Raw genomic sequence first — 57,671 nt, forward strand, 5'->3', positions numbered from 1 at the left:
ACCTTTATTGGAGCTAGCTGGTTTGACTCCGGAAAGTCCGATTGGCAAGCAGATGTCATCTCCACAGGTCCACGAAGCATCCGAACGTCTAATTCATGCTTTGGCATGTGTGGAACGGTGGAAGCCATCCGTATCCCTGGAGTTGCACGGATTGGTATATGGATTGTTAGCCAGTCTTGTTCCAGACACCAACTGCGCACAGCCTCCAGAATTGGCGAGCTGGATTCATGAATGCATGGATTACATGGAATTGCATGCAACAGAGGGTATTTCGGTGCAGCAGGTTGCTAACTTCGCAGGGGTGCATCGTTCGTACTTCTCCAACATGTTCACCACTCAGGTTGGTCTGCCCCCGTTAAAATTCATGCAGAGAATACGAATGGATAAGGCCAAACAGCTGCTAAAGGATACGAATGCTACTGTTACGGAGATTGCTTTGTCGCTGGGTTATCCGAATCTATATTCATTTACCAGAGCATTCAAAATCTATTATAAAGTACCTCCAATCATGATGCGGAGAACCTCAAGCTGATCCTGAGCAAACGGATGTCCAGTATGGAGAACGCTTACTTTTTTATTGGATCTAGAAAAAGGAGAATCCCACAATATACATCATAGCCTCGATCATTATCATCGCTTTCCTGTACCCGTTCGTGGACGTAATGTAATCATGGTGTTTATTACGCTAACTCTGCGAAAAGGACTGTCAGACGAGCATTCCCTTGGAGCAGCGGTGGCGAATGCCGCCAATCTCAATGAAATGATTCGTTGCAGCGATAGTGTACACATCGGCAGTTTCTCTGATCTGGTCAATGGTTGGCTCGGGGGATGCAAGAGGGGACCTTATATGAGATTACCAGCGATTCACACAATAACATCAACTCCGTCTTTCAACCTGATCTTATCAAGTGCACGGAACGGAGTGTTTTGACCGAGAATGGGCAGCATGGTTACATATTACGTCCTTCACCATCTATGCACTGGAGGTTGGAAAGGCAGAGTACTTGAATTGATATCCTGGGGTGTAGACCGATAGGGTTTCAGAACGTATACCTAAGTTCTGAAACCCTATTATCTGTTCTATGTTGTCTCGACACCCATCAATCCAATACTTGCCTGATGAAAGCAGGTATTTTAAATAGTTACTTGCCCTCGCTTATACAAAACAGGTATTGCCGCTGCTATAAGGATCATACCCATAATGGCGGGTGCAGCATGACCAAGTAATACATAGATCTGACCTCCAATGATCGGACCAATCATTCTAGCTAAAGCCTGAATAGATTGGCTCCCCCCCTGAATCCTACCTTGTTCACTAGAATCCACAGACTTGGAGAGCATGCCATTAAAGGAAGGCCCGAAGATCGAATCACCAAAACCAAAGATAAACATGCCAGCGATAAACAGAGGATAGAATGAGAACAAAGTAGACAGTGCAATGAGACTGTAACCTATAATCTCTGAAATCATGCCAAGAATGGCTATCTGTTTGTCACTAAGTTTTTTCAAAAGCTTAGGCATGATCAAACCTTGTGAGATGATGTCCTGAACACCCATAATCGAGAACATAAGTCCAATTATTGCAGGCTTCCAATTGAAAGTATCCATTGAAAATTGGGAGAAAACGGCCTGTAAAGATCCGTTGGGTATCCAAAGTAAGAACGCTGAAATCAGTAACCTGTTTAAGTTTTTCATGGAAAGCAGATTTGCAAGCTGTATGAATGGATTAAGTCTCACCAAAGTAATTTCTTTCAGTCTATTTTTCTTGTCCAGACTCTCAGGCATAAAAAAGAATCCATATATCACATTCACTAAAGTTATGATTGCTCCAAAATACATGGGTGCAGCATAATCTATCTTGGCGAGTAATCCGCCTACAGTCGGGCCAATGACGGTGCCGACACCTACAACCGCACTCACCCATCCAAAGTATTTGGTTCTCTGTTCAGGTGGGATGATGTCCGCAAAATATGCAAAGATTGTGCCTATGCTTCCGCCTGTTATACCTTCGATTATACGCCCCGCAAAGAGTACCCATAGAGCTCCGCCTATGCCGAAAACCAAGTATCCGATTGCAGAACCCAAAAGGCATACCAAGAGCAATGGACGACGACCATATTTGTCACTCAGAGCTCCAAGTACGGGAGCCGCAAAAAATACGCAAAAGGCATAAACAGAGGTCAGCAGCGTAACGACGATAGCTTGTTGTCCTGGACTGCTTATATAAGGCTGTACTAAGAATGGGACGACTGGTGCAATGATACTGAATCCTATTCCACAAAGAAACACAGAGATCAGGCCGAACAATAAAGCGTGTTTGTCTATGGTTTGTTCTGTGTTCTGTGTATGTTGTGATCGTGATCGTAATTTAAACATTCAATTCTCTCCTAAAAAGTTGTGATTTTATTTCCTTGGAAACATTAATATCGTACAACCGCTTTGTTTCCTTGTCAACAAAAATAATGGCAATAAAAAAACAGCCTGTTCTCAAATAGAGTTCGGCTGCCTTGAGTTTAATTTTGATTATTCGGATTTATTCCGACTTCAGATCTGTACCCAGCTTCTTTATTTCTGCATCCAGATGCCGATTATACTTGTCCACGAATTTAAGCATACTGTCGAATTGAGCATCGGTTACCTGTTCAAATACGGCTTTATCTCGCTCGTGAAACTCGTTGTGAAGGTCCTCATGGATTTGATAAATGACTTTCCCTTGCTCCGTAAGTCTAAAATAGATTTCTTTCTTGTTATCCGATTTCTGGTAACTTTCGATCAGTCCTTTTTCTATAAGCTTCTTCGTTAATTTACTTATCGCACCGCGAGTCATATAAAAAGACTCCGCAAGCTTTGTTACATTGGAATCTGCATTCTTTTCAATATATTCGATGCAATGTACTTCAGAAGGCTTATAACCCTTAAGACTTTCTTCCATCTTATCTTTATTAAGCCAAACCAGCTTGTTATATAAGTCTCTGAAACCCAATAGGACCTGTTCTTCTTTGTTCATGGCCTATATCCTCCCACACGTTGGTGCATTACAATATTATATTCAATTTGGGTTTCCAGTTCAAAAATATCAAGATAATTTATTTCATAATGGATTAAATCCATCCAACATTAAGGTCAATAAAGGCGGGGGAAATCATGGTGACTTTCTGAATAAACTTTTTTCTTAACGACATACTATTTCAGAAGAGGTGGTAAAATTTGCAGCAAATCCATGAACAAGATCTTCACGATATAGAAAAGCAACTCTCTGAACATTTCAAAAAGAGCTCGGATTTCTTAACCAAGAACGTGGTTATCGCCAATCAGGAATGCAGAGCATATTACATGGAGACCCTTGTCGATTTTCCGACAACATTGTCTGCAATTAACCATGCGGCGAGTGGTAATGAAAACGAATCATTTCAAAACATGTTCAGTCCATTTGAAGAAGAGGCCTCCATGTCCGTGGATGAGATATCCGGCCATATTTTGCATGGAAAGCTTGTTCTGTTCAGCACAGAAGGAATGGCAGTTGTCATGGAACCGGAGCATACGGACATTTCGCGATCTGTTAGTGCACCGGAGAGTGAGAATCCCTTGCAATCTGCGTATGATGCTTTTACAGAAGATATTAATAAAAACATCGGTTTGCTGCGTAAAAAGATGATCTCCGATGATTTGGTTATTGAACGACGCGAAACAGGAACCCGGTCTACCAAGAAAATTGCCATGGTATACCTGGAGGGAGTTGCCCAAGCTAAGGTCATTGCGTCTATTCGGGATAAACTGGAACAAAATAAGGACAAGGAACTGACTACGGTAAGGGACCTGGTTAGTATATTGGGGCATCCGAAATTCTCATTAACACCGACGTATATCTCTTCGGAGTTGCCTGGAGAGATGGTACAGCATCTGATGAACGGAAAAGTGGTTATATTGCTTGACCAATTTTCGTTTGCCTTTGCTTTTCCAGCCATTATAACGGATCTATGGTCAACAACGCTGGACGTTAACTATCCGTATCTGTTTCAAGTGTTTTTACGAACCGTACGGGCGATTGGTGCACTTTTGGCGATCACGCTGCCGGGTATGTATGTCGTGCTGAATTCGGTGAACCCGGAACTGTTGCGAATACAACTCGCCATAACGGTAGCCAAGAGCAGAGAAGGGGTTCCGTATCCTTCATTAATTGAAATGCTTCTGGTAATGATGCTGCTGGAGATGATTATTGAAGCTGCGATTCGACTTCCCAAAAATATTGGACCTACGATAACCATGATTGGCGGTATTCTGTTGGGACAAGCGATCGTCCAGGCCAAACTCGTCAGCAATCTGTTAATTATTATATTGGTTGCCTCGGCGATTGCCAACTTTGTACTGGCGGGGTATATGAACACGACGGGTATCCGAATGTATAAATACGTTGTGATGCTCATCAGTGCCTTTTTCGGGATATGGGGCCTTGAGGCAGCCATGATTTGGATCATATTGTATTTTGCTTCACTGAATACGTGCACCGTTCCTTATTTGAGTTTAAGTGTGAAAGGGAAGGTTTCAGATGAATAGAACTCAGATTCTAACCCTGTTTATTCTGCTTCATCTTGCTTCAATCTTTGCCATCTTCCCCGAGCGTATCATCTCTGCGACTTCGAAAGGGCACTGGATGGCCATTTTGGTCCTCTTTTTGGTAGAGCTCATGGTTCTTTGGTTTTACTTAAAAGCCTTATCGCAGTTCCCGGGAAAAACAGTGGTGGACATCTGTAATGACTCACTGGGCAAGTGGGGAACGAGGCTCATCGTTCTGCCGTTGCTCGTTTTCCTATATATCGAGTTGTTTTTGCTTATGTATTTTCAGGCAGGTGAAATTAAAGCCGTACTACTTCAGAGAACACCGCCAGCAGCGACAGGGGCTCTCTTCATCGTTCTCTGTTTCTATGCTGTGTGGAAGGGCCTCGGTGTAATGATTCGGGCTAGCATCGGATTGTGTATCCTGTTGATGCCATTCATCTTTTTCTCCATGCTGATCAGTATCCAAAATTTCAGAGTAAGCTACATTTTTCCAATATGGGATAGCGAGATGTCGTTTTTCTCCCACAAGGATTTTTATGTATGTACGGTAATTTCAGCTGGATTTCTGTTCCTTGGCATGATTCCCTCCAAGCAACGCATTCGTTTTGGTAAAGCTGCTGCTGCGGTCGGTATCATTTTTGTATTCGCTTTGGGTTCTGTATATGTTCCGCTTCTTGTATTCGGACAGGAAACCGTAGTGCATTTGCAATATCCCATGTTGATGGCATCGGATACCATTGATCTGGAGTGGGTTGTTTTTGATTGGCTCCCCAGCTTTTACGTAGTAGCTTCCAGTGCACTGGGCATCCTGAAGGTTTCTGTTTTACTCTGGATTCTTGTTTCTCTTCTACAACAGCTATTTATGCCGAAAATCAACCGAATATGGATTCTTTCCTCGGCGTGCGTTTCTTTGTATCTGATTAGTCTGTGGATACCGGATATCAACGCTTTGAATTCATATCTGTATCTGAATTCTTACTTTTGCGTTTATAGCGTAATCGGTTTTCCGATCGTTGTATTCCTCGCGGCGCAATTACGGCGAAAGAAGGTGAACACATGAGCATGCGAATCATTAAGACCCTGATGATAACGCTATCCATGATCATGCTGCTTGCGGGATGTTGGGATACAAAGGATATTAACAAAGAATATCTGCCTGTCGTCATGGGCATAGGAAAAGGCAACAGGGAAAAGTACAGGATCATTCTCCAAATACCTGATGCATCAGGAAAAACCCAAATTCTGGACAAAGAGTCCAAATCCATCAGTAAAGCCATCGATTTGATACGTACCGATTCCGAAAAAAGCATTGAATTGGTGCATCTGAGGTTGTTTCTAATCGACAAACAGGTCGCCCAGAACGGGATTGACAATATTATCAACTTTGCCGTGAGAGCGAACGACATTTCGATCAAAGGACTGGTAGGGGTCATTGACGGAGATTTCGAAAAGACGATGTACCATCAGATCTCGCCAACACCTGAAATTTCTTCATATGACTTTTTTAACCCGGAAGCCGGATGGACTCCCAATCAATCCATCGTTAGAATATGGGAAGCCTTCCAAAGTCAAAATTCATATTCGGAGGATATGGCGATCCCGATGCTCAAAAACGGAGTTCGAACCTTGTTTACCTTTAAAGGCACGGCTGTCATGCGGGACGATCGCATGGTGGGAACGCTGAATCAGGAAGAGACTCTTTTGTTTAATTTATTCAAAGGAAAATATACTGGGGGAACCATTGAAGTGTCAAAGAACACAAGTGTTCTGATTGAAGACGCCAAAATCAAACATCGGACCCAGTGGTCGGAGAAAGGCCCATCACTCCAAACGGATGTTGTTCTCAATGTGGTGATTACGGAAAGCCCTGAAGGAAAAGGCAATGCGTTAATTGAGAAAGAAATGCAGGAAGATTTGAGCCGACAATTTAATAAGACCGTAAGAAAGATTCAATCCCTGAAATCGGATGTACTGGGTGTTGGGATGATATTCCGTCCCCAATTGTCGAAGGAAAAGCTAATCGATTGGAAGACCAAGTGGTTTCCGAAATTGGAGCAAAAAGTTAACGTTCGCGTCAACGTTCTGAACGAAATTTATTTTAAAGAGGATACACTCGATAATGAGAATCAGGGAAATTTGATAAAGCAATAACTTGTGTTATGAAGTCGCCATGTTGGCGACTTTTTGTGCCATTTTGAAAGCTTTTGAAACTCATAGCTTCTGAGACCTGCTGTTTATTAATAAAGATGAAGTGTGGCTGTAAAAATTAACTCTGCGTTAAAGGAGCTGGATCATGTCTTTCTTTAGAATACTATCCGCAAGGGCAAGGGAAGATGAATTGATGGATGATTTCTCGATGGGTGGAGAAGAATTGAGCGAAGCGCTCAAACATTTGAGGCGGCTGAACAAAATATTCGCTGCTCCCGGTCCAACACGGGCAGGAGTTGAGAAGTTATGGAGAGCAATTGGGAGTCCGGATAAATTGACTATTCTTGATGTGGGTGCAGGTTCAGGTGACGTAAACCAGAAGCTGCTGCAATGGGCGGAGCAGAAAGGAATTCTACTTAAGATCACCCTTGTTGATCTGACGGAAGAGGCATGTGAGGAAGCCAGACGACTTTTTCGAAACGAACCCAGGATTAAAGTACGGCGTGTGGATGTCATGGAATTGCCGGAAGGCTCAGCAGATATCGTGACTGGTTCCCAGTTTATCCATCATTTTGAGGGGAAGCAACTGGTTGATATGGTCTCACATATGTTGCGTGCCTCCAGGTATGGCGTCGTAATTAACGATATTCATCGCCATCCCGTATCCTATGCAGCCGTTTGGATTACCACGCGGATAATCTCAAGGAATCGGTATATTCGTCATGATGGACCGCTGTCTGTTGCGAAAGGATTCACAGGAAGGGATTGGCGGGACTTGAAACAACAGCTGAACCACGACACGATGACCTATGAATGGAAGCCTCTATTCCGATATTCGGTTGTCATTCCGAGTATTAGGACACTATCGCAGTCTAATGGGCTGTAACCATAATGCATAATGAAGGGCGGGTATTATTAAGTGTCTAAGCCAATCGATGTCATTGTCATCGGAGCAGGAATTGCTGGCAGTACCTGTGCGTTGCAGCTTGCCAAACAAGGGCATCGAACACTTCTGCTGGATCGGCAGGCGTTTCCGCGTCACAAAACATGCGGTGAATTTATGTCCCCTGAGACAAAAGAGATGCTGGAATATTTGGGGATCTATCTGCTTGATCAAGAGATCACGCCCAGCAACATAGATCTTGCCAAAATCATTATGCCTCTGGGCGGGGAGATAGAAGCCCCGCTGCCAGGATCGGCTTATGGGATTAGCCGTTATGAGCTGGATCGGATTCTACACGAAGAAGCTGTAGCTTCAGGAGTTGAGATGATTACAAGAGCAACCATAACGGGTATTCAGCAACTGGACGATCACAGCTATGAAGTAGAGGTGAAACGTGGTAACGATCGGATAAGTTATAGAGCAAGAACCGTCGTTGGCGCCCATGGTACGAAGAAGCCGCGTGGAATGAAATCAAAGGAAGAGCTGTACGAAAAAACGGCATATGTCGGTATCAAATCGCACTACAGGGGAATCGCTCTCCCTTCGCAGGTAGAGCTGTATTTTTGCAAGGGAGGATACGTCGGTATTTCACCGATTGAGGGTGGTATCGTCAATGTAGCAGCGTTGTTGACATTGGATGCGGTACAGGGCAGTGGAAAGTCTGTTCCGGATATATTGCAGGCCGCGTCTTTAACCAACGAGAGATTGGCAGCAAGGCTCGCCGAGGGCAGTTCTGTCCAGGGAACACAGGTATCTGTTGCACCACTCCATCTATCCAAAGTTCCTGAACCATGGTCCCAATATCCGCATATTGGTGATGCCATGCTGATGATCCCCCCCTTATGCGGGGATGGGATGTCCATTGCGCTTCGTTCCTCGCTATTGTGTGCTGAATGGACTGATAAATATCTTCGAGGCAGTATCAGCTACACCCAGTGGCAGTCCGAGTATTCGAAGGAAGCGAATCAGGAATTCACCCAGCTGCTCCGACGAGCAAGGAGAATCCAGAAGCTCGCTTTTGCCAAAACCAATAAATTCTATCCGGGTCTGGTACGGGTCATTCCTGGTCTGGCGACTTATTTGGTTAAAGCAACACGATTATCGGAAATTAATCTCGTCCATCGATGACGATGGATAAGTAAATCCATATGGAAAGGGGCGGCTTAAGTCAGCCTCTTTTTTGCTTGTCCTGTGAATTTTGACAAGACCGTTTAGAAATCCGGCGAATGCTCGTATAATAGAATTTAATGTAGAGTTAGAAACAAGAGTCCAATTTGAAATCAGGAGGCATTATTTTAGATGAACTATACATTTTCCAACCGCATTGCTGCACTGCAGCCATCGATTATTCGTGAGATTCTGAAGGCCACTTCGGGTCAAAATGTAATTCCATTCTCAGCGGGAAATCCCGCTCCGGAAACCTTTCCTATAGAGGCCATACGAACATTTACCCAGTCCATTTTGGAACAGGACCCGGTAACAGCACTGCAATATGGAATTACCGAAGGCTATGCACCGCTGCGGGATACATTAACCCGGCATTTGCAGACCGGCTTTGATACGGGTGAAGCGTCGGATGAACTGTTCATCGTATCCGGAGCCCAACAGGGAATTGAACTCACTTGTAAAGTTTTCTGTAATGAAGGAGATACAATTATCTGTGAGAGTCCCAGCTTCATCGGCTCCCTGAACTCTTTCCGTGCTTCGGGCGCCAAGCTTGTCGGTGTTCCCATGGAAACGGACGGCATGGATATCGAGAAGCTGGAACATGCCCTGCAAACGGAAAAGAATGTAAAACTGATCTACGTGATTCCGAGTTTCCAAAACCCGACGGGCATTACCACAAGTCTGGAGAAGCGCAAGGCCATTTATGATCTGGCCAAAAAGTACGGTGTCATGATTCTGGAAGATAACCCATACGGAGAGCTTCGATTCAGCGGAGAAGATGTAGCGACGATTAAATCGATGGATGACGAGGGTCTGGTCATTTATGTAGGGTCATTCTCCAAAATCCTGTCTGCCGGACTTCGCGTCGGATATGTTCTGGCACCTCATGAAGTTGTGCAGAAGATGGTTGTCGCCAAGCAGGGAGAGGATGTACATACAGCCATGCTGCCACAGATTTTGGCATACAAGTTCATGACGGAGTATAACTACGCTGAGCATATTAGCAGCATCCGAGACATTTACCGCAGGAAATCTGCCTTAATGATTAGTAAGTTGCAGGAACATATGGGCGAGTCCATTACCTTTACCCATCCAGATGGTGGCCTGTTCCTCTGGTGTGAACTGCCTGCCCACATCCCAATGTTGGATTATGCCAAAACAGCTGCCGCTGAAGGTGTAGCCGTAGTTCCGGGCACTGCTTTTCTCGTTGATGAGAGTGAGCCCTGCAATGCCATCAGACTTAATTTCTCAACACCATCCGATGAGCAGATCGTGAAGGGAATTGAAAAACTGGGACAGGTTCTGAACAAATTTGGATTGAATTGAACCAGTGATATTTCATATAAATTTATACATTTTGGAGGCACATCTATGAATCAACGTTTTCGGATCACTCGTTCCATGCAAGAAAATAATGGAGAGCAGTCCATCTCTTTGGAGGAGTGTAAGCAGTACTTTGCATCCAAACCGGACTTTACGTATTCGCCCGTCCTGACCATCCAAGGACCTGAGAGCCTCATGTCCATCGATGGGGATTTCTTCATGTGGAAATATGAGGACTTGCAGATTCCATTCCGTCTTTATATGGGGGATCTGTATGTTGCGATTGTGAATGAAGCTGTCGTTCCGCAAATGATTGAGGTTGCAACGGATCTGCGAGCCGATGTGGTCGAAGGATAAGTCGAGATTCAGGATGAAGATTCTGATTCTCTGATCAAGACCTGGAACAGGATCAACAGCTAGATTCCCTGAAAGTCGCCAATGGCGGCTTTTTTTGGTAGGAACCTATTCGCGATACCCAACATGCGGATTAGTATTGAAAATCCTGATGATGGTGCAACCTATCAGAGATGTGCTTATTGAAATATTCAATCGATGGGGGAATTGACGGTCAGGATCGTTCATGATAATTTTATATCAATCACCAATGCCAATAAATCCAATGAGAAAAAGGGGTTATGTGCAATGTCGTCGATCGTGCTTGCTGCCGCGGAAGATATACGAAGCAAGGATTCGGAACTGTTAATCAAGGAGCTGAGCGAAGAACTGGGATTGTTATATGGCGGTGATGGGACTGCAGGATTTCAGCCATCAGACGTGGAGGCACCGCGATCAGCGTTTATTGTTGCCCGTTTGCACGGGTACCCTGTAGGTTGCGGAGCGATCAGACCTCTTGATGACACATCTGTGGAGGTCAAGCGCATGTATACACGTTCGGATTTTCGTCGCAAGGGTGTAGCTCAGGCCATCCTGACCGAAGCGGAGCGTCTTGCACTTGTGTTTGGCTACACCAATCTGAAACTTCAGACTGGCCCCAAACAGCCTGAAGCAGCGGCTCTTTATGAAAGAGTAGGATACTATCGAATACCGATTTTTCACGGCGATTGGGATCAGGTGCTCGCTTATCAAAAAGATCTGGTGCTTAGTGCAACACAACGAAGCGGTGGATCATGATTGACAGAGTACGCATAGTTGATATTCGACTGGTCCTTTTATAGCGTCTATAGATCACCAAATAAGAAACGAACCGAAATCTCCCACATGAAATTCAGAGATTTTGGTTCGTTTTTTGAATTCTACACAGAATCAGGAATGTCGAAATTCATTTATTCTTTTATGACGGAAGCATGTACTGCATCTTGCATCTGGTTGTTATGGGCGCGGAATAATCCAAGTCGCCAGAAGGCAGCACCTTTGAGATCGTATCTCTTGGCAAGACCCAACTTATCATCTATGGAAGTCGAGGTTTCACTATTTAAGCTGATACCGAGCAAGAGCTTTTGTTTGGATACGCCAGCATCTAGTGCAAGCTGGATCGCCTGATCGACAAGACTGTTCGGTTCGGGTACCTGCGATTTGGTGCCTACGGGATTATACTGATAAGCCATCATGATTATATCATCCGCTATGGAAGCGAGCGTTTTATAATCATAGCCTTTATATGCACTATTTAATGGAGGGACGGCCACAGATAAAGCGGTGTCTTTTGGCAGTGCAGCCTTCAATTGCTTGATGTAATTGTTAAGCAGCTTCTGCTGATCCACAGCATCCAGTTTATAACCCAATCCTTCAAAATCAAGAACTACGCCTCCAAAACCATTCTCTGCAATGGCAGCGGTAATGCCGTCAATGGACTTCTGTCGCATGCTGTTATCACTCAGAACCTTGGTCAACTCTCCGTTTCCATCCAAAGCATAAACCATCAGATATGGTTTAATGTTCTGATCCGCCGTTTCCGCAACAATGGATTGAGGTGTAACTTCACCAGCAGCAGCAGGGAGGCGGTACTCATCACCCTGAAGTGTAAACTGACCCTCGCGATCAATACGGCTCCAGCCAAAAGCGACGGAGTTCATGGATGCAACCAAATCCCTTTCCTGGAAGGATTGCAGCGCATAGAAGGCTCTCAAGTGCATTTCGCGCTGAGGTGATACAAGCGAAACAGTACGGGTTGACTGGTTCCAGCTCACACCAACACCGAACTGACTACTGAATGAACTAAGTGGTATGAGCACTCGACCTTCCCGCTGGACAGGCGGGGCAGCCAGTTTCACTTTTTCCCCATTGACGGTGGCTGTCGTACTTCCTACTTGAAGCAGAACTTCTGTTGTTTGTCCCTTCAGTGTACCTGTCGCTTTCACCGTTTGCGTCTTGCTGTTCCATGTGATGTTGATGCCTAGAGCTTCTCCTACCGTGCGGAAAGGAACGTAGGTGACTCCTTTGTCAATCCGCGGGTCTGCATCGAATTTCAAGGGTACGTCATCCAGCAAGACTGAAATGGCAGGCGCAGCATAGACATCACCGATGTTTGGTGTGGCCCCGAGCACGGATAAAGCAAGTAGGGTAGCAGCAGCAATTTTTCCAACTCGTTTAGTTAACATGCTTTGTTTTCCTCCAACTTATGAAATAGTAGTAGAATGACATCATCATGGATAGGGTTAATCTAGCATACATCAGTATAGCAAAATTTTCATAGAGTACCAATATTTTAAGAGTATACTTGGAACCAAATCGCAGAGAATAACCAAAAAAGCCTCTCGGCTTTTCATCGAGAGACTTCGATTTCATAAGATACAAAACAGAAAGATAGGGTCTGAACATCATCTGGACTAATGACTTTTTTACGTCTGATTGCGATTCTGAGATTATTTTCGGTTGCTCGTTACGTACGGATAAATCGGATCTTTTAACTCAAAATCATATGTTGCTCCATTTACAATGCCTACCACTTTCTCACTGTCATATAAATCGAGCAAGAATCCAGCCATTTGTGCAGCGGTGTGGAATTTCGGAACAGTGCCGTCATATTCAAAATGGTCCACATCAAATGAACGTTTTGCAAACTCGGTCTCTGTTGCAGCAGGTGCTAATACTTTGGCCTGCAAAGGCGCTCCTTTTCCTTTCAGCTCTTGAGCTAGCCCTTCGGTAAAGGCACTCACATAGAACTTGGTTGCACAGTAGGTGACTGCATCTGCAACAATGTTGTATCCGCCGCCAGAGGAAATATTGATGATTTGTGTGCCATCCACCTCTGCATAGTCCCGTACATAAAGAGAGGAGAGAATCGTCAGCGCTTCGATGTTTAGATGAAGCATATTTTCGATTTTATTTAAGTTTTGTTCTCCGACAGAAGCAAAATTGCCAAATCCAGCATTGTTAATCCAGGTCTCGATGGAGTACTCCTGAAGACCTCGGTAGAACGCATGGACTTGTTCGTTTACAGCTAAGTCAACGGATCGAATGACAACATCCAGTTCCGGGTTCATCTCAGCTACCTTGGATTTCAACTTTTCCAGTTCTTCCATTCGGCGTGCGGCCAGGATCAAGTTTTTTCCACGAGCTGCAAAAGCCAGGGCTGCTTCATATCCAATGCCAGAGCTGGCGCCAGTAATAACGGTATATTTCATATAAGTTTCCTCCTCAGTATCCATGCATTTTATTTATTGTGGATGTACGCTGAATTGATTATACTGATTAGAGTTAACTCTAAGTCAAGAAGAACGCTTCGGAGGTTTAATATGCATACCATTGGTGAAACGGCAGAAATGTTGGGGATAAGTGCACATACACTGCGGTATTACGAAAAAGAACAGATTATTACTCCCGCTCGTGATGCGAGTGGAGACAGACGATACAATGACTCTCATATTCAATGGCTACAATTCGTGATCAAATTAAAAGAAACTCAAATGCCCATCGTAACCATTAAGAAATATGCCGCATTATTTTTGGAAGGAGATCATACCACACTGGATCGGTTGTCTCTTTTGGAGGAGCACAGACTCTCGATTCAAAATCAGATTGAAACATTAAAGACTGTAGATGAGATACTTGAACATAAAATTGAGTTTTATAAAGAATTCATCGTTAAACAAAAATAAACGGGAACACGAGTCGTAAAAGTGTTCATCATAAAAGCCGGATTACCCCATAAAGTAGGGGAATCCGGCTTTTGAGTTATAGAGTAAGCCTCATAAACGTATCGCTTAAACGGTTGTTGCAACGTGCTTTTCACGGGCAATTTTGGTTGCATCAACCATGTTGCGCAAGGAAGCGACCGTTTCTTCGAGTCCACGGGTTTTGAGACCGCAATCCGGATTAATCCAGAACAGTTTGGGGTCCAATACACGCAAGGCACGTTCGATCATGCTGGTCATTTCGTCCACACTTGGAACACGCGGGCTATGAATATCATATACCCCGAGTCCAATTCCCAGTTTGTAAGTGTTCAATTCAAAGCTATGAATCAGTTCACCGTGACTGCGGGAGGTCTCGATGGAGATGACATCGGCATCCATGGCTTCGATGGAGTCAATCATGTCATGGAATTCGCAATAGCACATATGTGTATGAATTTGCGTCGTATCTTGAACCGTGCAAGTGGAAATGCGGAATGCTTTGACCGCCCAGGCCAGATAATCGGCTTGCTCCGATTCCTTCAGTGGCAATCCTTCGCGAACCGCAGGCTCGTCGACCTGAATCATACCGATACCTGCTTGCTCAAGTGCTTCGACTTCCTGTCTCAGCGCATACGCCAACTGATATGCGATGTGCTCGCGTGGGATGTCCTCACGTACAAACGACCAGTTCATGATCGTGATCGGGCCGGTGAGCATACCTTTAACAGGGCGCTGTGTCTGGGACTGTGCATATTTAGTTTCTTCAACGGTCATTTCCCCAATAAATGCGACGTCTCCAAATATAATCGGTGGTTTTACGCAACGGGAACCGTATGATTGTACCCAGCCAAATTGTGTGAAGGCAAACCCTGCGAGTTTTTCGCCAAAGAACTCCACCATGTCGGTACGCTCAAACTCACCATGCACGAGAACATCCAACTCGATCTCTTCCTGAAGTTTGATCCAGATATCAATTTGATCCCGGATAAAGGCAGCATATTGTTCATTGTTCAACTCACCCTTACGCCACAGTTGACGTGCTTTGCGTACTTCTGCTGATTGTGGGAAGCTGCCAATGGTCGTTGTAGGGAAGAGTGGTAATTTCCATTTCGCTTGTTGAGCAATATGACGTTCGGCAAAAGGACGGGAACGTTCCGGCTGTTGAACACGAAGTGAAGCTACGGCCTCTTGTACAGCAACACGGTTGCGGTCTTCAGATTGCTGGAGAGCCTGAATGGTACGATCGGACTTGTCAATTTCTGCGATGATTCCAGCATCTCTTGAAGATAATGCTTTGGTCAACAGAACAATTTCGTCCAACTTTTCATCTGCAAATGCCAGAGCATTTTTCAGTTCGGGTGTGAGTTTAGTTTCACGCTCTGTCGTTACTGGAACATGAAGCAAGCTGCATGAGGATTGAACGATCAAACGTTCAGGTGTCACCAGTTCAGCCAGCTCATCCAACAGCTTCAGTTTTCCCGGTAAAGAGGCTTTCCAGATCCCACGACCATCAATAACTCCAGCACCCAGAATTTTATCTGCCGGGAAACCGGAATTTTGAATGGACTGAATATTACCCGTAGCCCCGTGTACAAAATCGAGCCCGATGCCCTGAACCGGCAGTGCAACAATGCTGCTGTAGTTCTCGACGGATTCAAAGTAGGTTTGCAGCATAATGTTCAGACTGGGTACAGCTGTTGCAAACGTCTCATATATTTTGTTCAGCAACTGTAGGTCAGCTTCGCTTGTTTTGGTCACCAGGATCGGCTCATCAATCTGTACCCACTGAACACCTTCATTTGCAAGCTCCTGCAACACTTGAACATAAAGGGGAAGCAGGCGGTCCAGCCAAGCGTCAGTTTCGGATTTATCATATCCTTTGGACAGCTTCAGGAAGGTCAATGGTCCGACAAGAACCGGTTTTCCTTCAATACCCAGCTTTTCTTTGGCTTCACGATAAGCTATAAGGGGTTTATTCTCTGTAAGAGCAGGGGATGCACCGTCCAGTTCAGGCACGATATAGTGATAGTTGGTGTTGAACCATTTTGTCATTTCACTTGCTGCTGCATCTTTTGTTCCCCGGGCAATTCCGTAATAGACGGACAAAGGAACAGCGCCGCCGTCATATGTAAACCGTTTCGGGACAATTCCGAACATAACGGCTGTATCCAGGATATGATCGTAGTAACTGAAATCATTGACTGGAATGAGATCGATACCTTTTTCTTGCTGCTTGCGCAAATGATCTAAACGGATTTCCTGCAATCGTGCTTGAAACTCTGTTTCTTCGAGCTTGCCAGACCAAAATGCCTCCAACGCTTTCTTCCATTCCCGATCGGCACCAATTCTTGGATATCCCAATACACTGCTCTTCACCATTCGTAAAACTCCTCTACAATATGTTAAAGAAAATTTATCACAGATTCAGAGCTATAATGTAATTCCATTAAATTATATCCAGCTATAGCCATAGGCTATAGCTGACATTGGTAAAATGTTGGGACTGATTAATTCGGGCTCTCGTTACTCATCCAGCTATCTACATAGAAATCGCCGGTATAGGACTCTCGTTCTGAAATTTCTTTGAGCTTGAGCTGGGCCTCTTCGGCGGTATCATATGCACCAATCACAGCAATAAATTCACCGTTGGCCGTTTTTAGATAGGAGATATCCTCTTCAGGATATGCCTCTTCCAAGTGTCCCATCTGTTCTCCTAGTGGCATGGCGTCCGTACGCAGAGAGAAAACCTTTTGTGGTTCCACAGACTCACCATTGGAAGTGAGCGTCACTTCAAGGTATCCAGGGTTCTCAAACTCGGTTACGGAGTACTCCACACCATCTTTCAGCTCAACGACGAAGCGTATGGCCGAGTCATCCAGAATGATATTGCGATAAACATCCTTGACCAGGGTTTGAGCAAGAAAATCTTTCTCGATCTTGTCAAAATCAACTAAACGCACACCGTTTAATGTAAAAATGAGACGATTAGGGGCATCTTTCTGTTCTACCTTATAAGACGGTACACTGGTGACGGACGCACCTTCATCACGACTAAAATCAATTTTAAGCGTATTTTCTGTCGCCTCCGTATTAACGCTAACTCCATCTGTAATCTTGCCTCCGATACCAAATTGCAGAACCTGTACAATAGTTCCGACCACGGGTATTTTAGCCATTGCGTTTGTTACGGAAGGGATGTTAACGACAAACAGAAAAACAATACATGCTGCAATTACTGAAGTGTAGCGAATGATTCGAAATGAACTCTTGCGAGCAGTCGCTTTTTTCTGGGCATGCTGAATAACGTCAGTAAGCTGTGCAGGAATTTCAATGTTTTTGTAACGATCTTTTCCCGTCATATGTTTTCTATCTCTCCTTCGATCAGATAAAATTTTAATTTATTGATGATTCGATAGAACTTGGACTTCACTGTATTTTCCGGTAGGGCAAGTACTTCTGCCATTTCTCTAAAAGGAAGATTCACAAAATACTTTAAAATGATGTATGTTTTCTCTTCGGGCAAAAGCCGGTCCAATGCATCATATAAATCCATTTTCTCTTCCAGTGTTACACCTCGTTCAGTAGCCACAAACTCCTGCATGTGATCCTCCATATAGGTCACTCGCTTGTTGCGTCGAATATGATCGATAGCTGTATTGATCACAATCCGTGACATCCAGGAATCAAAATAGGTCATGGAATTCATCTTTCCATAAGCAAGGAAACCTTTATAGGTTGCCTCGGATACGATATCCAGCGCTTCATGTTCATTTTTCACATAGCTGTAAGCCAGCCGATATAATTTTTCCTGAATTCCAGCTATATTTTCACTGAACTGTTGTTCCTTCATCTTTTTATGGTTCAGTCTGATCACTCCTAATTAACACCCCTTATAAACCCGATTATTCAAGTCACTAGTGTTTCCAGGCCTGGATTTTATTTAAGTGCTTGCGTTGGCTTGACACTCGTTAGACTGATGAGAGGACCAAATAGTTCTATTGTAAATTTTTTTCTTGAAGACATCCCATTTTTTATCCAGATTTATAGAGGAGAGAAGCATTTAATGCATAATAGTAATACAAGGTAAATGTTGTTGAACTGGAAAATAAGGAAAGGGTGATTGGATGGGTGTACCTACTTTTCTTGAAACAGGTCATATGACAGAAGGACTTCCGATCCGGGTGATTCATACCGGTAATCCGTTTAATTTTGCCGCCCACTGGCATGAAGAGGTGGAGATGGTAGTCGTGAATGGGAATAATGCAAGAATAGGTGTGAATAACCATGTACATGAGCTGAACCAAGGAGATGTGCTGCTTATCAAACCAGGGGATGTTCATTGTTTCTTGCCGGGCACCAATCATTTAACTATTATTCAGTTTCGACTGGAGTTGCTGACGGGAAGTTTCACAACGGATAAGGAAACACAGCATCTGCGGGAGCTTTTCAATAAAACGGTGGTCATCCCCTCAAATATCAGTTCCGAGAGAAATATGGGGAAATATATAGATGCCCTATTGAATGAAGAGAAGGATCAACAGGCGGGATACCGCTGGCTAATGGTAGCCAGACTGTACGATCTTATTGTTCACATGCTGCGTACAAAGGCTCCGATTACAGCTGAAATGAATTCAGGATTACTCTGTACCGCTTCCAAAAAGTTCGAATTTCTGGAATCTGTCTGTACGTATCTGGAGGAGCACTATGCTGAACCCATCAAGCTGGATCAAGTGGCGGAGCATATCAAATTCAGCAAGTTTCATGTATGCAAGCTGTTTAAAGAGATCAAGGGAATCACACTCATGGAGTATCTGAATCATTTTCGGATTATCAAATCGGAGTGGGCGTTATTGTTCCGTGAGGATTCCATATTGGATATCGCAATGGGGCATGGGTTTAACAATGTGAACTCGTACAATCGTCTTTTCAAAAAATATAATCACTGTACACCCTCCGAATTTCGCAAAAAGCATCGCAAAAATATCACAACCTATGAAGGATGATTCGCAATATTTGGTGAGAAAGCCCTCTCTAAAATCCATATACTCTAATAAATTGTAAGCGTTTCCTTTTTGAAGGAGGGGGCCTATGAAGAACTTGAAGCTGAAGTATATCTCCATCATTGCACTTGTAAGCGCAATAATCATGGTAACCGGTTGCCAATCAGGTGCAGCGAATCCAAACAAGCAGAAGGAGATTACGGTATGGAGTTTTACGGACGAGGCACATTACGCTATTGAGAAATTCGAAGAGAAGTATCCGGACATCAAGGTGAACTTTGTCAATATCCCTGGTAATTTCTATATCACCAAGTTGAAATCCGCACTTCAGACAGCGTCGAAGGCTCCAGATGTGTTCATGATCGAGAATGGAAATATAAGAGAACTGATTGATGTACCTTATCTGGAGAATTTGTCAGCGGCACCGTATAACGCCAATGAACTGATCCCGGAGCAGTATGCTTTTGTGCAAGCGAATGAGAAGGACAGCCAAGGAAATGTCAAGGCAATTGGCTACCAGGGAACGCCCGGGGGCATTTATTACCGAAGAGATCTGGCCAAAAAATATCTGGGCACGGATGATCCGGAGAAAGTGGCGGCGCAGATCGATACATGGGAGAAGATATTCGAGATTGGAGAGAGGGTAGAGCAGGAAAGCGGCAATAAAGTACATGCCCTTGCCAACTGGAATGCGATATCCAATTCATATGATGGTATTCCATGGGTCAAAGACGGAAAGCTTGTCATTGATCCAACCTATATGCAGATCCTGGATCTGGTTCGGGAAGCCCGCGAGCGGCATGTACTTGCCGAATATGAAGATGGAAGTGCGGGATATGCTGCTTCCATGCAGAAAGGTGAGGTGATGTTCTATCCTGGTGCAACCTGGGCGTTGCAATTTACCTTCAAGGCCAATGCTCCAGATACGGAAGGGTTATGGGGCCTTGCACCAGGTCCTTCAGCGTTCAGTGCAGGTGGAACCTATATCGGGATGTACAGCAAAAGCGACAAAAAGGACCTGGCCTGGAAGTTTATCGAGTTTTATAACTTTGATCATGATTTCCTGACCAAGCTTGCGCAGGAGCAAGACTATTTTACAAGTAATATGGTGGTGAATGATGAGCTGGCAAAATCCGTAACCTCAGCCTATTTGGGCGGGCAGAAGCACTTTGAGTTTTTCTCGGAAGCCGCCAAGCAGATTCCTGTGTATGAACGAACCAAGTATGACACGGTCATTAACAATGATATTTTCAAAATAGTACTTCAGTTGTATCTCAATAAAGACATCCAGACCAAGGAAGAAGCGGTCAAGCGAATCAAAAGGGATGTCAAATTGAGATTTCCGGAGCTGGAAGTGAATTAGCTTGAAAGTAAGCGAATGCCTTTTCCTTTTTATCATCCGATGACTGGGGGTACAGAACATGTTTGCCAAATCGATCCGCAAAGACCACTATGGCTACTATTTCATAGCTCCGTTTTTTATTCTTTTCGCCATTTTTGGACTATATCCAATCCTGTATTCGCTGTATATCAGCTTTACCAACTTTGACGGGATCACCACGCCGGACTTTGTTGGAATCGGCAATTATGTTGCCGTTCTGCAAGATCCTCTGTTCTACAAAACACTGTTTAACACTCTGTTTATCTGGGGAGTTTCTGTGGTTCCACAACTTACGGTTTCACTCGTGCTCGCCTTTATTCTCAACGATAAGCTGCTTAAGGGAAGAGATATTTTCAGAGCGGTTTATTTCTTTCCCAACATCGTTACCGCTGCTTCGCTGGGTCTGCTTGTGAGTCTGATCTTCGATTGGCAATCCGGCGGATTGAATCATTTTCTGGTTCAGGTAGGACTCATTGACAACCCGATTAACTGGAAAAATGATCCCTGGTTCATGCGGCTGATTGTCTCTTCCATTTTATTTTTCCAATACTTTGGCTACTCCATGGTTATCTATCTTGCAGGTCTTCAGGGCATCGATCCGGCTCTACAGGAAGCAGCCCAAATGGATGGCGCCAAGAAAAAGCATATTTTCATTCACATTATCGTTCCCATGTTACGGCCAATCATTTTGTTTCAGATGATCACATCTATCATTGGAGGCATTCAGATTTTTGATCAGCCGTTTACATTGACGAATGGAACAGGTGGTCCGGACCGTGCCGCCATGACCAGTATTATGTACTTGTATAATGTAGCCTTCCAGAGCACGCGCTTTGGTTACGGGGCGGCCATTGCATTCTGTCTGTTCATCATCATTATTCTGCTCTCGGTTGTATCCTTTATGATGACGAAGCGCAAAAGCCGTGCATAGGGAGGGGAAAAAGAAATGCAGACCGTAAAACCAATCGAACAACGAAACGCTGCTATACAGCAATATGCTAGTGTGAAACGTCTGACAATGGGAAAGGTCATTATTTATCTGTTTCTGATTAGCCTCGCCGTGATTTGTATCATTCCATTTTATCTCATGCTGATCTATTCCACGCACAACAATGCTACGATTGCATCGACATTCACGTTTCTGCCCGGGCCCTTTTTAGTAGATAATTATATGAACATGGCTTCCAAAATCAATATCTGGCGCGGGTTTGCAAACAGCTTTTTCATTGCAGGAACATCGACAGTGTTATCTTTATACATCGGTTCCCTCACGGCATACGGCTTCGCCAAGTTTAAATTCAAGGGTCGCACAGGATTATTCCTGTTTTTGCTAGCAACAATGATGGTACCCGGACAGCTTGCTTTGATCGGAATGTATCGTCTGTTCAGTACATTAGGGCTGCTGGACAGCTATGCAGCGATTATTTTGCCCGCAGCGGCGAATGCATTTAATGTATTCTTTATCAAACAATTTATGGAGAGCAGCATTCCTGATGAGATCATTGAATCTGCCCGTGTGGATAGTGCGGGGGAGTTTCGCACGTTCAATCAGATTGTACTGCCTATTCTGGGACCGGCCATTTCGGCTCTTGGCATATTCACCTTTATCGGCTCATGGAACAATTTTCTCACACCGCTCGTCCTGTTTTTCTCTCTGGATAAATATCCGCTTCCGGTACTCGTGGCTCTGGTTCAGGGATACTACGGCATGGATTACGGACTATTGTATCTGGGCGTTGCGATCTCGATCTTGCCTATTATCATTGTTTTCGCGATATTCTCCAGGCAAATTATAGGCAGTGTCGCCCTGGGAGCAGTTAAAGGATAAGCTTATACGGAAAAAGTCGCCACATGGCGGCTCTTTTTGTTTTGACGGGGAAAATCGGTGAAAATCCATTTTGAAAGCCCTTTCTAAATCTGTGATATACTACGAAATAACTGCCATACGATGGATAAAAAGATATTTCTCCTCATGGTATGGCCCGTGCGTTCACTCACTTTTTCTTGTAAAGGAGATGTCATGATGTTTAATGTTCTTGTTGTTGACGATGAGTGCGTTCAAAGAGAAGGCATTAAGGATTTGATCTCTCACTATGGCTTTCCCTTTCAAGTATGGGAAGCTGAGAACGGGAAGAGCGCTGAACGAATTCTGGTTCAGAACGCGATTGATATTCTCATCACTGATGTCAAAATGCCTCTTATGGATGGACTGGAGCTAAGTAAACAAGCCCGGAAAACGCAGCAGGATGTCAAGATTGTCATTTGCAGCGGTTATGATGAATTTGAATATGCCCGCAGTGCGATTCGGCTGGGTGTGGTGAATTATTTGCTTAAGCCACTGGTCAGTGAAGAATTTCTGCAGGTGATGGAGGATATCACGCAGATTCGTCCATATGGCGGGGGGCCTGCACCGGAATCCATGGAATCGAAGGTTATTCGACAAGTGAAGGATTATGTGAAGGATAACCATCAGAGAGATATATCATTGTCTGAGGCAGCTCACGATGTGTATCTATCCCCTGGGTATTTGAGCATTTTGTTTAAAAAAGAAACTGGGGAAAACTTCTCGAAATATTTGACCGATTACCGTTTGCGGCGCGCAAGTCATCTGTTAGCTCACTCAAATATGAAAATCAATGATATTGCAGGGGCCGTTGGCATCGACAATCATTCTTATTTTGCCAAGCTGTTCCGAAACAGGTTCGGCGTCAGTCCGTTACAGTTCAGAGAGTGTGGGGTGCTTCATGATCGGATGGATCAAGAGCAAATTCAATGATATCAGGTTTCGAAACAAGCTGCTGCTGTCCCATCTTGTGATTGCGCTTATTCCGATTCTTCTGCTTGGACTGCTCTCCTTCATTCAATCCTACCGAATTCAAATGAAAGAGTTGAGGAGCGAAGCTGAAGCAAGTCTGGAACAGGTGGCCAACATTATGGATTATAAGATTAATCGGTACAATACGCTAAGTGAGTTCATGGTGCTTAATCGGGATTTATCGCAAATATTTACGAAAGACTACGGAGAAAATTATTATGATATGTACCTGGATTTCCGGGACATTTTGGAGCCATTAATCTCGAACATCCGGCTGATGGACGATGATATTGAGGGCATTACGTTTTATACATCGGGGGAGCTATTGGGGATTCGCAATAATATTTTGCCCATCGGTGATCTTAAGAGCAAGCCCTGGTATGACGGATTTCGGGGCAGGCGCTGGATTGTGGATGGGGAAAAGCTTTATCTCGTTCAGGAACTGATCAGCAATCCGAAAGACAGCAATTTTATGGTGATCTCCATTCAGCATGATCGTATCTTTGCAGACCTCGACAATCTGTCGGAACATGTGGCCGTTCATATAGAGGACGTGAAGCAGCGGGTGATTTTCCAGAAAAACCATGAGCGAGCTGCTATGACCAGAGGAACTGAAGATGGGGAGTCCAGTGATCTGAGTTTAAGCCGGTCGCTCGCCAATAACGGCTGGACGATTCACTATAATCTGTTGAATACCAATGCGTATGCAAATGCACTGGGCATTTTTCAAATTACGCTGTTTGTCATCATCCTCAGTCTAATTATTACCTTCCTGCTCATTTATGTCATCTCCAATAACTTTACGCAAAGAATTATCCATATCAAGAACAAAGTTGACAAAGTGGAGCGGAACAATCTGGATGTGATTATCCGAAGTTCATCGAGGGATGAATTTGGTGAGCTGACGAATGGCATTGGCAAGATGCTAAAAAGGATTAACAGCCTGATCTCCCAGGTTTATCACGCCGAAATTGCCAAGAAGGAAAGTGAATATAACAAGTTGATCAGTCAGATTAATCCACATTTTCTGTACAATACACTTTCATTTATACGGTGGAGGGCCGAAAAGAAGGCGGATATTGAAACGAGTTATATGGTATCTGCGTTAGCCCGTTTCTATAGAACAACACTAAACCAGGGGAGGCATATAGCCACCATTGAAGCTGAGGTGCAGCATATTAAGGCCTATCTGGATTTGCAGCTCATCATGAACGATGGCCGATTTGATGTGGATTACCATATCCATGACGAGGTTTTACATACCGAAATTATTCATTTTATTTTGCAGCCGATTGTGGAGAATGCCATCAAGCATGGCTTTGTGGAGGCAAAAGGGACCCATTATCACATTCACATTGCCGTTTGGCGGGCGGGTGAGGAGATTAAATTAACCGTTCGTGATAATGGTGTTGGCATGACGCCTGTGCAGACGACACGGTTGCTGACCGGGGAGAACGGCGGATGTGGTGTGCGAAACGTGAATGACCGAATCAAGCTGTATTATGGTCCGGATTACGGACTTGTTATTCATAGTGAACCAGGCACCGGAACGGAAGTGTCGATCGTCCTTCCCGCCTCATAGGTGATTCAGCTATATTTATAACGTAGATTTAGTACTAAAGCGGTTGCTGCGGCAACCGCTTGTTTTGTTCCTGTTAGAGTCTCTTAATACAGAGAAATAAAGAGAATTGGAGGTCATAAAAAAAGTGGTACATATCCGAAAAATGTGGCATATACGCCATTTTTGAAAACGCATACAATTTGGTTATTAAAAGCAAATCAGATAAAGGGGATGACAGGATGAACAAGCGCCGAATGATGACTACACTGTTGATCGGCAGCATGATGATGGCTGTATTCAGTGGATGTACCGGGGGGAATAACGAGAGCGCACAGCCGCAAATTTCACAGCAGGACTATGAACCTTACGGCAAATACGAGACCCCCGTGGAATTTACGATTGGCCGGAATACCAATCATGTGAACAACCTGCCGGCCGGCGACACCATTGAAAACAATCTGGCTACGCGCTATGTAGAGGATCGGGTGAACGTCAAGGCCAAGGTGGCTTGGGAAACCGACGATATGGATCAGAAGCTGTCACTCTCAATGACTACAGGCGACCTGCCGGATGTTATGCTTGTCAGCCGCGAAATATTTAATCAACTGGTGGATAATGATCTGATCGCTGACATGACGGAGGTTTACGAGAAAACAGCATCTGAGGGCGTTAAAAATATTTATGGTTCCTACGGAGATTTGCTGCTGAATCAGGTAAAGGTGGACGGCAAAATCATGGGCCTTCCCATGACAAATATCGGGAACCAGCACCAATTGCTGTGGATCCGGAAAGATTGGGTGGATAAAGTCGGCGCGAAGCTGCCGGAATCCGTCGAGGATGTATGGAACCTCGCCAGAACATTCGTGGAGAAGGACGTTTCGGGAACAGGCAAGACGGTAGGCATGGTCATGGATTCCAATGCGATGAACTTTACGCCGATCTTCGCTGCGCACGGTGCCTTTCCAATGAACTGGATACAGAAGGACGGTCAGGTTGAATATGGATCTGTTCAGCCTGAAGTGAAGCAAGCGCTGACAGAGCTGAGCGCCATGTACAAAGAAGGCTTGATTGATAAACAGTTTGCGGTCCGGTCGAATGAAGAGAAGGAAGCCCTTGTTATCAACGGGCAGGCCGGCATGGTGTTTAACCCATGGTGGATCGGCTATACCAACTACAAGGATTCCATCAAGCAAGATCCGGAAGCAGTCTGGGTGGCCGTATCTGCACCAGTGGATGAGAATGGCAAGTTCAAGACAATCCGGCAGGACCCCGTGGGCGGTGGTATCGTCGTTGTGAAGAAGGATTTTGCGCATCCTGAAGCGATTATGAAATCAGTCAATTTAACAACGGATTTCCTGTACTCCTTAACAGAGGACGCAATCAATTACAAGAAAGAGCATCCCGACGAGCTGCTGACCGATGCAAGTCGCTGGAACAATGACCCTACCCAGATTCCGATGCAAGTGGATTATGATGATGTGCTGAAGCGTTATTACGATGATCTAATGAAGGCGGATGAAGCAGGAGATGCATCCGCAGTTCAGGAAGATCGAGTAGTTTCTTTCAAGGCCTATCAGGAATTCAAAGAGAAAGGCAATGCAATCGAAGCAAATACCTACGGTGAATACCTCTCCCGGATCGAGGGACAGCGAGAGGCGAACAACCCGAATCTGGAAGTGATCCCGGCAGGCTTTTATGGAACAACCGAGACGATGAAGCTGAAGTGGGCGAATCTGCAGAAGCTCGAAGAGGAAACCATGCTCAAGATCATTATGGGGGAAGCCCCCGTAGATGAATTCGATACGTTTGTCGACACTTGGAAGCGTACGGGTGGCGATGAGATTACAGAAGAAGTCAACGAGATGAGTAACAGATGACGATTTCGTGAGCTGAGGTGCGGAAGCCAAGCCAATGGGCGGACTTCCGCACGGGCTTTCGCCGATAAAGCCTGTCCAATTAGGCATAAGATGGAGGTGGAAAGGACAATGGCTCAAATGGAAACAACCGTTAATCAAGAGCGGGAAGTGCGTTACGGAAGGAAAAAGAAACGTAAAACTTTTGATGAAATGACCTATCATTTTATGCTGCTGCCTGGCATGATCATGCTGTTCATTTTCTCAATTGTACCGATGTTCGGGGTTGTGATGGCATTCCAAAAGTTCATTCCTGCCAAAGGAATATTCGGGTCCAAATGGGCAGGGCTATCCAATTTCACATATATGTTTCAACTGCCGGACGCGAAGCAGATTTTCATTAATACATTGGTCATCGCAATTGGAAAGATTGCTCTAGGGTTGATTGTACCCATCGTATTCGCTCTGCTGTTAAATGAGGTGCGTCTGAAAGTATTCAAGAGCACAATTCAAACCATCGTCTATTTGCCGCATTTTATGTCCTGGGTGGTTCTGGGCACAATGCTGACCATGATCTTTTCCTTCGATGGTATGGTGAACAACTTCCTTGAGTTTCTCGGCCTGGAGCGGATTATGTTTCTGGCGAGCAATGACTGGTTCAGACCGCTGCTCATTGTGACGGATACGTGGAAGGAATTTGGCTACGGAACTATTGTCTATTTGGCTGCATTAACGGCCATCAACCCCGCATTGTACGAATCCGCCGCAATGGACGGCGCAAGTCGCTGGAAGCAGACACTAAACATCACGCTTCCGGGCATGTTCCCAACCATTATCCTGTTAGGAACGCTAAGTCTCGGCAATGTGCTGAATGCAGGCTTTGACCAGGTGTTTAACCTGTATAATCCGCTGGTATACGAAACGGGCGATATTATTGATACTTTTGTGTACCGCATGGGTCTGATCAACATGCAATATTCATTTGCAACCGCGATTGGACTGATGAAATCGATCATCAGCTTTGTGCTGATCGTAATTTCCTACAGGCTGGCTGCGAGGTATGCGGGGTACAGAATTTTCTAGGAGGGTTAGCATGATTCAATCCAAATCGCTCGGCTCCAGGCTATCCCGCCTGTTGATTATGTTTGCGTTGATCCTGATTACGTTCATGTCCCTGGCCCCGATTGTCAATACCATTATGGTATCCGTCAGCAGCAGTACGGCTGTGAATGCAGGCCGGGTCTACTTTTTTCCAGTGGAGCTGAATTTCTCATCGTATGGACAGATACTGAATGATACGAAGTTCTGGAGGGCTTTTCTGATCTCCGTCGAGCGGGTGGTGCTTGGGGGAACAATCAATATGTTATTGACCATTCTGATGGCCTATCCGTTGTCACGAAGCGTCTCACAATTCAGATCGAGAAACACATATATGTGGATCATCGTGTTTACAATGCTGTTCAGCGGCGGAATTGTTCCCTGGTATATGGTCATCAGCAAGCTTGGGCTGATCAACAGCATATGGGCCTTGGTTCTGCCGGGGGCAGTTCCTGTCTTTAATGTGATTCTTCTGATGAACTTCTTTAAGGGAATTCCGAAGGAACTGGAGGAGGCTGCATTCATTGACGGTGCCAGTCCGCTTAAAATCCTGCTCAAGATCTTCATCCCCGTTTCCATGCCGAGTCTGGCAACCATTATGCTGTTTGTCATTGTCGGGCACTGGAACAATTTCTTTGACGGCATCATTCTGATTAACGACAGCTCCAAAATACCGCTCCAGACCTATTTGCAGCAGCTCAGTCTCACACGGGACCAAATGCAGAATCTTTCGGTCGAACAACTTCAGCAGTTTAATAAAATCTCCAACACAACACTGAATTCTGCCAAAATTCTGGTATCCATGATTCCCATTCTGCTGATTTATCCTTTTCTGCAGCGTTATCTTCTCCACGGAATCGTCCTCGGGGCCGTAAAAGAATAGTTCTGATGATCAGCATCATGAGCCGCCCTGCTTGAGAAATGTGAAAGGGGGTGTAGGAATACCACTCAGGAACAGGCGCGAACTGGGCTTGACCGAGTGATTGATTCTGCTTTACGAGTGAACGGTTAGTTTTACATCGATTGGAGAAGGGAAGGGATCTGATGAGCAAAAGGAAAATGATGAGCCTCACGCTGGTACTCAGTATTATTCTGGTCACTACCATGGGGGCAACAAGCGGCAGCAAGAATCGTTATGCGGATCAGGCGCAGTGGGCACAAGGGAAGCTGACTGAATACTACTGGAACGATGCAGCTAAAATGATGAATAATGCCTATCCATCCACACCAGAAGGTGAACATGCCCTGAATTACTGGTGGAAGGCCCATGCGGTCGATGCATTGGTGGACGGATACGAACGAACAGGAGACAAGGCGTACACCGAGCGTGCCGAAGAACTCGTTCGCAGTATCATTGCACGCAATGGCTCACTTCACAATGAATTCTACGATGATATGGAATGGCTTGCACTTGCCGGGCTTCGTCTGTATGATGCAACCGGCAGTGAAGAGATGAAGGGATACGTACTGGAGCTGTGGGATGATATTAAGACGGGCTGGTGGGAAGATGAGCTTGGCGGTATGGCTTGGAAAAAGAATCAGCGTGATAACCGAAATGCGTGCTCCAATGGGCCTGCCGCCATCCTGGCTGCAAGGCTGTATGAGCGTTTTGGCGATGCTCGGGATCTGGAATGGGCCCAAAAAATATATGATTGGGAGAAACAATATCTGGTTCATCCAAAAACCGGTCTGGTAGCGGATGGGCTGGTGCTGCGGGAGGATGGCACACTTGATGTGAATGAAGCATGGATCTTCACGTATAATCAAGGCACGTTTATCGGAGCGGGTGTCGAACTCTACCGGATCACAGGGGATAAGACATATTTGAGAGATGCCGAGAAAACAGCAGCCGGTTCGTTGAAGACCTTAACAGATGAGAAGACGGGCATATTCAAAGAAGACGGCGACGGGGATGGTGCTTTATTTAAAGGCATACTGATCCGCTATTTGGTTGAGTTATATGAAGTCGGGCATAACAAGAGCCTGAAAAAGGCGGTTTATCGCAACGCCAAGGCCTTGCTGAAGGGCAGCCGGGACAATGGATTATTCGGTCAGGCTTGGGGCAAAACAGCCCAGAATCCGCTCGATCTTAGCGCTCAGCTCAGCGGCGTGTTCCTGCTGGAGGGAGCTGCAAAACTGGAGGCAGGCAATTAATATGTATCCAATTAGAGAACTCCCGCTACCTGGGGTATTTCATATCGGGTGATTGGTTTATGTGAATACACGGAAATATATCCTGAGTGAGCGTGATGAGGTTTCATCCGAAAAAGCATCGTACCCGATATCACTGGGTTACGATGCTTTTTGTCTGCACTGAACTAACATACAAGTGATGTCCAAGCAACAATCAGCTATAATGTACAAGTTATAATCAAATTGACGATGGGATTTTTGAAGGAGGCACAGATATGAATACTATCATAGAATACTGTTTGAAAAAGAAGGGCGCGACTAAAGATTATCCATTTGGAACGAATCCTGTGGTGTTCAAGATTGCAGGTAAAATGTTCGCCCTTCTTTTTGAAGATAAAGAGAACTATCCCTACCTTAACCTGAAATGTGACCCGGTGATTGCAGAAAACTTGAGAGAGCAACATGAAGCCATTCGACCAGGCTACCACATGAATAAAGAACATTGGAATACGATTGTCATCGATGGTTCGCTGCCGGAGGCAGACGTCTTGGACATGATTGATCACTCGTACGAGAGGGTCATCCTTAAACTGCCCAAAACGGTTCAAAAGTCCATATTAGAGTGAGGCTAACAAAGAAACACTTGATTCCTTTTGAAACGCATCTCGATGACGATTCTTCGGTGGCGATCAACTCGTTGAGCAGCTAATTCAACACACCATTGGCGATTACTTTCACTGTAACTTCCGGGTGAAAACGTACTTGAGCATATTCTTTGTTCCAATTCAAACGTTTCCAAAAGTCTGGATAATGAGCAATTAACTGCCTGCCAATGCCAAATGAGTCACAACCACTTTGTTGAAGGGTCTGGACAATAATCTCCGCATCCCGGGTCATGGCCTCGGATAGCTCACGGTTCAAATGTTCAATAGTACCCTTCTGCTGAAGGTGATTCTTGGGATACTCCACGATCGTTACGGGAAGTTGAATTCGAAGATTTACATCGATCTGACTGTCTTTATTCACATGCACAGCCAGCTTTCGTTTGATTTTTTCCGTTTTTGCCTCGTAAGTGACATAATTTCTCGGATCGTTAGCTGATCCTGAATGGATCTTTTTGACAAAGCGAGCCGTCTTATTCCATTTTCCGCTCATAATAACATACAGCGGCCCTTGTTCAACATCCAGACTCCCAGTAAACCTTTGCCCATGAAACAGAGCAATCCCCCTGGCAGCAATCTCTTCTCCATCTTTATACAGATAGGGCAGCGCAAAATCCTGTCCCGGATCAAGCATCGGGGTAAGTAAGGTTTCGAGCGTCATCGCAGGGAATATGCAAATTTCCTCCAGACTCTTCATTTTTTTTGTCATAAACTCACCAATCAATATTTTTCCGACTCTTTTTTGATGTAACAGATCGCCTGCTGCACCATCAACAATGGCAACTTTTACGTGTGAGGTCGGATAATCCGGTTCCCGATACAAAACATCCAAATATGGATAAATATCGTTTTGTGCAAGTTTGTTACCGTATAGAATCATTCCATATTTGAAGAAGCGAATGTCACCGGTTACTTTGGCTCGGATTGTATCTGTGCTTTGGCGAACGGACCTCCCGGTACCTGAATGTATTTCATTATCACTGGTTCCTTGTTGACTTTCAGAATCATCGACGATTTCCAGGGTTTGTTTGATTTTGCCTTCAGAGGTTATATCATACGCTGAAGCATTAGCCAGTCTCGCATCCTTTAAACTGTCCTGGTCCCAACATCCTGTGGTAAGGATGAGCAGTGCCATCAAACCAGAGGCGATGCCTCGTTTCCTCATATCAACTTCTCCTTCCGTTTCATGATATAAGACAGGGCTAGCAGCAGAAGAGGCAGGATCACAAGAAAAAAATAAGCTGATCTGTTGGCAATCGTACTGATTAGCTCAAGCTGTTCCTGTTGTTGTGGCAGGTAGGCAATGAGGCAGGAAGCAATGACTATATAAGGCACAGCTTTTTTATGGTCCTTTTGTTTGAACAGGTAACTTAAGCCATAAGATGCTGCATAATAGTATCCACAAATGGCACCAAAAATTGAAATTAGCCATATAGGAAGAAACAGGAAATCAGCTCGATCCATTGTGCCAAGCGGGATGGATCTGAGCAAATATATGACAGGTTCAGGCATTAAGTCCAGTTGCTGAGGGCTGAATGCTGTTGAGCATATGAAAACCGTAAATGCATAGAGCAAAGCGACGACCGCACTTGCTGCAGCAGTGGACTTGAGTTTCCCCGCGCTTTTACCTTCCACCATAGGGAACACAATGAGAACAAACTCAAATCCAAACATGGCCATTAATGTTTCGCTTGAGCCGCTGATAATACGGGACCAGCCAGCTTCAGTTAATGGCAGTATATACAGCAAATTAACTTCCTTGAGTCCATAACTGATCAATACCATCATTGGAATGAGCAAAAACGAAATCAGTACAAGCACACGCGCAATAATTCTTAATTTCTGGCGAACCAGATATATACTGCTGAACAAAAAGAGGGCCAGTATGGCCCATCGGGGAGTGTTCTGCAACATCCAGCGATTAATGACACCATAGGCATTCACCAGAACAGAGGTACCCATTAACAGGAAGTATCCGATGTACGCAACAATCAGTATTTTTCCAATCAGATTGCCTGTAATCAGGGTTGTAATTTGATATATTGAAGAACTTGGGAAACGGCGCATTAGAAGCCAGCACAAGAGGACGATCAATTGAATCAGGATACCTCCAAGAAAGACAGAAATCCATCCCCCGCCGTGGGAGATAAGATGGATTCGATAAGGGAGGGATAATATATCCACGCCAATTTCAAATTTCAGGATAAGGAAGAACAATTGTCCTCTTGTGATCGTACTCTCATTATTCACGTTTTTTCCAACTCCTAGATAACTTCTGCTGTGTCAACTGTTGCGGCCGGGCATCATGAGGACGCTGACGAAGCGCCCAGATGGGAAAACGAATCCATACATCCTTCATATCGGATAACCGAAAAGGCGCCACGGGAGCAAAGTAGGGAGAACCGAACGTTTCCAGCTTGCACAGGTGAATCGTAAGAATAACCAGACCAAAAGCAATGCCGATGTATCCAAAAATGGCTGCCCCAACCATCATCGGAAAGCGTAGGATACGCACTGCTGAACTCATCTCATGAGAAGGTACCAGAAACGAAGAGATCGCTGTTAGCGAGACAACAATAGTCATCGTATAGGACACAAGGCCTGCACGCACAATGGCATCTCCAATAACCAGACCGCCAACGATACCGATGGTTTGACCCACGCGGCTGGGCAGTCGAACCCCGGCTTCTCTCAATACTTCAAAGATCAGTTCAAGCAGCATCGCTTCTACAAGGGCAGGGAACGGGATGTTTTGCAATGATTTTTTGATCGTGTGCGCCAGCTCCAGAGGTAAGATAGCAGAGTGAAAGGAGATGGTTGCGATATAAACAGCAGGCAAAGTGAAAGCAATGATAAAGCTCATCATGCGAATTAATCTTAAAAAGGAACTGACCATCCACCGACCGTGATAATCGTCCGGGCTCTGATAAAAAGCAAAAAACGTCACTGGAGCGATAAGAGCTGTAGGACTGCCTTCGGCAAGAATGGCCACTCGTCCTTCCATCAAGTTGGCAATAACCCGATCGGGGCGTTCTGTACTAAGCTGCTGTGGGAACAGGGAGAATGGATTGTCCTCCACAAACTCTTCAATAAATCCAGGAGCCAGAACCATATCTGACGAGATAGCCAAAATGCGACCTTTTACTTTCTCCACCAGCTCGGGATTGGTTACATCCTGAAGATAAACAATAGCAACTTTGGTGCGTGTTTTCTCTCCAACATTAAAATATCGAACGATGAGTGAGGGGCTAATAATTTGTCTGCGGATTAGATTCAAATTAACAGAAAGGTGCTCGATGAAACCATTGTGTGCCCCTCGAATAACCCCTTCGTTTACGGGCTCGTCTGTAGTACGGGCATAAATTTTCTCGGTAGAAAGAATATAAAACTCAGCAGTTCCTTCCAGCATCAAGAGGCATTTCCCTTGAATGAGTGCATCTGTGGTCATTTGCAGATCGGTTTCTTTTTGACTACCCAATGTAGTAAACAATGGATCACTGCCTGAATTGGTGTGGTCCAATAATGATGTCAATACATGGGTCTGGATGATCTCCTGATCTATAAGAGAATCTATATACAGCAGTACGCCCTCTACTCCATTCAACGAAATGGATTGTTTCTTTAGGTCATCGGTCTGAAAAAGGGATTGCTCCACGTATGCGATGTTCTTGCTTAATTCTGAGAAAGCTGCAGGCTGAATGGTCATGATCCACCTCTTGTCAATAGAAGATGCACATAATATGTACTATCTCAGGATGATTTATCCAAGGTGAAATGGACAATCGCCCAAACGAACGGATTTCGGTTGCGGAAATGCAAAAGCTCAATCAATTAAAATACGTTCATATTCTACAAATCGGTCAGAAGTTAAACACTGGGTAAAACCGGTAAGTTAGACCTCATACGTTATGAAAGCGATTTAAATTTGTGTTGACGAAAACTATTTTCATAATTATTATGTAAATGAAAATAGTTTTAGAGAGGTGGATATCTGTGAAGCAATATTTTGAGAAGGCTCAGAAGTTTGGTAAATCGTTTATGCTTCCTATTGCTGTTTTACCTGCGGCGGGTCTATTACTGGGGATTGGAGGAGCTTTATCCAACGCCAATACGGTTAATTCGTATCCATTTTTGCAGATCACGTGGCTGCAGCAAGTGTTTACCGTGATGAGCAGTGCAGGAAGTATTGTATTTGATAATCTGGCATTGATCTTTGCCATTGGTGTGGCTGTCGGACTCGCTAGGTCGGACAAAGGAACAGCCGGCTTGGCAGCGGGTCTTGCTTACCTGGTCATGAATGCATCCATTAATGCGATGCTGGTCAATTCGGGGAAACTTGCCGTGGAGAATTTGGCTGGTGCCGGTCAAGGTATGGTACTCGGAATCCAAACACTGCAAACCGGCGTACTCGGCGGGATTGTTGTCGGACTGGTTACCGCATGGCTTCATAATCGGTACAATAAAATAGAGCTTCCTCAATTCCTTGGCTTCTTTGGAGGTTCACGTTTCATTCCTATCGTTTCATCTTTTGCAGCCATTTTTGTCGGGATTGCTTTGTTCCTGATCTGGCCATCTATCCAGCTCGGCATAGCACAGCTTGGCAGTTTGGTTGATAGAACAGGGTATATAGGAACACTGTTTTACGGATTTGTTTTACGAATGCTGGGTCCACTTGGGTTGCACCACATCTTTTATCTGCCTTTCTGGCAGACGGGCCTTGGAGGAACAATGGAGGTTGCGGGTAAAGTTTACGAAGGAACACAGAATATTTTCTTTGCTCAATTGGGAGACCCTGCAACGGAGAAGTTCTTCTCGGGTACATCCCGATTCATGTCAGGGCGTTTTATTACCATGATGTTTGGCCTGCTCGGTGCGGCGCTCGCTATTTATCATACGGCCAAGCCTGAACGTAAAAAAATAGTTGGCGGACTGATGTTGTCTGCGGCGCTGACCTCGTTCCTGACAGGCATTACGGAGCCACTTGAATTCTCATTCCTGTTTGTTGCTCCAATCCTGTATGTCATTCACGCTGTATTTGATGGTTTGGCATTTATGCTTTCGCACATTTTTGAGATAACAATCGGTCAGACTTTCTCCGGTGGATTAATCGACTTTATCTTATTCGGGATACTTCAGGGTAATGCCAAAACCAACTGGATTATCGTTCCCATTATCGGTGTGGTCTGGTTCTTCCTTTATTACTTCACCTTCCGGATCTTGATTGTTAAGCTTCATTTAAAAACATCGGGACGTGAGGAAGAGGTAACATCGGAGCCAGACGCCAAAACGCAAAGTCAGCACAACGATACACCCGCATCAACGAAAGGTGAAGAACGTTCCATCGCCATCCTGAATGGACTTGGCGGTGCAGACAATATTAACGAATTGGATTGCTGTGCTACTCGGCTTCGGGTATCCGTGAAGGATATAGAGAAGGTTCAAAAGGATGTACTTACAGCTACTGGAGCCAAGGGGGTCGTTCTGGTCGGTAACGGAGTACAGGTTATTTATGGACCTCAGGTTACTGTGATCAAAAATGAAATCGAAGAAATTATGGAAACGGAGTAATTGCAATGAATTTAGATACATTAGGTTTACAAGGTGGTCTCGTTGTATCATGTCAAGCTTTGGAGCACGAGCCACTTCATAGTTCGCTGATCATGGGACGCATGGCAGTCGCAGCAAAAGAGGGGGGCGCCATAGGTATTCGTGCGAATACTGCGGCAGATGTGAAAGAGATCAAGGAACAGGTTGATCTTCCGGTCATAGGTATTGTGAAAAGAAACTACGGAACGAACCCTGTGTTTATTACACCTACGATTCGGGAAGTGGATGAGCTCGCTGGGGTCCATGCCGAGATTGTTGCGGTTGATGCCACTTTGCGTGCACGGCCGGACGGTAAATCACTGGATGAATTCGTACATGAAATTCGCACCAAATATCCTCAACTTCTATTAATGGGGGATATTTCAACCAAAGAGGAAGCCATCCATGCAGAACGACTTGGTTTTGATCTGATCTCCTCTACATTGGTCGGATACACAGAGGAGACCGCAGGGCTCAAGCTTTACGATAATCAATTTGCAGCCTTGAAAGAAATTCTCGCTAGTGTACAAACACCTGTCGTTGCGGAAGGGAATATCATGACCCCTGAGATGGCAGTAACGTGTCTGGAAGCTGGAGTCTATTGTGTTGTTGTCGGTGGAGCCATTACCCGCCCGCAACAAATAACGGAACGTTTTGTCTCTGAAATTGCAAAATTGAAGCCGTCTTCTCCTGCTGTCCAATAAAAAGGAGAAAGCAAAAAAACAGCCAACGAATCAGGTTGGCTGTTTTCTTATTCAGCAGAATATAGCGCTTGTAGCGTTTGCTGCCGCGCTCTTAGTAGATGTTCATCCTCAAGTAATAGAAGAGAAATCACATCCAGGATGTAAATGATGGCCAGTTGGCTGTTGATGAAGTTCACATCACCGGTTCGCCCGATATCCGGGGTGAAAATGCACAAATCCGAGATTTCAGACAGGGGTGTATGATCAAAATTAGTAATTCCAACGACTTTGCTTCCTCTTTTTTTGGCCGCGTTTAATGCATCACTGACCTCTAATGTTCGCCCTGAATTGGATAAACCAATGACCAGATCATCTTCGCCCAGAAGAGAAGCACTCATGATCATCATATGTGAATCGGTCACCGCATCAATGACGATATCCATTCGCATGAGCCTGTACTTAAACTCCAGAGCAGATAAACCTGAACTTCCCAAACCATAGACATAGATTTTGCGTGCTTTTTTTATGTACTGGACAACCTGTTCGATTTTGGCGGTATCCAGCATTTCAGCGGTCGCGTTTATGATATCATTATGGATCTGCTGGGTTCTTATGAAGAAATCCGTTTCATTGCGGGGTTGATGAACTTCACGGTTAAGCCTGATTTTAAAATCAACAAAGGTAGAACAACCTACTTTTTTACAAAATCTAGTGATGGTTGACATGGACGCGTTGGTGTAAGCAGCCAAATCCCTAATATTGATGTTATTGATGGATGATTTATTGCGCATCACATAGTCGGCTATTTCCTTTTCTTTTGTTGAAAAACGCTGGTATTCAAGCTGCAGCATGTCAATAACACTGGATGACATTATGAGTCCCCTTTCCCTGAACGTGTTACTTTTATAGTCTATCCTCATTAGTCTACTTCCTAAAAGCCAAATCATCAAACCTTTAAAAATGGCCATGAAATATTGAAGACATTGCAAAAGAGAGAGAGTGCCTGTACAGTGGATGGATCTTGGAAGAAAGAAAGGAAGCTGGAAGCTGAACAACAAGCATGAATTGACGTAAAATGGAGTGTTTTTCATTTCTCAAATATAGATTTATAAAAAGGAAGGTCATAGGTATGAAATCTCAGTTCACCGACCGTATTAAAATTCCGGCAGGATTCTGGGCAGGTATAGAGCAATTGGGAATTGCTGCTCACGTTGTAGCACGCAAAGCACAACTGCCGCTCACCGTTATTACGGATTCAATCGTTAACACGGCTGAGTACTTCGCGATCTGGCGGGCTTATGCTGATCTCATTGGTGACGCTGCCGAGGGGATTATCAAGCTGGCGACCGTCTTTGAAACATCGAAGTATCCACCAACCGTGTTGGCAACTTATCATGCCCGTGATTACCGTGATGCCTTAAACCGTATGGCTCGTTATAAACAACAGTGCCCTCCCGAAAGCTTGCGTATGACCGAGCAGGACGACCACTGTATCATTGAGCTGGAATGGTTAAATAGCGAGCAACCTGGTCCGCCATTGCTGGTGGGGATTACGCTGGCTTGTCTTATGGAGATTGGGCGCCGGGGTACAGGTCAACCTTTGACAGCGCGATTGGTTGAATTTTCGCATGACATGGGTGATGTACAAGCCTTGGAGGCATACTTTGGCTGTCCTGTCCGGGTGGGTGCTCAAACGAATCGGTTATCGTTATACCGAAGAGATCTGGACCGTCCATTTCTCTCTTATAATCAAGAGTTGTTGGAGATCCTGACCCCTGCTCTGGATCGTTCGTTGGATGATCAGCAGGGTGCTAAATCGATAGGAGAAAGGGTCAAATGGATCATGAAACGCAGTCTCACCGGAGGACGCCCGGATGTGCAGACTGTTGCAAAAGAACTCAATATGAGCGATCGTACCTTACAGCGTCGACTTAGTGACGAGAACACAAGCTTTAAACATCTGCTGACACAAGCGAGACATGAGCAGGCACTGGCGTACCTGGCTGATCCCAAGCTCGAAATTAAAGAAGTGGCTCTCCTGATTGGGTATGAAGACCAGAACTCATTCTACCGGGCTTTCCGGATTTGGGAAGATGACACTCCTTCGAATTGGCGTGTTCGGCATGAACGATGGCGCGGCACGCTAGTTACTGAACATTCCTGACAAGTTAATATAGTCATTATCCGAAGTACAACATGAGATTGTGCAACAGGGTATTTGATTGTGACTTAGAAGGAGAAATGAATGATGGATATGGGATTAAAAAATAAAACAGCGTTGGTTACCGGATCAACGAAAGGCATAGGCAAAGCCATTGCCATTGAACTCGCCAAAGAAGGGGTCCATGTGCTGATTAATGGGCGTAATTATGAAGAGGTCGAACGAACTGTACAGGAGATCAAGTCAGAATTCCCGGACACGTCTCCTCAGAATGCTACGGCGGATATTGTAGACGTTGGGCAAAGAGAAGCTTTATTTGAGCAATTTCCCCATATAGATATTCTGGTTAACAATATGGGGATATATGAAATTATGCAATATGAGGACGTCAACGATGTAATTTGGGAAAAATACTTCCGTACAAACGTTCTTGCTGCAAACGGATTATGCAAATTTTATATGCCCAAAATGTTAAAAAATAATTATGGACGCATTATCTTTATTGCGAGTGAAGAAGCCATCATGCCTTCAGGACAGATGCCTCAGTATTGCATGACCAAATCCATGCTCCTGTCATTATCCAAGAGCTTATCGATATTGACAAAAGGAACAGAAGTGACAGTCAATACGATTTTGCCTGGCCCTACACTCTCTGAAAATGTACAGCAAATCATTGAAGGGATATATACGGACCCAGCCATGTCCTTTCTCGAAAAGGAAAAAGATTTTATGTCCTCCAACCTGCCTCAATCGCAGATACAGCGTTTTATCAGGCCTGCTGAAATAGGCAGACTGACTACATTTGTATGCAGTCCATACGCATCCGCATTTAAAGGTTCTCCAATTCGTATGGATGGGGGGATGATACCGACCATTTTCTAACTTACTCTATATCACTTCACATTAACCGCGATTAACGCGGTTTTTTTTCTATTAAAATGAGACTAAAGCTCTATTTAAATACCATAATTTTACTTATATGATGGTTATAAACATTAAATCCTCACAGGGAGAGTGAACAAAGTGAAAAAAAGCAAATCTATTTTGATGCTGGTCATGAGCATGATTCTGGTCTTTTCCATTTCAGGCGTGGGTACAAGTTCCAAAGCATCTGCTGCCACGGCACGTACACCTGTAGTATTCGTCCATGGATTGACGGGCTCGGATAGCAATTTTGCAGCTATTAAGAGTTACTTACGCAGTCAGGGCTGGTCGAATGATGAGTTGTTTGCCATTGATCTGCCTAGTAAACAAGGAAACCAGACGCTGAATTCAGCAGCAATCGCTCGGTTCGTAGATAATGTGCTTCTTGAAACGGGCCACTCCAAAGTGCATATTGTTGCTCATAGTATGGGAGGGGCGAATAGCCTGTATTACATACTGAACCGTGGTGGAGCTTCCAAAGTGGACAAGCTTGTCACCCTCGGAGGAGCCAATCGGTTAACGACAACCACAGCACCCAAAGGTATAGCCGTTACTTCTATCTATTCCACAAGTGATACCATTGTATCGCCTTTACTTTCCCGTCTCGATGGGGCAAACAATATTCAGGTTTCCCTGGTATCTCATATCGGCTTGCTGTTCAATTCCCGGGTAAACGCCCTGATCAAAACTGCTTTAAACGAATAGGGATAGAGATTAAATAATTTTCAAACCCAAGTAAGACGGTAACCATTTGATTGGTTGCCGTCTTTTGGTTACTGAACTACTTAACAAAACAGTAACAAATGATGGTCACCTTGATCTTGCGATCTCATCATCTTCTTCCAAATGGATTTCTATGCAGAAGCCTTCCTTGTAAAATCATCACTGCTCCCTGTTTTGTAACCATTTAACCGTCCCAATGAGACCTATGAGTCCTATTAAGAAAACCAGTAAATAACTAGTACCCAACAAGGGAAATAAAGCGACTCCGCTTTCCTGTAAATGCAAAGCAGGTACAGACCAAGGCAGATAAGCTCCAATGGCGGTAGGCCCGAACACCAATGCCAACATTAAAGTTGTAAATGCAAAGCCGATCGGCACCAGATAACCACGCGATATACAGGCCAATAGGGCAAGAGGTGCACTTAATAATAGGTGGAGAGCACCAATTATAAGTATTAGGAACAAATAATGTTGTACAATCGCAAACGAAAAGCCAGGAAGTCCAATAGCAAAACCGAGTATTAAGGTATAAGCAAAGCTGATCAACATCATTACAAAACACCAGAATATAATTGCGACATATTTGGCAATCGCAATTTTACCACGTGATACAGGCAAAACGAGCAAATCCTTGAGCGTCCGATCGGAATACTCACGGCCAAATGTCCAGCTTGTTACCAATCCAAACCCCAGCAGCCCAAACACGGATGCATACAAAAACGCAGTCCGTTCAAAAAAAGAAGACCAATTGGGCTGTCCTAAGAACAACGTGATGACAAACAATATAAACAGAAGCGTGCCCCATAAAACAAAGGATCGACGCAATTTGTAAACTTCAACGCTGCAGGCTGTCAACAATGGTCTCATTCCGTTTTCCCTCCTGGGCTCCGATTACTTTGAGAAAGTAATGTTCCAAATTCTCTTCTTCAATTTTAAGCATGGTGAGCGGTACTTCATGATGAGCAAGCAATCTCGCAATATGTTCGGGATGCTTAACGGCATGATCATCCGGTAGCGCAAAGCAGTTATTCGAAGTCGAATGTACCGCATACCCGGAGTCTGAAAGAATAGCTTGTGCCTTCCGATCATCCTTCGTTCCGATCATCAACTGCTTTCGGCGGATGGTTTCAAAGTCTTTTGTTGTCAGTTCTTCAAGCAACATGCCTTTGTGAATAATGCCGATTCGAGAAGCCAATTTGGACATTTCCTCAAGGATATGGCTCGATATAAACACGGTAACCCCATGTTGGGAAGCCAGAGCTTTCAGCATTTCCCTTACCTCGACAATTCCGGCTGGATCAAGCGCATTGGTTGGTTCATCGAGAATCAGAACGTCCGGCTTATGAATTAACGCTTTAGCCAATCCAAGTTTCTGCGCGTTACCAAGTGACAAATCTCTTGCCTTACTATCCGCATATTGGGTCAGATTCAATTGCTCCATAATCTCGTTAACTGCTCTCGGAACAGATAATCCTCGCAACCTGGCCATTAAATTCAAGTTTTCCCTAACCGTAAAGTTAGGGTAGGCATAAGGAACTTCCACCATATAACCTAGTCTTCTCGACAAATCGGGATTCCCGTTCGCCCAGCGCTGACCAAATAAATACACTTCTCCAGAAGAAGGCTTGCTCATACCGAGAAGAGATCGGATGGTTGTCGTTTTCCCTGCACCGTTCAACCCCAAGAATCCATAGATTTCTCCTTTTTTTACGGAAATCGAAACGCGATCTACAGTGACTTTATTCCCGTATTGCTTTGTCAAGTTAACGGTTTGAATAATATCTTCCATAATAACAGTCCTTCCCATAACCTAAATTAAACAAATATAAGAGCCGGCAGCCATATGAGATGTTGAAAAGAATCCCGCCGGCCTTGTCCAAATCAGTTTGCGCGATAAATGGAATTCAAGTAATTCGAAATCGATGCGGTATCATCCATGGAGGTCCGCAGCGCGATGTAACCGTCGGGACGAATCAATACGAATTCATTACTTGCCACATCGTAAATTCGATAGGCATTCCCTGCTGTGTCGATTATGCCTTCCGCCCCCTCCACGTTCGATGGCAGGATATAATGCACGCGGAGTTCGTCGTTGGTGAAGTTCTTCAGCGAAGGATCGATGTAGTTTACAAAAGCCAAAAGCGTCCAGTGTGGACCACGCAACAGGTCAAATACACTTCCTGCAAACCCTGTACCTTGCAGACCCTCGGCATTAGGAGCACGATCCCCGGGCAATGAACGGGTAACATTCGTTCGAGCAGACGGGCGGGTAAGAGAACTTGACCGATAGGAAATGAGAAGCCCACTCGTCAGATCGTCGGATATGGTGCTCAAAGATTGGGACAACCCTCCGCCTTCAGTCGCCGTTCCTATGACCCCTTGCATCTTCTTCGTGCTGTCCTCAAGCACGGCTTGAGCCACTGGGCGGCGCTCCTCATCGTACGTGTCGAGTAAGGCGGTGTCTGCTCCGCGTATGACAGTCGCCAGCTTCCAGCCGAGGTTGTACGCGTCCTGCATCCCCGTATTCATGCCTTGACCGCCGGCCGGCGAATGAACATGAGCAGCATCGCCGGCAAGGAAGACCCGGCCGTTGCGGTAACATTCAACCATGCGAACGTTGACCCGGTAGATGGAAAGCCAGGAAGCATCCGTGAGACGAACAAGTCCGGCCCCGGCCCGACGGTCAAACATGGCTTGATACGCCTCTAGCGATGGCTGCTCTGGTTCTTCGATGTCTGCCGGAATTGTAGCCTGCAGCTGCCAAATATCGGATTTCGGCAGCGGTGTCACCCCGACCATCCCCTCCGAAGATGTCCAGATATGGATATGGTCACGATTCAACCCTTCCAATCGTACATCGCCAAGATACCATCGCTCATCATCGTGTGTTTCTCCAACCAGCTGCAACTGAATAAACTTGCGGATATTGCTTTTGCCCCCGTCAGCGCCGACGACATAACGAGCGCGAATTTGCTCTTCTCCTTGCGGTGTATTCACGGTTACCGTCACACCATCTAAATCCTGTTCAAGCCCTACAGCTTCCACACCCAACTCGACTTGACCGCCAAGCACCGCATAGCGGTCGCGCAATGCTTTTTCCACATCATACTGAGCAATCCAGACCGGATCACGAAAGGGTGTCTCCAGTTCGGCACTGGCTGCAACGGTAATAGCCGGCTTGTCCACACTCCTGCCATCTTCGGTATAGTAACGAACAGGTAAATCCACAACACCTGTGTCCATAATGTAGTGAACGGCCTCCAAATCATCAACAACCTCAAGCGAGCGGGGCTGGATTGCTTTGGCGCGAGACGCTACGTTATATAAGGCACTTCGTTCAATAATACGATGGTTGACGTTTCGACGGGCAAGGTCGCAGGCAAGTGTAAGCCCTGTTGGTCCGGCCCCGACAATAAGAACATCAACAAAAGACTGCACGGTTTTCATGGATAAAATCCTCCTTGATCATTGATTGTGATATGTTGCATTGATTATACTACACCGTGCAGTGTAGTTTGTAAAGTGGAACTCATTTTTGATAGTATATCTGTAGGGGGGAAACATAAGGATGGATAATACGGAAAACAAAAAAATCCGCAAAGGCTCTTCAGACAAACGAGCCAAAATTATTGCGGCAGCACGAGACCTGTTTCTTTCAGAGGGGTTTGATCGTTCCAGCGTCGATGCAGTCGCAGCTAAAGCGGGAGTTTCCAAACGGACCGTTTATGATTATTATGGCGACAAACAGAACTTGCTGCTTGCTGTTGTGGAAGAAACCAGTGAGGCGGTTCTGGACATGATCAAGCAAGGGATATCAGACTACCTCTGGGAATTCGAGGATCTGGAGCAGGCGCTCATCTTATTCTGCGAACAATTTGTAGCTTCTGCGAATGGTTCGTCCGATTACAGCGCTTTGATCCGTCTGGTTACAATGGAAGCCGCCAACCTGCCGGGCTCGTTTTTAGAAAAGCTGGATAACGCAACGGAAGAGGGGATTCTCAGGAGGTTTACCCAGTTAGGACAAACCGGACTGCTCGATGTGCCAGATCCTGTAATGGCTACTAAACACTTCGCTGCCTTAACGTTTTTATTGGTATTTGATCAACCGAGAAAAACCGGGACATTAGAGGAGGAACAAACCAAACGTATCATCACTGAAGGCGTACGTGTCTTTCTTTGCGCTTATGGAAAACGCACTGTTCAAAACGAAAATCCACCATCATACTGATTTCGATTTTGCTTAATGATAAAAGACTGGTGGGCCCGCCAATTTAACGTAAATATATGCCAAGGACGTGTAGGCGTTTCAAAGCAGATTTCCAAGTTAATGACTGCTAATTAAGATTAGCGGTCATTAACTGTTTTCTAAACGTATGCTTGATGCCCGCTAATGTCTCGGTATAATACGAATAGAGAAGTTCAGCCCCAGACAGATGACAGACAAAGAAGAAGCTGCATTAATCGCTGCGTTCGAGCACGGTGGTTCTTTTCGGCATCAGACGATTCTTATCGTGATGTTTCACACCGGCTTACGAACAATGGAAGTATGCGATTTTAGGAGCGTACCTATTGGAGTTGATTCCGGATTTGCAGACTAGAAGGCAACTCTTCTGGTGCTTTTAGAGAAAAAGAAGTTATAATATTTGTGTGATACCGAAATCGTTTTCTGAACTGGAAAACGTTACTCTGAATTGATAAGATAAACTTCTAAAAGGAGACTGCACAATATGCTGGCTAAAATAGATTTGCAAGGAAGTTGGAAACTCCAACTTGATGAGCAAAAGATTGAAACCGGACTGCATTACTCAGATATCATTTCATTGCCGAATACGACTTCTCATGCAGCCAAAGGCAAAAAGAATGAAATGGCTTTAACGGGTGCGCTGACAGATGAGTATTTATTTGAAGGTTATGCCTGGTTTTCAAGAGAGATTGATATTCCTGCTCAGCTGGCGGATAAGCTTTGTTATCTGTATTTGGAAAGAACACGCGTAACGACCGTCTGGATTGATGGGGTCGAATGGGGAACACAAAATAGCCTGAACACACCCCACCGTTACGAAATTGGAACAGGTCTGACCGCAGGAACCCACATGATTACGATTCGAGTAGATAATACCAATTATCCAACCAAGGGTGGTCACCTTACATCAGAAGACACGCAGACCAACTGGAACGGGATTACCGGGAAAATGGAACTGCAATTTTATGAAAGTGTTTTCTTGAAAAATATCCAGGTTTACCCTGATCTTGCTGCTCGATCTTTCGATATTAAAGCAGAACTGGTTGGTGACTTGCATGAGATCCGTATCGTCGTCTCGTCTCAAAGCATGAATGCTACTCTGGTTCATACGCCAGATGAACAAATATTCTCTGCCGATTCAAACCATCTGCATTTTACATACGAGCTGGGTGAAGATGCCCTGTTATGGAGCGACCAAGAACCCAATGTGTACAAACTTACTCTTCATTTGCAAAACAATAATGGGGAAATCCTTGATTCCGAAGAGATCTGGACAGGATTGCGGGAGTTCAAAGCAGAGGGAGATAAATTTACCATCAATGGTCACAAAACATTTCTGCGTGGCAAGCATGATGGTCTGATCTTTCCGCTTACGGGTTATGCTCCAACGGATGTGGAAGAGTGGCTTCGCATTCTTGGCATTTCCAAGTCATACGGAATCAATCACTACCGTTTCCATACCTGTTGTCCGCCCGAAGCTGCATTTATTGCAGCGGATCTTCTCGGAATCTATATGGAACCAGAGCTTCCGTTTTGGGGAACTATTACGGATGAATCCTCGGAATCACACAATCCGGCAGAGCAGGAATATTTGATCAGCGAGGGCTATGCGATGCTGCGAGCATTTGGCAATCATCCTTCATTTGTGATGATGTCCATGGGCAATGAGTTGTGGGGAAGTAAAGACAAACTGAATTCAATTCTGAAAGCGTATAAAACATATGACAACCGTCATTTATATACAGAAGGATCCAACAATTTTCAATTTGTCCCGGACATTTTGGAGGAAAGTGAATTCTTTTGTGGTGTACGTTTTTCCAAAGAACGCCTGTTCAGAGGTTCGTATGCCATGTGTGATGCCCCTCTTGGACATGTACAAACAGACCTGCCTAACACGATGAAAGATTATGACTCAAATATAATACCGGAGCGCCATAACACTGCAGATCATTCCATTCTGTATGAAGGAAAAGAAATTCAAATTCAATATGGCACAGGTGCCAAAACGGTTAAGGCAGAAACGGGAAGTCAGCAACTTGTTTCTCATGTACCTGTCATTTCGCACGAAATAGGACAATACGCTACGTTTCCCAATTTCGAGGAGATTAAGAAGTATACAGGTTCTCTAAAAGCGAAGAACTTCGAGCTGTTTCGCGAGCGTTTGGAAGCTAAGGGATTGGGACACCTTGCGGATCAATATTTTAAAGCTTCGGGGCAGCTGGCTGTTGCTTGTTATAAAGAAGAACTGGAAGCCGCTTTTCGTTCCAAACGCCTTGCCGGGTTCCAATTGCTTGATCTCCAGGATTTCAGTGGCCAGGGGACGGCGCTTGTGGGCATACTGGATGCATTTATGGATTCCAAGGGGATGATAACACCGGAGGAATGGAGAACATTCTGTTCAGACGCCGTCCTTCTGGCAAGATTCCCCAAATATCATTATGAAGCTGGCGAGTTATTTGAAGCTCGGATCGAGTTAAGCTATTTTAGAAAAAAAGCGTTGGATGGACTTCAACTGAAATGGGAGCTGCAAGCTGATGGCAACCATATTGCGAACGGGATCGCAGACTTGCCTTCATTTAATGGTGAAAATTATGTGGTTATCACCGATATAAACACCCGTATACCTGATGTCTCAAGTATGACAAAAGTGATGCTGAAGCTGTCTATTCCCGATACGGATATCCATAAGTCCTATGACCTGTGGATTTACCCGAATCAGGTGAAAGTCGATTTTGCCGGACTACACCTGTTTACCGAGATCTCAGAACATGCCTTGGAATTACTAGAGCGTGGAGAAGACGTTCTGCTTTTCCCATCACCGAAAAATGTTCAAAACGCGATTGAAGGTTTTTATAGCACGGACTTTTGGTCCTTCCCTATGTTTCGTTCCATCTCAGAAAGCATGAAGAAGGATGTTCCCGCTGGAACCATGGGATTGCTTATCCAGAAAGACCACGCTGTATTTGAGCACTTCTCTACGGAAGAATACTCAACTTATCCATGGTGGAGCATTGTGTCCCAGTCCTCATCGATCATTCTGGATGACCTGGATAAAGACTTGAGTCCGCTGGTACAGACCATTGATAATTTTGAGCGAAATCACAAACTTGGATTGTTGATGGAGTGCCGTGTAAGGAATGGAAGAGTACTGATGGGGGCACTTAATCTGGATAGCTTGATAAATACTTTGGAGGGGCGACAGTTGTTATACAGCTGCGTTCGTTATGTGAAAAGCCCTGCTTACCAACCAGTTACCCAACTGGAAGTAGAAGAGCTTCGCCAACTATTTAACTAAACTTTGGGGAGAAGTAGTAGATCTCCTTATTAATGATAAATGCCAATAAGAAGCCCCTTCCGCCGAGGGAAGGGGCTTCTAAAGTGATGTTCTCTTTAATTTACAACAACTTTCCGCTAACCTTATAAATGCAGTTTCTTCCCCCGCCCAGAATATATTCTACCCGTTCGATATGAACATCTTTTCCCAGAACCGTATTAAACAATTGTAATTCATTCTTACATAATCCGGAACATACTGCAGCAGCCTCACAGATTGGACAATGCTTCTCAATGAACAAGAGACTGCCATCATCCTGATCTTTTACTTCAGCCATATAACCTTCACTGGTCCGAATATCCGCGAGTCTCTCCAGTTTCTCTCTGATCCCAGATGCGTCACCAATGAAGTGAAGATATTGTTCTTGCATATTTTTATTTCGGACAGCAAGAGGCTTGTCTAGCCCCTCGTTTCCAAAAGCCTCTTTCATTGAATGAATCAGACTCACGGATAATTCCGAATAGCCACTTGGGAAAAAACGATCCGCTGCGGGGGTTAGTGTCCATAGCTTAGTTGGTCGACCCATGGGTCGGGCTTCTTCTTCATGAGTAACCAACCCTTCTTCTTTCAGGGCATTTAAGTGTTGACGAATAGCCATTCCAGATAGCTCAAATTGGGAGGAGAGTGCCATAACATCCATTCCTCCTTGCTGCTTAAGCAGATTAATGATTGCTCTGCGGGTACTGGTGGAGGCATCCTTTTTCGTTTGATTTCGGCTCACGATGCACCTCCTTATTCAGCAATTCATCTGCATTACTTTCTACATTTTAAATAAAAAAGTTGACAAAGTCAAAGCCGAACTGTAGCTTAGAATTTATAAAGAAAAATGTTTACTAAGTATCCGCGGATACGGTGTATACATAAAATTCTCCTTAATGGACTGGTCCACCAGAGCTTGAATTAAAAAAAGAGAGTATTTTGCGATCACAAGAATGTTATTCGGAGGTTTTTGCATGATACATGTGTTAATCCTGTCCGATATCCATCACATTGTTAAAAGTTTAAGTGTATTGATTCAAACAGAGCCGTCTTTGCGTTTACTAGAGGCTACTCATCATCTGATCCGTAACATTAATCTTCTTCCGGATAACACGGTGATCATCGTTGATATGAATTTGGTGAAGATCGAGCCGCTTATAAAACAAATTTCCGAGAAATACCGGGTGATATTGTACAGTGGATCTATGGAAATTATGGATATTCCTTGTCATCTGCATAAAACGAGTTCTGGTTATTTCAATGCATATACGAGTCCTGAAGAAATCATTAAAATTGTATTGGGCTGCATTTGAAAAATAAAGGACTATCCAAAAAATATATTTCAAAGAGGTATAATAATGATTAAGGTCAGTGAAGCAGCATCAGCAAAAATCGTCGAAATTCTGGCAAGTGCGGCTACCCAACATTCGTTTCTTAGAGTAGGTGTGGAGGAAGGGGGATGCAGCGGATTGTCCTACACGCTTGTGGTGGAGGAGCAGCAAGCAGAAGGGGATATCTTATTGGATAAAAAGGAATTTGGAGTATTGATTCATACAAATAGTGTTCCATATATTGAAGGCCTTGAAATTGATTATGAAGAAAGCGGCATGACAGGCGGGTTCACGATGAACAACCCTAATGCAAAAGTTTCTTGCGGATGCGGAGCCAGTTTCAGAATGGCGAATTATCGCGGCGAGGTCAAAAAATGTGATTAATTGTCATGATGTCGGAATATTTTCATCCAAAGCCTCATAATAAACATATATTGCAGAAGCTTTATGCACGGATTGTGCAATCATGTCTTTTCAACTCAGGGAGAGAATGTCATGAATATTTTTGGAAATCACATACCTTTGGAAAAATTAAAATTAAATGAACCATTAAAAGATCACACGTATATAAAACTGGGCGGCAAAGCAGACATACTTATCCATCCTACGACGAAAGAAGAAATTATTAATATTCTCGCCATTGCTAAAAAGCATCAAATACCTCTGACTGTCATTGGGAAAGGATCCAATGTCATCATTAAGGACCAGGGGGTCCGCGGAGTAACGATTTCTTTGAGCCATTATGATCAGATTAAAGTCTGTGGTGACCAGATTGTCGCGCAGAGCGGTTCCAATATTATTGATGTTTCCCGGATCGCTTTGGATAACAGCTTGACGGGTCTGGAATTTGCATGTGGAATACCAGGAAGTACAGGTGGCGCTTTATATATGAATGCGGGGGCTTATGGCGGTCAAATGGATGAGGTCGTCGAGCGAGCGCTTGTGGTCACTAAAGATGGAGAACTACTGGACATGGACCGAGATGACATGAAACTTGGTTATCGAAACAGTATCTTCAAAACGGATCAATACATCATCCTTGAAGTCGAATTTGGACTCAAAAAAGGCAACAAGGATGTTATCTCCAGTATCATGCAGGATTTAACGTTTAAACGGGAATCCAAACAACCGCTTGAGTACCCTTCTTGCGGAAGTGTATTCAAACGTCCAGAGGGACACTACGTGGGAAAACTCATTCAAGAATGCAACCTGCAAGGCACTCGTATTGGTGGAGCTGAAATCTCCAGGAAGCATGCAGGTTTTATCATTAATGCAGATCATGCAACTGCCGAGGATTATTTGGAATTAATCAAATTAATCAAAAAAAGGGTGTATGATAAATTCAATATTGAATTGGAGACGGAAGTCATTATTTTGGGAGAGTAGGCAACCATGAACAGTGAGCTGTAAACATCGGAAGAGTTCCATGATTCATAAGACGCCAATTGGAGGTTATATTGTGAAATTAATAGGTTTATCTGGCTCATTGATCGGATCAAAAACACCAATCGCTGTAAATGCAGTCCTTCAACTGGTTCAAAAAAATTATCCGGAAATTGAAGTTGAACTCATCGACTTAAGAGAGTACAAAGCCATCGAATTTTGCGATGGGCGGAAGTTGGAGGATTACAACGAACACACTCAGTCGGTCATTCAGAAAATGATGGATGCGGACTTTTACGTGATCGGCACACCGATTTACCAATCCTCTTTGACAGGTGTACTGAAAAATGTGTTCGATCTTCTGCCTGTCCAAAGTATCTATAATAAAGTGATGGGTTTTGTTGCAACAGGGGGTACTTATCAGCACTATCTGGTTGTTGAAAATCAATTAAAACCCATCGCCGGTTATTTTCGCTCCTATGTCGCTCCAAGCTATGTATATTTGAACAGCGAACATTTTGGAGCTGAGAATAGCATTGAAGACACTGATGCGCTGAGTCGGTTGGAAAGATTAGCTGAGGAGCTGGTCTTTATGCAAACCCGATTAAAAGCTTAGTCCCTCTGACATAGTCTCAAAGAAGGAGCCGCCAACTTGGCGGCTTTTTTTGTTTCAACTAAACACCCGAAAATATCAGTTTAATTCGTTTAACAATAATGTAACTATCAAGCAATACATGACGTTATATTTATGAAGGTTATAGATACCATTACAATGGAGGGGTATTATGCTCAAACCAAAAAAGTCTCTACAGTTTACGAATTTAAAAGGTCAGCTACTCCGGCGTATCGTTGCAAGCTTCACAGCCGTGGGACTTGTTGCTCTGGGGGCAACAGCCGCAATTCCATCGCAGGCACATGCAGAAGCACCTGATGTTTCGGTACGCAACTGGTATTCGGAAACAGGTATTTCGGTGCCCGAACTTAAGCCTTCCTGGACTGCACAAGTGGACAACTACCTGGATATGAACGAACCTTATATTGGTCATCAGGCTATAGCAGAACACGGTAAGGTATTCACTTTCGCCGCTGCCAAATTAATTTCAATGGATGCAAAGACAGGCAAACGGCTGTGGTCATACGGAAAAGGACTGACACCCTACATTGTTTATCATAATGACGTCATTTACGGTCTTAATGGAGATCATAAACCTTATGCGCTGAACGCCAAAACTGGAAAAGCGATATGGCAGTCAGGCTCATCCACCTGGATCGATACACGGTATCGTACAGAAATGTTAGTTCCAACCGGTGATACGCTTTATGTCATCAAAGGCAGTACGACTTTTGCATTTGATATGAAAACAGGCAAGCTAAGGTGGAAGGCGGATGAGCCGCTAGGTGAAGGGGACGGTACCGCATACCTGGAGGAATCTAATGGTGTCGTGCTTCGAACCTTTTTCGTTCAGGGGGCACTTACGTCCATTCAACTGAATGCTTATGACAAAAAGACAGGCAAAAAGTTATGGGACGATTTTGGTCAAGGAGAAGCACTTCAAATTAAAGATGGACTGGTATATTCGGTTGATTATCATTCTTCACTTTTGACAGATTATCAATCAGCACCAGAACGCAAAGTGAATGTGAATGTCTATAACCTTAAGACTGGTGTACAAAAGGGGAGCCTTGAATACAACTGGAAAATGAAAGGTGATCCACCGTTCGACTATGGCTATGGAAGCGTATTTGCAACAAATGGAAAGTTATACATTGAACAAGGAGACCAGATAGCGGAATACAATTTTGATAAATATACAGCTAATGCCGATCCGCTTCGGACTTATCAGCGTCCCTTTTATAAAGAAAATGGGCAGTCGCTTGGTATCGTGCAGGAACGGCTGGTTTACAAAAATGAAACAACGGGAGAAGTAGCCGGCATCAAGCTGGCGAACGGACAGAAGGTCAGGTGGTATGGCGACGCACCAGTAGCTCAGATTAGCGTGTACGGCAAAGGAATATACCGGGCGCAGCGTAATGGGACACTGCTTGGGATTAATATGTTGACTGCGACCCCTGTCTTCCGGGTAAACACTGGGGGAGATTTACACGAAGCGACGCTGAAGACCGACGGTATGATCATTATTCAGTCGGAGGGTAAACTCCTCGGTGTGAAGCTGCCAGCATCACTGAAATAAGCAGAGACTACAAGCGTTAAAGTCATAAAAGACAATCATACAGCCAGTGTTTCAATAAAATATACAAAAGGCATCCGGTCAGAACAATCGGATGCCTTTGTTTATTTTTCACCTGCGTTGACTAGCTGAATTCATGAAAAGTCGAAGTAGGAAAAAAATTTATTCGCATACGTGGCTTTTTCGCTTCCTCCGGTGTCTAATTAAATGTAAATCAAGAGGAGGTTCCCCACCATGTCAGGAGCTCATGACACGAAACCTGTTTATCCGGATGAACAGGAAAGCATCACCATCTTTGAGAACACGTATGAGCAATATCGTCAGAGCATCAGCAAATACTTCTCACTGAAATTGAATCCGTTGGTTGCAGATGATTTGACCCAACAGGTATTTTTGAAAGCAGTTGAAAATATTCACACCTTTAAAGGTAGCTCTAATTTATTCACTTGGATATTTAAAATTGCTCAGAATACGGTAAAAAACGAATATCGCAGGTTATCGCGACAAAAAGAATCTCCTTATGATTTTACAGATTATGAATCGCAGTCGATCTCTCTTGAATTTACGAAACATGTGGATATTCGAATTGATATTGGCTCTGCGTTACAAAAGCTGGACGAGATTGATCAGGAAATTATTGCATTACGCTTTTTCGTAGACTGCACCTTGCCCGAAATATCCAAGATAGTTGGACGACGGGAAAGCGCAGTAAAGAACAGACTGTACCGGGCTTTGCAAAAATTAAAAAAAGAACTGAAAGAGTGGGGGGATATTGCTATCATGTCTATTCAAGACCTGATTTCCATTGTAAATAAAGGTGAAAACGAAGATACGAATGATCGTACGAAGAAAGTTCACCAAGATTTGTTCGATGAGCTCAACAATAGTGTTGAACGAGTGTCGACCAAATATAAACATCAGCCATCACAAAAAGTAGTTATAGAAATTTATCCCGATCTGCCAACGTTTCATGAGGCTGTAGGAGAAACAGATGCTCCCAATTGGTTTATGGGCACATATGAGGGGCATATTCTGAAAATTGTCTCTCCGTTGAACCCGGACCGGAGCATACGTATCAATCCATACTGAAAGGTACAGTCCACTTGTTCGCCATGTGGCTAATCAGCGACATTAATCCTGCAGCTCCCAAATGGATCAGACAGGGCATTGGTGGATATGAAGCTAAACAGATGTCCCAAGATTTCATTAAAGGTTCAACGGAAGATAATATTCGTAACCAGTCCATTCCATCTTTTGATGAATTAAATAACGATACGTGGGATTTTGAAACGATGAAAGGTTTTCAGTTCTCTTATATGATGGTGGAATTTGTGGTTGAACGATACGGAGTGGAGGCATTAAACAAACTTATCCGTAATCCTCAAGATTTCGAAGGAATCTTTCAATGCAGTGAGACTGAACTGCATGAGCAATGGGTGAAATATATAAAATAAAAATATAACCTTATTCTTTGATTGTAAGCCCGGTGATGAACCGGGCTTTTTTGGTGTTAGCATAGATTTGGGATATTCAAACAAATGAATTCGTTAATATTTGACTTAGAGTACACTCTAAGCTGTAAACTTGAAGAAGACACATTTGGAAGGAGATTATTTGGATGAACCAGGATAATAAGTAAAAAACCTTACAACATAAAATCGGTTCCGGATTCAACCATCGCACAACAGCTGAGGAAGTATTGAGTAACACGGATTTGTCAGGAAAACTTGCTATCGTCACGGGTGGATATTCCGGATTGGGTCTAGAGACTACACGTGCACTCGTTGGTGCTGGAGCCAAGGTTGTTGTTACCGCACGTCGGCCAGCCATCGCCAAAGAGGCTCTTGCAGGACTAGCTGGTGTAGAGATCGATGAGCTGGACCTTGCAGACCTCACTAGTGTCCGTGCTTTTGCTGATCGTTTTCTGGCAAGCCACCGGAGTGTCGACATGTTAATCCTTAATGCGGGGATTATGGCTTGTCCAGAGACTCGTGTAGGCCCGGGCTGGGAAGCTCAATTTGCTACAAACCACCTTGGACATTTCACCCTGACCAACTTATTATGGCCGGCACTCATCAGCCAAGGAGGAGCACGGGTTGTATCCGTTGCATCAACAGGGCACCATTTCTCGCCAATTCGCTGGGACGACATTCAATTTGAACAAGGCTATGAAAAGTTTCCTGCTTATGGACAGTCCAAAACAGCGACCATTCTGTTTAGCGTCGAACTGGATAGACGCGGTGCAGATCAGGGAGTGCGTGCATTCTCTGTACACCCAGGTGGCATTCTGACTCCGTTGCAACGACATATGCCGAAAGAGGAAATGGTCGCATTGGGCTGGATTGATGAGTCTGGTCAAGTTGCCAATCCAAACTTTAAAACTCCTGAGCAAGGGGCAGCAACGCAAGTATGGGCAGCGACATCTCCTCAACTAGACGGAAAGGGTGGCGTGTATTGCGAGGATTGTGACATCAGTGAGCCAGCTCCTGCGGACGGAGCCTTCTTTGGAGTCAAGGATTATGCCATCGACCCTGAGCAAGCCCTTCGTCTCTGGGAAGTTTCAGCCCAGTTGACTCAAACGGATCTGCCAACCTCTTAAGATCTTTTTTCTGTTCACGAGGAAATAAGAGTATGAGCAACACTTTGTGGACGAAGCACTGATTAAGGTTTCTCACAAAGAATAGAGTTACTAGAAAAGTCGCATTAATGGCGGCTTTTTTGTGTTGGAAATGCCCTTCGTGAACATCTTCCTATGTAAAAGATGTTTTATAATCGTTTGTTATATACGCCTTCAAGGGTCCGTTCTGTATAATTCGTTGTACATCTGAATTCGCTTGCGGATGATGAATGAGGAGGCCAAGGATGACTTTTTTTCAAAATGGGACGCATGAAGAACTTCAATGTTTGCTCGTTCAGGCGAGAAGTGTTTGTCTAAGGGCATTAGATCAGTATGAATTAGCATGGGATTGTATACGTTTTATTCAGTTGTCAGATACCATTACGTACAAAATCGATACAGCTACATCGAAAAGCTATTTGCTTCGTATTCATTCCAATCGGTTAAGCAAAGAGACGATCCGTTCAGAACTTACTTTGCTTCAATCATTGGGCATATCCGATGATCTCCGTGTACCTCAAGGTGTGGCGAGTTGCGACGGTACGTATGTTTTGTTCATGGAGGCAGAAGAAGCGGGAATGTACTTTTATGTCACGATGATGAATTGGGTAGACGGAGAGCATATGGATGGAAGTGAGGTTAATGAACGTTGTGCGTACCGTATGGGCTCTATGGCCGCAAAACTCCATGAAGCAACAGCCCGTTTTGTACCACCTGTTGATTTTGCTCGGCCCGCATGGGGTGAAGAGAGCTTTAAAGTGGATATGGCCAAACTGAGACGTTATTACACAAGGCTTTTATCCGATCAGGCATGGAAGACGTATCAGAAAGCATCTCTTAAGATATTATCCCAACTTGCAGACTTGGATCAGAATCCACAGCATTACGGAATCATCCACGGGGATTTACACATTGGCAACATCGTATTCAATGATGAACAACCTAATCCAATTGATTTTGGCCGATGTGGCTACGGATATTATCTTTACGATATAGCAAACACGATACTAGGGCTTTTCCCCGCACAACGTTGGGAGTTCATCAGAGGTTATGAAAGTGTAAGGACACTGCCAATAGATTACGTTGAGGTTCTGGAAAGTTTCTTTATCATGTGTATGATTGAGAATTACAGCCATCATTCTTCCGACCCTAGAGAAACATCACGAATAATAGATGAGCAACCGTACGCACAAGCATGTATCAGAGAATATTTAATGAATGCTCCATTTCTTTTCAACGGGATAGAAGTGCAGGAAGTCACTTAAATGAACGTCTTGAAATCAGCTCAACTGCTTTTATTTTGCTCGCATGGCATCACGTCTTCAGGAAGTTTCAGAATAGTTCAAGGTTTAAAAATTTAATCATTTCCAAATATAAAATAAACGCATCGAATCCATGGGCTCGATGCGTTTATTTTATATTGAAGTCGCAGATTTATTTTTTAGTATAAGAACCTAATTGTTTCTGTGAAAATGGGTGAATGGAGTTTTTGTTTTTTAGCCACATATTGCCTTTAACAATTAAAACATAAACGGCTACGACAAAATAAATCGTGCTCCAAAGCCAGTCTATGGGTGTTATTATATTTTGTTCATAGGCATATTTAATGTACCAGATTCCAATTGGCAAATGCAGCAATATCGCTGAGCCTAATCCGGGATTATACATGCTTTTAGCCTTTATATTGGCGAAGATGCCATGCCAGATAATCTGGAAGAAGCCCATTAATATTGGCGCCAGACCCAGCCATACAACGGAAGGGAAGAGTACAGGCGGCAAATAAAATACATAGGCGATAATC

The 57,671-nt window shown here is 44.4% G+C and carries 53 protein-coding genes (2 of these 53 cut by a window edge); 37 read left to right on the forward strand and 16 right to left on the reverse strand.

Translation table 11 applies throughout. The annotated features are described in order from the left end of the window. A protein-coding gene (locus tag ACFTRD_RS10635) for an AraC family transcriptional regulator (protein WP_379381292.1) crosses the window boundary here: on the forward strand, nucleotides 1–532 show its 3' portion. Its footprint begins 323 nt before the window's first position; the window shows 532 of its 855 coding nt (coding positions 324–855); its start codon lies off the left edge, out of view; its stop codon occupies nucleotides 530–532. Between the two features lie 602 nt (nucleotides 533–1,134). Here ACFTRD_RS10635 and ACFTRD_RS10640 read toward each other — a convergent pair. Both ACFTRD_RS10640 and ACFTRD_RS10645 read right to left on the reverse strand, forming a co-directional pair. Beyond that, on the reverse strand, nucleotides 1,135–2,376 hold the full coding sequence (locus ACFTRD_RS10640) for an MFS transporter (protein WP_379379545.1): 1,242 nt from the start codon (nucleotides 2,374–2,376) through the stop codon (nucleotides 1,135–1,137). A gap of 157 nt (nucleotides 2,377–2,533) precedes the next feature. Beyond that, a complete protein-coding gene (locus ACFTRD_RS10645; protein ID WP_379379547.1) occupies nucleotides 2,534–3,007 on the reverse strand; it encodes a MarR family transcriptional regulator in 474 nt (157 codons plus the stop codon). Nucleotides 3,008–3,207: 200 nt separating this feature from the next. Here ACFTRD_RS10645 and ACFTRD_RS10650 point away from each other — a divergent pair, with 200 nt between their 5' ends. The 8 genes from ACFTRD_RS10650 (at nucleotide 3,208) to ACFTRD_RS10685 (ending at nucleotide 11,269) form a co-directional block, all read left to right on the forward strand. Next, the gene (locus tag ACFTRD_RS10650) at nucleotides 3,208–4,554 is read left to right on the forward strand and encodes a spore germination protein (RefSeq protein WP_379379549.1); all 1,347 of its coding nucleotides are present in this window, start codon (nucleotides 3,208–3,210) and stop codon (nucleotides 4,552–4,554) included. Next, the gene (locus ACFTRD_RS10655; protein ID WP_379379551.1) at nucleotides 4,547–5,617 is read left to right on the forward strand and encodes a GerAB/ArcD/ProY family transporter; all 1,071 of its coding nucleotides are present in this window, start codon (nucleotides 4,547–4,549) and stop codon (nucleotides 5,615–5,617) included. Before ACFTRD_RS10650 ends, ACFTRD_RS10655 begins: the two co-directional genes overlap by 8 nt. A 2-nt stretch (nucleotides 5,618–5,619) precedes the next feature. Further along, nucleotides 5,620–6,708 (forward strand): Ger(x)C family spore germination protein, encoded by a 1,089-nt coding sequence (locus tag ACFTRD_RS10660; RefSeq protein ID WP_379379553.1) that lies wholly within the window; start codon nucleotides 5,620–5,622, stop codon nucleotides 6,706–6,708. A gap of 142 nt (nucleotides 6,709–6,850) precedes the next feature. Further along, nucleotides 6,851–7,591 (forward strand): methyltransferase domain-containing protein, encoded by a 741-nt coding sequence (locus ACFTRD_RS10665; protein ID WP_379379555.1) that lies wholly within the window; start codon nucleotides 6,851–6,853, stop codon nucleotides 7,589–7,591. 33 nt (nucleotides 7,592–7,624) lie between these two features. Next, nucleotides 7,625–8,776, forward strand: a complete 1,152-nt coding sequence (locus ACFTRD_RS10670; protein WP_379379557.1) for an NAD(P)/FAD-dependent oxidoreductase — start codon at nucleotides 7,625–7,627, stop codon at nucleotides 8,774–8,776. Nucleotides 8,777–8,947: 171 nt separating this feature from the next. Next, nucleotides 8,948–10,141 carry an aminotransferase-like domain-containing protein gene (locus tag ACFTRD_RS10675; protein WP_379379559.1) on the forward strand — a complete coding sequence of 398 codons (1,194 nt, stop codon included), beginning with the start codon at nucleotides 8,948–8,950 and terminating at the stop codon, nucleotides 10,139–10,141. A 45-nt stretch (nucleotides 10,142–10,186) separates the two neighbouring features. Beyond that, nucleotides 10,187–10,495, forward strand: a complete 309-nt coding sequence (locus tag ACFTRD_RS10680) for a hypothetical protein (RefSeq protein ID WP_379379561.1) — start codon at nucleotides 10,187–10,189, stop codon at nucleotides 10,493–10,495. Nucleotides 10,496–10,780: 285 nt separating this feature from the next. Beyond that, a complete protein-coding gene (locus ACFTRD_RS10685) occupies nucleotides 10,781–11,269 on the forward strand; it encodes a GNAT family N-acetyltransferase (RefSeq protein ID WP_379379563.1) in 489 nt (162 codons plus the stop codon). Nucleotides 11,270–11,421: 152 nt separating this feature from the next. Here ACFTRD_RS10685 and ACFTRD_RS10690 read toward each other — a convergent pair whose 3' ends face one another. After that, nucleotides 11,422–12,696, reverse strand: a complete 1,275-nt coding sequence (locus ACFTRD_RS10690) for a stalk domain-containing protein (RefSeq protein ID WP_379379565.1) — start codon at nucleotides 12,694–12,696, stop codon at nucleotides 11,422–11,424. Between the two features lie 264 nt (nucleotides 12,697–12,960). Continuing rightward, nucleotides 12,961–13,722: an SDR family NAD(P)-dependent oxidoreductase gene (locus tag ACFTRD_RS10695; protein WP_379379567.1), complete on the reverse strand. Its 762-nt coding sequence runs from the start codon at nucleotides 13,720–13,722 to the stop codon at nucleotides 12,961–12,963. Between the two features lie 111 nt (nucleotides 13,723–13,833). Between ACFTRD_RS10695 and ACFTRD_RS10700 the strand changes: the two genes are divergently transcribed. Continuing rightward, the gene (locus ACFTRD_RS10700; protein ID WP_379379569.1) at nucleotides 13,834–14,196 is read left to right on the forward strand and encodes a MerR family transcriptional regulator; all 363 of its coding nucleotides are present in this window, start codon (nucleotides 13,834–13,836) and stop codon (nucleotides 14,194–14,196) included. Between the two features lie 105 nt (nucleotides 14,197–14,301). On the opposite strand, the gene metE is transcribed toward ACFTRD_RS10700, so the two are convergent. The 3 genes from metE to ACFTRD_RS10715 all read right to left on the reverse strand — a co-directional run bounded on the left by metE (nucleotide 14,302) and on the right by ACFTRD_RS10715 (nucleotide 18,088). Continuing rightward, nucleotides 14,302–16,593 carry a 5-methyltetrahydropteroyltriglutamate--homocysteine S-methyltransferase gene (gene metE, locus ACFTRD_RS10705; protein WP_379379571.1) on the reverse strand — a complete coding sequence of 764 codons (2,292 nt, stop codon included), beginning with the start codon at nucleotides 16,591–16,593 and terminating at the stop codon, nucleotides 14,302–14,304. 128 nt (nucleotides 16,594–16,721) lie between these two features. Continuing rightward, complete coding sequence (locus ACFTRD_RS10710) at nucleotides 16,722–17,573, reverse strand: DUF4179 domain-containing protein (RefSeq protein WP_379379573.1); 852 nt, start codon at nucleotides 17,571–17,573, stop codon at nucleotides 16,722–16,724. Beyond that, complete coding sequence (locus ACFTRD_RS10715; protein WP_379379575.1) at nucleotides 17,570–18,088, reverse strand: sigma-70 family RNA polymerase sigma factor; 519 nt, start codon at nucleotides 18,086–18,088, stop codon at nucleotides 17,570–17,572. The genes ACFTRD_RS10710 and ACFTRD_RS10715 overlap by 4 nt, the downstream gene beginning before the upstream one ends. Before the next feature lie 250 nt (nucleotides 18,089–18,338). On the opposite strand from ACFTRD_RS10715, the gene ACFTRD_RS10720 reads away from it, so the two are divergent. The 11 genes from ACFTRD_RS10720 (at nucleotide 18,339) to ACFTRD_RS10770 (ending at nucleotide 30,681) form a co-directional block, all read left to right on the forward strand. Beyond that, nucleotides 18,339–19,217, forward strand: a complete 879-nt coding sequence (locus ACFTRD_RS10720; RefSeq protein ID WP_379379577.1) for an AraC family transcriptional regulator — start codon at nucleotides 18,339–18,341, stop codon at nucleotides 19,215–19,217. Between the two features lie 85 nt (nucleotides 19,218–19,302). After that, on the forward strand, nucleotides 19,303–20,577 hold the full coding sequence (locus ACFTRD_RS10725) for an ABC transporter substrate-binding protein (RefSeq protein WP_379379579.1): 1,275 nt from the start codon (nucleotides 19,303–19,305) through the stop codon (nucleotides 20,575–20,577). A gap of 58 nt (nucleotides 20,578–20,635) precedes the next feature. Further along, the gene (locus tag ACFTRD_RS10730) at nucleotides 20,636–21,526 is read left to right on the forward strand and encodes a carbohydrate ABC transporter permease (protein WP_192267006.1); all 891 of its coding nucleotides are present in this window, start codon (nucleotides 20,636–20,638) and stop codon (nucleotides 21,524–21,526) included. A 15-nt stretch (nucleotides 21,527–21,541) separates the two neighbouring features. Then, complete coding sequence (locus ACFTRD_RS10735; RefSeq protein ID WP_379379582.1) at nucleotides 21,542–22,423, forward strand: carbohydrate ABC transporter permease; 882 nt, start codon at nucleotides 21,542–21,544, stop codon at nucleotides 22,421–22,423. 192 nt (nucleotides 22,424–22,615) lie between these two features. Continuing rightward, nucleotides 22,616–23,371 carry a response regulator transcription factor gene (locus tag ACFTRD_RS10740; RefSeq protein WP_379379584.1) on the forward strand — a complete coding sequence of 252 codons (756 nt, stop codon included), beginning with the start codon at nucleotides 22,616–22,618 and terminating at the stop codon, nucleotides 23,369–23,371. Next, nucleotides 23,340–24,992 carry a sensor histidine kinase gene (locus ACFTRD_RS10745; protein ID WP_379379586.1) on the forward strand — a complete coding sequence of 551 codons (1,653 nt, stop codon included), beginning with the start codon at nucleotides 23,340–23,342 and terminating at the stop codon, nucleotides 24,990–24,992. Before ACFTRD_RS10740 ends, ACFTRD_RS10745 begins: the two co-directional genes overlap by 32 nt. Nucleotides 24,993–25,210: 218 nt before the next feature. Beyond that, complete coding sequence (locus tag ACFTRD_RS10750) at nucleotides 25,211–26,848, forward strand: extracellular solute-binding protein (RefSeq protein ID WP_379379588.1); 1,638 nt, start codon at nucleotides 25,211–25,213, stop codon at nucleotides 26,846–26,848. Between the two features lie 117 nt (nucleotides 26,849–26,965). Continuing rightward, complete coding sequence (locus tag ACFTRD_RS10755) at nucleotides 26,966–27,907, forward strand: ABC transporter permease (protein WP_379381294.1); 942 nt, start codon at nucleotides 26,966–26,968, stop codon at nucleotides 27,905–27,907. A 10-nt stretch (nucleotides 27,908–27,917) separates the two neighbouring features. Then, nucleotides 27,918–28,805 (forward strand): carbohydrate ABC transporter permease, encoded by an 888-nt coding sequence (locus ACFTRD_RS10760; RefSeq protein ID WP_379379590.1) that lies wholly within the window; start codon nucleotides 27,918–27,920, stop codon nucleotides 28,803–28,805. A gap of 161 nt (nucleotides 28,806–28,966) precedes the next feature. Then, entirely contained in the window at nucleotides 28,967–30,076 is a 1,110-nt protein-coding gene (locus tag ACFTRD_RS10765) for a glycoside hydrolase family 76 protein (RefSeq protein WP_379379592.1), read from the forward strand. A gap of 254 nt (nucleotides 30,077–30,330) precedes the next feature. Beyond that, nucleotides 30,331–30,681 (forward strand): MmcQ/YjbR family DNA-binding protein, encoded by a 351-nt coding sequence (locus tag ACFTRD_RS10770; RefSeq protein WP_379379594.1) that lies wholly within the window; start codon nucleotides 30,331–30,333, stop codon nucleotides 30,679–30,681. Between the two features lie 79 nt (nucleotides 30,682–30,760). Here ACFTRD_RS10770 and ACFTRD_RS10775 read toward each other — a convergent pair whose 3' ends face one another. From ACFTRD_RS10775 to ACFTRD_RS10785, 3 genes are read right to left on the reverse strand one after another with little or no spacing between them, the layout of a single operon-like run. After that, entirely contained in the window at nucleotides 30,761–31,882 is a 1,122-nt protein-coding gene (locus ACFTRD_RS10775; protein ID WP_379379596.1) for a Ger(x)C family spore germination protein, read from the reverse strand. After that, the gene (locus ACFTRD_RS10780) at nucleotides 31,879–32,967 is read right to left on the reverse strand and encodes a GerAB/ArcD/ProY family transporter (RefSeq protein WP_379379598.1); all 1,089 of its coding nucleotides are present in this window, start codon (nucleotides 32,965–32,967) and stop codon (nucleotides 31,879–31,881) included. The genes ACFTRD_RS10775 and ACFTRD_RS10780 overlap by 4 nt, the downstream gene beginning before the upstream one ends. Continuing rightward, nucleotides 32,960–34,423 carry a spore germination protein gene (locus tag ACFTRD_RS10785; protein ID WP_379379600.1) on the reverse strand — a complete coding sequence of 488 codons (1,464 nt, stop codon included), beginning with the start codon at nucleotides 34,421–34,423 and terminating at the stop codon, nucleotides 32,960–32,962. The genes ACFTRD_RS10780 and ACFTRD_RS10785 overlap by 8 nt, the downstream gene beginning before the upstream one ends. A 287-nt stretch (nucleotides 34,424–34,710) precedes the next feature. Between ACFTRD_RS10785 and ptsG the strand changes: the two genes are divergently transcribed. Together ptsG and ACFTRD_RS10795 are read left to right on the forward strand one after the other, a co-directional pair. After that, on the forward strand, nucleotides 34,711–36,285 hold the full coding sequence (gene ptsG / locus ACFTRD_RS10790; protein WP_483875042.1) for a glucose-specific PTS transporter subunit IIBC: 1,575 nt from the start codon (nucleotides 34,711–34,713) through the stop codon (nucleotides 36,283–36,285). 5 nt (nucleotides 36,286–36,290) lie between these two features. Further along, on the forward strand, nucleotides 36,291–37,007 hold the full coding sequence (locus ACFTRD_RS10795) for an N-acetylmannosamine-6-phosphate 2-epimerase (protein ID WP_379379602.1): 717 nt from the start codon (nucleotides 36,291–36,293) through the stop codon (nucleotides 37,005–37,007). 47 nt (nucleotides 37,008–37,054) lie between these two features. Here the strand turns inward: ACFTRD_RS10795 and ACFTRD_RS10800 are convergent, their stop codons facing one another. After that, the gene (locus ACFTRD_RS10800; RefSeq protein WP_379379604.1) at nucleotides 37,055–37,858 is read right to left on the reverse strand and encodes a MurR/RpiR family transcriptional regulator; all 804 of its coding nucleotides are present in this window, start codon (nucleotides 37,856–37,858) and stop codon (nucleotides 37,055–37,057) included. Between the two features lie 257 nt (nucleotides 37,859–38,115). Between ACFTRD_RS10800 and ACFTRD_RS10805 the strand changes: the two genes are divergently transcribed. The 3 genes from ACFTRD_RS10805 to ACFTRD_RS10815 all read left to right on the forward strand — a co-directional run bounded on the left by ACFTRD_RS10805 (nucleotide 38,116) and on the right by ACFTRD_RS10815 (nucleotide 40,776). Further along, a complete protein-coding gene (locus ACFTRD_RS10805; RefSeq protein WP_379379606.1) occupies nucleotides 38,116–39,150 on the forward strand; it encodes an AraC family transcriptional regulator ligand-binding domain-containing protein in 1,035 nt (344 codons plus the stop codon). 84 nt (nucleotides 39,151–39,234) lie between these two features. Further along, entirely contained in the window at nucleotides 39,235–40,029 is a 795-nt protein-coding gene (locus ACFTRD_RS10810) for an SDR family NAD(P)-dependent oxidoreductase (RefSeq protein ID WP_379381298.1), read from the forward strand. A 165-nt stretch (nucleotides 40,030–40,194) separates the two neighbouring features. Further along, nucleotides 40,195–40,776, forward strand: a complete 582-nt coding sequence (locus ACFTRD_RS10815; protein WP_379381300.1) for an esterase/lipase family protein — start codon at nucleotides 40,195–40,197, stop codon at nucleotides 40,774–40,776. Nucleotides 40,777–40,953: 177 nt separating this feature from the next. On the opposite strand, the gene ACFTRD_RS10820 is transcribed toward ACFTRD_RS10815, so the two are convergent. The 3 genes from ACFTRD_RS10820 to ACFTRD_RS10830 all read right to left on the reverse strand — a co-directional run bounded on the left by ACFTRD_RS10820 (nucleotide 40,954) and on the right by ACFTRD_RS10830 (nucleotide 44,241). Continuing rightward, on the reverse strand, nucleotides 40,954–41,661 hold the full coding sequence (locus ACFTRD_RS10820) for an ABC transporter permease (RefSeq protein WP_379379608.1): 708 nt from the start codon (nucleotides 41,659–41,661) through the stop codon (nucleotides 40,954–40,956). Beyond that, entirely contained in the window at nucleotides 41,630–42,583 is a 954-nt protein-coding gene (locus tag ACFTRD_RS10825; protein WP_379379610.1) for an ABC transporter ATP-binding protein, read from the reverse strand. Before ACFTRD_RS10825 ends, ACFTRD_RS10820 begins: the two co-directional genes overlap by 32 nt. Before the next feature lie 92 nt (nucleotides 42,584–42,675). After that, nucleotides 42,676–44,241, reverse strand: a complete 1,566-nt coding sequence (locus ACFTRD_RS10830) for an FAD-dependent monooxygenase (RefSeq protein WP_379379612.1) — start codon at nucleotides 44,239–44,241, stop codon at nucleotides 42,676–42,678. A gap of 121 nt (nucleotides 44,242–44,362) precedes the next feature. Here ACFTRD_RS10830 and ACFTRD_RS10835 point away from each other — a divergent pair, with 121 nt between their 5' ends. Together ACFTRD_RS10835 and ACFTRD_RS10840 are read left to right on the forward strand one after the other, a co-directional pair. Further along, on the forward strand, nucleotides 44,363–45,022 hold the full coding sequence (locus ACFTRD_RS10835; protein WP_379379614.1) for a TetR/AcrR family transcriptional regulator: 660 nt from the start codon (nucleotides 44,363–44,365) through the stop codon (nucleotides 45,020–45,022). A 499-nt stretch (nucleotides 45,023–45,521) separates the two neighbouring features. Continuing rightward, nucleotides 45,522–48,332 carry a glycoside hydrolase family 2 TIM barrel-domain containing protein gene (locus ACFTRD_RS10840; RefSeq protein WP_379379616.1) on the forward strand — a complete coding sequence of 937 codons (2,811 nt, stop codon included), beginning with the start codon at nucleotides 45,522–45,524 and terminating at the stop codon, nucleotides 48,330–48,332. A 100-nt stretch (nucleotides 48,333–48,432) separates the two neighbouring features. Here ACFTRD_RS10840 and ACFTRD_RS10845 read toward each other — a convergent pair whose 3' ends face one another. Beyond that, nucleotides 48,433–49,092 carry a helix-turn-helix transcriptional regulator gene (locus ACFTRD_RS10845; RefSeq protein WP_379379618.1) on the reverse strand — a complete coding sequence of 220 codons (660 nt, stop codon included), beginning with the start codon at nucleotides 49,090–49,092 and terminating at the stop codon, nucleotides 48,433–48,435. 232 nt (nucleotides 49,093–49,324) lie between these two features. On the opposite strand from ACFTRD_RS10845, the gene ACFTRD_RS10850 reads away from it, so the two are divergent. The 9 genes from ACFTRD_RS10850 (at nucleotide 49,325) to ACFTRD_RS10890 (ending at nucleotide 57,135) form a co-directional block, all read left to right on the forward strand. Then, complete coding sequence (locus tag ACFTRD_RS10850) at nucleotides 49,325–49,663, forward strand: hypothetical protein (protein WP_379379620.1); 339 nt, start codon at nucleotides 49,325–49,327, stop codon at nucleotides 49,661–49,663. 45 nt (nucleotides 49,664–49,708) lie between these two features. Then, nucleotides 49,709–50,065, forward strand: a complete 357-nt coding sequence (locus ACFTRD_RS10855) for a HesB/IscA family protein (RefSeq protein WP_379379622.1) — start codon at nucleotides 49,709–49,711, stop codon at nucleotides 50,063–50,065. Nucleotides 50,066–50,176: 111 nt separating this feature from the next. Next, nucleotides 50,177–51,067 carry a UDP-N-acetylmuramate dehydrogenase gene (murB, locus tag ACFTRD_RS10860; RefSeq protein ID WP_379379624.1) on the forward strand — a complete coding sequence of 297 codons (891 nt, stop codon included), beginning with the start codon at nucleotides 50,177–50,179 and terminating at the stop codon, nucleotides 51,065–51,067. Nucleotides 51,068–51,140: 73 nt separating this feature from the next. After that, a complete protein-coding gene (locus ACFTRD_RS10865; RefSeq protein ID WP_379379626.1) occupies nucleotides 51,141–51,680 on the forward strand; it encodes an NADPH-dependent FMN reductase in 540 nt (179 codons plus the stop codon). 169 nt (nucleotides 51,681–51,849) lie between these two features. Further along, nucleotides 51,850–53,256: an outer membrane protein assembly factor BamB family protein gene (locus ACFTRD_RS10870; protein ID WP_379379628.1), complete on the forward strand. Its 1,407-nt coding sequence runs from the start codon at nucleotides 51,850–51,852 to the stop codon at nucleotides 53,254–53,256. 231 nt (nucleotides 53,257–53,487) lie between these two features. Further along, nucleotides 53,488–54,342 (forward strand): RNA polymerase sigma factor, encoded by an 855-nt coding sequence (locus ACFTRD_RS10875; RefSeq protein ID WP_379379630.1) that lies wholly within the window; start codon nucleotides 53,488–53,490, stop codon nucleotides 54,340–54,342. A gap of 14 nt (nucleotides 54,343–54,356) precedes the next feature. Beyond that, nucleotides 54,357–54,707, forward strand: a complete 351-nt coding sequence (locus tag ACFTRD_RS10880; protein WP_379379632.1) for a hypothetical protein — start codon at nucleotides 54,357–54,359, stop codon at nucleotides 54,705–54,707. A 203-nt stretch (nucleotides 54,708–54,910) separates the two neighbouring features. Beyond that, on the forward strand, nucleotides 54,911–55,852 hold the full coding sequence (locus ACFTRD_RS10885; RefSeq protein ID WP_379381302.1) for an SDR family NAD(P)-dependent oxidoreductase: 942 nt from the start codon (nucleotides 54,911–54,913) through the stop codon (nucleotides 55,850–55,852). Nucleotides 55,853–56,115: 263 nt separating this feature from the next. Further along, the gene (locus ACFTRD_RS10890) at nucleotides 56,116–57,135 is read left to right on the forward strand and encodes a phosphotransferase enzyme family protein (RefSeq protein WP_379379634.1); all 1,020 of its coding nucleotides are present in this window, start codon (nucleotides 56,116–56,118) and stop codon (nucleotides 57,133–57,135) included. 169 nt (nucleotides 57,136–57,304) lie between these two features. Here ACFTRD_RS10890 and ACFTRD_RS10895 read toward each other — a convergent pair whose 3' ends face one another. Beyond that, nucleotides 57,305–57,671 carry the 3' portion of an HXXEE domain-containing protein gene (locus ACFTRD_RS10895; protein WP_379379636.1) on the reverse strand. 260 nt of this gene lie beyond the right edge of the window, so 367 of the gene's 627 nt are visible here — the last part of the coding sequence; its start codon lies beyond the right edge, outside the window; it ends in the stop codon at nucleotides 57,305–57,307.

The sequence above is a fragment of the Paenibacillus sp. NPDC056933 genome, from assembly GCF_042674385.1.
Lineage (GTDB): Bacteria > Bacillota > Bacilli > Paenibacillales > Paenibacillaceae > Paenibacillus.

Bases quoted from the DNA above. Each gene is read 5' to 3' on its own strand.
- ACFTRD_RS10735 (WP_379379582.1), top strand. From the start codon at position 21,542: ATGCAGACCGTAAAACCAATCGAACAACGAAACGCTGCTATACAGCAA.
- ACFTRD_RS10680 (WP_379379561.1), top strand. From the start codon at position 10,187: ATGAATCAACGTTTTCGGATCACTCGTTCCATGCAAGAAAATAATGGA.
- ACFTRD_RS10765 (WP_379379592.1), top strand. From the start codon at position 28,967: ATGAGCAAAAGGAAAATGATGAGCCTCACGCTGGTACTCAGTATTATT.
- ACFTRD_RS10775 (WP_379379596.1), bottom strand. From the start codon at position 31,882: ATGAGGAAACGAGGCATCGCCTCTGGTTTGATGGCACTGCTCATCCTT.
- ACFTRD_RS10875 (WP_379379630.1), top strand. From the start codon at position 53,488: ATGTCAGGAGCTCATGACACGAAACCTGTTTATCCGGATGAACAGGAA.
- ACFTRD_RS10840 (WP_379379616.1), top strand. From the start codon at position 45,522: ATGCTGGCTAAAATAGATTTGCAAGGAAGTTGGAAACTCCAACTTGAT.
- metE (WP_379379571.1), bottom strand. From the start codon at position 16,593: ATGGTGAAGAGCAGTGTATTGGGATATCCAAGAATTGGTGCCGATCGG.
- ACFTRD_RS10825 (WP_379379610.1), bottom strand. From the start codon at position 42,583: ATGGAAGATATTATTCAAACCGTTAACTTGACAAAGCAATACGGGAAT.
- ACFTRD_RS10785 (WP_379379600.1), bottom strand. From the start codon at position 34,423: ATGACCATTCAGCCTGCAGCTTTCTCAGAATTAAGCAAGAACATCGCA.
- ACFTRD_RS10815 (WP_379381300.1), top strand. From the start codon at position 40,195: ATGCTGGTCATGAGCATGATTCTGGTCTTTTCCATTTCAGGCGTGGGT.
- ACFTRD_RS10830 (WP_379379612.1), bottom strand. From the start codon at position 44,241: ATGAAAACCGTGCAGTCTTTTGTTGATGTTCTTATTGTCGGGGCCGGA.
- ACFTRD_RS10720 (WP_379379577.1), top strand. From the start codon at position 18,339: ATGGGTGTACCTACTTTTCTTGAAACAGGTCATATGACAGAAGGACTT.
- ACFTRD_RS10710 (WP_379379573.1), bottom strand. From the start codon at position 17,573: ATGACGGGAAAAGATCGTTACAAAAACATTGAAATTCCTGCACAGCTT.
- ACFTRD_RS10645 (WP_379379547.1), bottom strand. From the start codon at position 3,007: ATGAACAAAGAAGAACAGGTCCTATTGGGTTTCAGAGACTTATATAAC.
- ACFTRD_RS10665 (WP_379379555.1), top strand. From the start codon at position 6,851: ATGTCTTTCTTTAGAATACTATCCGCAAGGGCAAGGGAAGATGAATTG.
- ACFTRD_RS10675 (WP_379379559.1), top strand. From the start codon at position 8,948: ATGAACTATACATTTTCCAACCGCATTGCTGCACTGCAGCCATCGATT.
- murB (WP_379379624.1), top strand. From the start codon at position 50,177: ATGAATATTTTTGGAAATCACATACCTTTGGAAAAATTAAAATTAAAT.
- ACFTRD_RS10690 (WP_379379565.1), bottom strand. From the start codon at position 12,696: ATGTTAACTAAACGAGTTGGAAAAATTGCTGCTGCTACCCTACTTGCT.
- ACFTRD_RS10890 (WP_379379634.1), top strand. From the start codon at position 56,116: ATGACTTTTTTTCAAAATGGGACGCATGAAGAACTTCAATGTTTGCTC.
- ACFTRD_RS10685 (WP_379379563.1), top strand. From the start codon at position 10,781: ATGTCGTCGATCGTGCTTGCTGCCGCGGAAGATATACGAAGCAAGGAT.
- ACFTRD_RS10835 (WP_379379614.1), top strand. From the start codon at position 44,363: ATGGATAATACGGAAAACAAAAAAATCCGCAAAGGCTCTTCAGACAAA.
- ACFTRD_RS10755 (WP_379381294.1), top strand. From the start codon at position 26,966: ATGGAAACAACCGTTAATCAAGAGCGGGAAGTGCGTTACGGAAGGAAA.
- ACFTRD_RS10695 (WP_379379567.1), bottom strand. From the start codon at position 13,722: ATGAAATATACCGTTATTACTGGCGCCAGCTCTGGCATTGGATATGAA.
- ACFTRD_RS10660 (WP_379379553.1), top strand. From the start codon at position 5,620: ATGCGAATCATTAAGACCCTGATGATAACGCTATCCATGATCATGCTG.
- ACFTRD_RS10800 (WP_379379604.1), bottom strand. From the start codon at position 37,858: ATGTCATCCAGTGTTATTGACATGCTGCAGCTTGAATACCAGCGTTTT.
- ACFTRD_RS10850 (WP_379379620.1), top strand. From the start codon at position 49,325: ATGATACATGTGTTAATCCTGTCCGATATCCATCACATTGTTAAAAGT.
- ACFTRD_RS10810 (WP_379381298.1), top strand. From the start codon at position 39,235: ATGGATATGGGATTAAAAAATAAAACAGCGTTGGTTACCGGATCAACG.
- ACFTRD_RS10760 (WP_379379590.1), top strand. From the start codon at position 27,918: ATGATTCAATCCAAATCGCTCGGCTCCAGGCTATCCCGCCTGTTGATT.
- ACFTRD_RS10700 (WP_379379569.1), top strand. From the start codon at position 13,834: ATGCATACCATTGGTGAAACGGCAGAAATGTTGGGGATAAGTGCACAT.
- ACFTRD_RS10655 (WP_379379551.1), top strand. From the start codon at position 4,547: ATGAATAGAACTCAGATTCTAACCCTGTTTATTCTGCTTCATCTTGCT.
- ACFTRD_RS10640 (WP_379379545.1), bottom strand. From the start codon at position 2,376: ATGTTTAAATTACGATCACGATCACAACATACACAGAACACAGAACAA.
- ACFTRD_RS10820 (WP_379379608.1), bottom strand. From the start codon at position 41,661: ATGAGACCATTGTTGACAGCCTGCAGCGTTGAAGTTTACAAATTGCGT.
- ACFTRD_RS10805 (WP_379379606.1), top strand. From the start codon at position 38,116: ATGAAATCTCAGTTCACCGACCGTATTAAAATTCCGGCAGGATTCTGG.
- ACFTRD_RS10745 (WP_379379586.1), top strand. From the start codon at position 23,340: ATGATCGGATGGATCAAGAGCAAATTCAATGATATCAGGTTTCGAAAC.
- ACFTRD_RS10795 (WP_379379602.1), top strand. From the start codon at position 36,291: ATGAATTTAGATACATTAGGTTTACAAGGTGGTCTCGTTGTATCATGT.
- ACFTRD_RS10770 (WP_379379594.1), top strand. From the start codon at position 30,331: ATGAATACTATCATAGAATACTGTTTGAAAAAGAAGGGCGCGACTAAA.
- ACFTRD_RS10750 (WP_379379588.1), top strand. From the start codon at position 25,211: ATGAACAAGCGCCGAATGATGACTACACTGTTGATCGGCAGCATGATG.
- ACFTRD_RS10725 (WP_379379579.1), top strand. From the start codon at position 19,303: ATGAAGAACTTGAAGCTGAAGTATATCTCCATCATTGCACTTGTAAGC.
- ACFTRD_RS10730 (WP_192267006.1), top strand. From the start codon at position 20,636: ATGTTTGCCAAATCGATCCGCAAAGACCACTATGGCTACTATTTCATA.
- ACFTRD_RS10740 (WP_379379584.1), top strand. From the start codon at position 22,616: ATGATGTTTAATGTTCTTGTTGTTGACGATGAGTGCGTTCAAAGAGAA.
- ACFTRD_RS10870 (WP_379379628.1), top strand. From the start codon at position 51,850: ATGCTCAAACCAAAAAAGTCTCTACAGTTTACGAATTTAAAAGGTCAG.
- ACFTRD_RS10855 (WP_379379622.1), top strand. From the start codon at position 49,709: ATGATTAAGGTCAGTGAAGCAGCATCAGCAAAAATCGTCGAAATTCTG.